The sequence below is a fragment of the Bisgaardia hudsonensis genome, assembly GCF_004345785.1.
GTDB lineage: Bacteria > Pseudomonadota > Gammaproteobacteria > Enterobacterales > Pasteurellaceae > Bisgaardia > Bisgaardia hudsonensis.
This window is the reverse complement of sequence record NZ_SLXI01000004.1, coordinates 57,672-115,342: the sequence shown is the minus strand read 5'-3', so window position 1 is coordinate 115,342 and position 57,671 is coordinate 57,672. Positions and strand designations below refer to the sequence as shown.

The following is a 57,671-nucleotide window of genomic DNA, read 5'->3' as shown; positions in this document are numbered from 1 at the left end:
GGCATAAATACCGAAGGTATTTTACCTGGTCCACTAAAAGTAGTTCGCCGTGCTGCCTCATTACATAGAATGTTGCAATCTAACAATAATTTATTACACGATCCAATGGGAATTATTGATTGGGTAAATATGTTTGCTTTGGCAGTGAATGAAGAAAATGCGGCAGGAGGAAGAGTAGTTACTGCACCGACAAATGGAGCTTGTGGTATCGTGCCAGCTATTTTAGCTTATTATGATAAATTTATTACACCAGTTACCGCTGATATTGCAGAACGTTATCTACTCACTTGTAGTGTGATTGGGTCTTTATATAAAATGAATGCCTCTATCTCTGGTGCTGAAGTTGGCTGTCAAGGCGAGGTTGGGGTAGCTTGCTCTATGGCAGCTGCTGGATTAACAGAAATTTTAGGTGGAAGTCCTCAACAAGTCTGTGTTGCAGCAGAAATTGCTATGGAACATAATCTTGGTTTAACTTGTGATCCTGTTGGTGGACAAGTTCAAGTACCTTGTATCGAACGTAATGCTATTGCTTCAGTAAAAGCAATTAATGCAAGTCGTATGGCACTACGTCGTACAACGACACCAAGAGTGAGTTTAGATAAAGTGATTGAAACGATGTATGAAACAGGTAAAGATATGAATTCTAAATATCGAGAAACCTCTAAAGGTGGATTAGCCGTTAAAATTGTCTGTTCATAATTAATTACAATAATTAAAAAGATTTTTAAAGGTAAAGGTCAAAACAAATTTGACCTTTACCGATAATTAATTATCAAACCAAAAAATATTGATAGGCTGGACTATCTGTCACATCTTGGTAAGTATAAGCCAGTTTTTCTAAATGTTCTTGAAAACGAACGTCATCATTTTCATCTAATTGAAAAGCCGCCAATACATTGCCATAATCCATACTATGTGCTCGATAATGGAATATAGAAATATTCCAATGTGTACCTAGCACTTCTAAGAATTTTAATAATGCCCCTTTTTGCTCAGGAAATTCAAAACTATATAGCTTTTCTTTTAAGTGATTTGAAGCCCGTCCACCGATCATATAACGAATATGAGTTTTCGCCATTTCATCATCAGAAAGATCCGTTACTAAATAATCATTTTTACGTAACTCTTCAATGATTTCAAACTTTTCATTTTCACTAGAAATTCTTACCCCGACAAAAATACAAGCTTTTTTATCATCCGCATAACGATAATTAAATTCAGTTACGGCTCGATCACCCAATAAATGACAAAAACGTAAAAAACTCCCTTTTTTCTCAGGAATAGTTACCGCAAGCATTGCCTCTTGTTTTTCACCAATCTCACAACGCTCTGAAACATAGCGTAAAGTATGGAAATTTAGATTAGCACCAGATAATACATTTACTAGAGTTTCACCTTGAATATTATGTTGTTTCACATATTTTTTTAATCCAGCTAAAGACAAAGCACCAGATGGCTCAGAAACCGCTCTAACATTTTCAAATATATCCTTCATAGCAGCACAAATTTCATCACCGTCCACCAATACCACATCATCAATATACTGCTGACAAAGCCTAAAGGTCTCTTCACCAATTCTTTTTACCGCAACACCATCAGCAAATAAACCAACTCTATCTAATGTTGTTGGTTCTCCAGCTTTAAGTGAATAATAAAGACAAGCTGAATCTTGGCTCTCCACACCAATTACTTTAATTTCTGGCATTAATTGCTTGATAAGTACAGCAATCCCAGCGGCTAAGCCACCACCACCAACAGGTACAAAAATACGATCAATATTGGTATTTTGCTGTAATAATTCCATACCAAGAGAGCCTTGTCCTGCAATAACGGCAGGATGATCAAAGGGCGGTATAAAAGTCATCTGTTTTTCTTTTGAAAGCTCAACGGCTTTTGCTTTTGCCTCATCAAAATTCGCCCCAAATAATAAAACTTCACCACCAAAATTGCGTACTGCCTCCACTTTAATACTCGGTGTATTTTGAGGCATAACAATTAATGCTTTTAATCCTAAATGTTTCGCCGATAGTGCTACCCCTTGAGCGTGATTACCCGCTGATGCCGCAATAACCCCTGCTTGCTTTTGTATTTCACTTAAGCCAGCTATCATTGCATAAGCCCCACGCAGTTTAAAACTATGTACAGGCTGACGATCTTCACGCTTTACAAAAATATTATTATGTAAACGTGTGGATAATTTTTCCATTTCTTGTAAGGGTGTTACTTGTGCAAGCTCATAGACTTTTGAGCTTAAAATAGCTCTTAAATATTCTGATCCTGTTGGTTGCTCACCTAAATTCTTTGTCATTTTTTTACCACTAAATTATTTATTATTACTGACGAAAAAGTGCGGTCATTTTTTTATAAATAATCGCATTTTATATTTTACTCTTATCTCTTACTGCACCTTTATCGGCAGATGTCGCAAAATGCCCATAAACCTTTAGTGCAAAGGAGACTTCACGTTGACGACTTTCTGGTTTCCAACCTTTCAAATTTTGTTGCTCTCGGCGTTGTGCCAATTCTTTCTCATCAACAACTAATTGTATTGAGCGATTAGGAATGTCAATTTCAATAGTATCTCCATTTTTCACCAAGCCAATTAATCCACCCGCAGCCGCCTCTGGCGAACAATGTCCAATGGATAGTCCTGATGTTCCACCAGAAAAACGACCATCTGTTAATAACGCACATTCTTTACCTAAACCAATCGACTTTAAATAACTTGTAGGATAAAGCATTTCTTGCATTCCTGGTCCACCTTTCGGTCCTTCATAGCGAATTACTACTACATTACCTGCCTTGACTTTTCCGCCCAATATTCCTTCAACAGCGTCTTCTTGGCTTTCAAAAACAATCGCCGATCCTATGAATTTTAGAATTGATTCATCAACACCAGCAGTTTTTACAATGCAACCATCTAATGCAATATTGCCAGATAACATCGCCAAACCACCGTCTTGACTATAAGCAAATTCCTTACTGCGAATACAACCATTTTGACGATCATTATCTAAGGTATCCCAACGACAATCTTGAGAAAAAGCCTTTGTAGTACGAATACCCGCAGGACCTGCTCGATAAAAATCTTTGATCTTCTGATCCTCTGTGAGCATAATATCATACTTAGCAATTTGTTCTGCAAGGCTCAATCCTAATATGGTTCTGGTTTGATTATGAAGTAGGCTAGCGCGATCCAATTCACCTAAAATTGCCATAATTCCACCAGCACGATGCACATCCTCCATATGATATTTCTGTGTATTTGGTGCGACTTTACTTAAACAAGGTATTTGACGAGAAAGGCGATCAATGTCTGCCATCGTAAAATCAACCTCTGCTTCTTGTGCAGCTGCAAGTAAATGCAATACAGTATTAGTTGAGCCCCCCATAGCAATATCTAAACTCATAGCATTCTCAAAAGCTTCTTTTATCGCAATATTTCGAGGTAAGACAGAATAATCATCTTGCTCATAATGCTTTTTACAAAGCTCAACAATTTGTGTTCCTGCCTCTAAAAAGAGTTGTTTTCGATCAATATGAGTAGCTAAACAAGAACCATTACCTGGTAAACTCAGTCCTAATGCTTCTGTTAAACAATTCATAGAATTAGCCGTAAACATACCCGAACAAGAGCCACAAGTAGGGCAAGCTGAACGCTCAATTTGCTCACTCACTTCATCTAATACATTGGGATTCGCCCCTTGGATCATTGCATCGACTAAATCCAATTTAATAATTTGATCAGATAGCTTAGTTTTCCCCGCTTCCATTGGACCGCCAGAAACAAAAATAGTCGGAATATTTAAACGCAATGCTGCCATTAACATTCCAGGGGTGATTTTATCGCAATTTGAAATACACACCATCGCATCTGCACAATGAGCATTGACCATATATTCCACAGAGTCCGCAATTAAATCACGAGATGGCAAAGAATAAAGCATTCCACCATGCCCCATTGCAATCCCATCATCAACAGCTATCGTATTAAATTCTTTAGCTACCCCACCAGCTTCTTCAATTTGTTTTGCGACTAATTGACCTAGGTCTTTAAGATGAACATGACCAGGTACAAATTGGGTAAAAGAATTAACCACCGCAATAATAGGTTTTCCAAAATCATTATCTTTCATTCCTGTTGCACGCCATAATGCTCTTGCCCCAGCCATATTGCGACCTTGAGTGCTCGTTGCCGAACGTAATTTAGGCATAATAAATAATCTCTCCAAATAAAATCAGTTTAATGTAACCACATCATATAATTTTGCTAATTGATTTTTTAATAAATCAATCGCTCTTGTACTTTGCACCTGTAATTGTAACTTAATTTGATCTTCTAATAACTCTGTTTGTAAAGTTACTACTTCAAATCCACGATGACGAACTACTCTTAATAAACGTTCTAAGGTTTCAGGTCGTCTATTCGCAATAATTGATAATTCATATTTTGTCATAATTTATTTCTCCTTAACCTTCTAACATCTCAGTATTACAAGTATTTGGTGGAACTAATGGCCATACATTTTCTTCTGAAGGTATACAAATATGTAAAAAATAAGCGGTTTCACTAGCAAGTAAACGATCTAATGCAGCACCAACTTCTGCTCCAGTTTCAATTCTTTCACCCGGTATATCAAAAGCAGAAGCTAAAGTAACAAAATCAGGATTATCATCAAGAATGGTATGACTTAACCGATCTTGGAAAAATAAGGTTTGCCACTGACGAACCATTCCTAAACGTTGATTATCCAATAACACGATTTTAACTGGGATTTGCCCACGCTTGATTGAACCTAACTCTTGGATATTCATCATAATTGACCCATCACCCGTAACCAAAACCACATTATCATTAGGGCGTGCTTTTTTTGCACCTATTGCCGCAGGCAATCCAAATCCCATCGTGCCATAGCCAGCGGAAGTAATGAAATTTTCTGGTGCAAAATGCTGCATATGTTGAGCAGACCACATTTGATGTTGTCCCACATCAGTTACTAATATTGAATCTTCAGATTTTTTCTTAGATAACGTATTTAATAACCACCAAGGATTAATTGGTTGATTCCCCTCATTCTTAGCATACTGAAAATCAAACTGTGTTTTTAATTCCACAACTTCTTGTTGCCATTCTTCAATACTTACAGGAATACTTAATGCTTTAAATGCTTGATTTAAATCACCTTGTAATGCCACATCAGGCATACGTAACTTACCTAATTCAGCAGCATCAATATCACAATGAATCACTTTTGCTTTAGGTGCAAAGCTCTCTAATTTACCTGTTACACGATCATCAAATCTTGCACCAAACACCAATAATAAATCCGCCTCTTGCGTAGCAAGATTAGCAGTTTTCGTCCCGTGCATACCAATCATTCCCATATAAAAAGGTGTATTAGGATCTATTGCTCCCAATCCTTTTAAGGTTGAAATACTTGGTATTTTGGTTACAGAAAGAAATTCACGTAAAGCTGGCACCGCTTTCGCCATACCTACACCACCACCGACATATACAATTGGTTTTTTAGCATTTTTTAATAATTCAACCGCTTGTTGTAATTTATTTTCTGAAAGTGCGGTTGGTTTTTCCACAGGAAATACGATAGGAGTTAAATCCGTCTCTGTTAATTGAATGTCTTTAGGAATATCAATGAGAACTGGTCCTGGACGACCGCTTTGAGCAATATAAAAAGCTTTTCCTAATATTTCTGGCAATTCGTCTATACTTTGAACTAAAAAACTATGTTTGGTACAAGCCAATGATAAGCCCAATACATCTGCTTCTTGAAAAGCATCTGTTCCAATTAATGCTCGCCCAACTTGCCCAGTTATCGCTACAATAGGAATAGAGTCCATAAACGCATCACCTAAACCAGTAATAAGGTTTGCAGCTCCAGGACCGGAGGTTGCAATACATACGCCCACAGGATTTCCTGCTCTAGCATATCCAATAGCAGCCATTGCCGCCCCTTGTTCATTACGGCACAATAAATGATCTAATTCCGAATCATAAATCGCATCATACACTGGCATAATCGCTCCACCAGGATAACCAAAAACAGTTGTTACGCCCTGAGCCTTCAAACATTCAACAACTAAATTTGCTCCATTCATACTTACACTCCACTTCTCTGGCAAAATTAAATCCCTAATAACAAAAAACCCCTCGCTCCGTAAGGTTTGCGAGGGGTTCTCATGAAATTCTATATCTATTTACTTTATTCTATATTTTTTCCATAACAACTTACCCCGCGATGAAATGACCACCACGAGGTTAATAATAATGATAGAAATAGAATAACTTAACGACATCTTAAAAATCCAATATATTATGTTTTTTTAATCAACTGTGCTTATAAATAACATAGTTTTAAAATAAGTCAAAACTTTTTTTCTGTTTTTTGCAAAAAATTTTATTTAATCTTTCAAAAATTACATTCAATCATAGTAAATTTAGTATATTATGTTTATAAATAAGATTAAATGAGAATTAATATGCAATTAAAACCATTTCGAGCCATTATATCAGATATGGATGGTACTTTACTCAATGCTGATCATACGCTGGGTTTATTTACTATTGAAACTATCGAAAAGTTAGCAAAATCAGGTATTGATTTTATTTTAGCAACAGGTCGCCCTTATGCTGATGTAGCCTCAATTATCAGTAAAATCAACATTAAAAATGCTGCAATGATTACCTCAAATGGTGCAAAAGCTCACGATTTATCGGGTAATCTTTTGTTTAGCCATTATTTACCTGAAGCTGTTGCTAAAAGTATTATGGGATTTCATTTCGATACTGCGAATATATGCTTAAATAGTTATCAAGATGAAGGGTGGTTTATTAATACTGAAGTGCCACAACTCGCTAAATTTCATCAAGATTCAGGTTTTCACTATCAAGTTGTTGACTTTTCTAAGCACCACGCAAATAACACCGAAAAAGTCTTTTTTATCGCTCGCTCACCACAAGATCTGATTCCGTTAGAAAAGCAACTTGTACAAGAATTTGGTAATGAAATAAGCCTAACTTATTCCACACCTTTTTGTATTGAAGTAATGAATAAAAATGTATCAAAAGCAACCGCACTTGCTCAACTAATTGAAAACAGAGATTATTCGCTTAAAGATTGTATTGCTTTTGGTGATGGTATGAATGATATTGAAATGCTAACAGAAGTAGGAAAAGGCTGTATGATGAGCAATGCGGATCCTCGTTTAGTTGCGAAATGTCCTCATTTAGAACAAATTGGATTAAATCATCACGAATCTGTTGCTAGCTATTTACGTGCAATATTTGGAGTATATTAATGGCAATCTTACAATCAATAGGATTAATTAGTCTTGGTGCTGCCATTGGTGCAAGTACCCGCTGGACAATAACGTTATTACTTGAATCAGTACTTTCTTTTCTATCATTTGGTACATTAATCGCCAACTATCTTGGCTGTTTTATTATCGGAATAATGCTAGCTATTTTCCTACAACACCCTAATTTATCAAGTGAATGGCGATTATTCATTGTTACTGGATTTTTAGGCAGTTTAACTACTTTTTCCTCTTTTAGCTTAGAAGTAGTAGATAATTTTCTTGCAGAAAAATGGCTTACAGGAATAGGTATTATTTCACTACACCTTTTAGGCTGTTTATTTTTAACTGGATTAGGATTTTTTATTTGGAAAAATCTATTCTAATCTTTAGCCATAAATTTAAAAATAGATTGTAGTGCATTATATCGAATTGGATCTCGCTCAAATAATATTTCGTGCTTTGCATTATTAACGGTCTCTAAAGTTCCCTTTTCTAAAAGGGCGGTCAAATTTTCTAAATTTTTATTATTAACAATTTTCTCCTTTTCCGAACGTAAAATGAGAATAGGAATTTCTATTCTTGGTAAAACCTTATCCAAACCTTTGATTGCCTGCAAACATAAATGAACCCAACGAAATGTTGGACCTCCTAAATGTAATTGGGGATAAGCGGCATTAATCCGATTCATCCACTTCATTCTTGTTTTACAAAAACTCAATTCATTTTCTCGTAGATCTGCGGGTTTATAAGCAGATTTACCAAAAACATATCGACTCCCTTGTCCCAAAATCATCATTAAATTAATAATTAACTCATCTCTTATTGGGTGTTCTGTTGGTAATCCCCAAAATGGTGAAGAAAAGACCGCTCTTTTTATATAATGATCATAATTAGCTAAATAATAAGTACTAATCAATGCTCCAAGAGAATGTGCTAATAAATATTGCTGTTCATAAGCGTATTTCGTGGTTACAAGCTCAATTAACATTGCAATATCATCAACATAAAAACGAAACTCATCAATATAACCTTTTTGTAGATCTTTAAGTAAACGCTGAGAATAACCTTGTCCACGATGATCAAAAACTAACACATCATAACCTTTCTCATAAAAATCGTAAGCAACTTCTGTCCATTTCAACAAATTTTCCGCTCTACCATTTACGAGAATCACTAATTTTTTTGCAACAATATCCGAATGCTTAAAGTGACGATAAGCAATTTGGTAATTTTTCTTACCATTAAAATATTGAATAGGAAATTGCTCCGCAAAAGGCAACAAGTGATGTAATGCAAATTGGCAAAATTCTGGTTCACGAATCATCGAATATTCTCTGGTTAAATAAGCTTTGAATATGCAAGAGAGTAGCAAAAAGAATACAAGAAAGCAAAGAGCAGATAGCAGATAGCAGATAGCAGATAGCAGATAGCAGATAGCAGATAGCAGATAGCAGATAGCAGATAGCAGATAATTACATTTACTTGCACCTTAAAATCAATACTTCCAAATTAAGGTGCAACTCATAATATGATTATTTAGATAGAATATTTTAAACGATACTCCACCAGATCTTCAATAGTCAAGACTGGGTAACCAAATTTCTGAGCAAAAGCAACGATCTCTGGTGTTCTCGCCATTGAACCATCATCATTGGTAATCTCACAAATTACTCCAGCTTCTTTATAACCCGCTAATCTGGCTAAATCAACAGAGGCTTCCGTATGACCACGACGTTTTAAAACGCCGCCATTCTCTGCTCGCAATGGAAATACGTGGCCAGGACGAGATAAATCACTCGGTTTTGCATTATCCGCAATAGCGGTTTTAATAGTTGTTACACGATCTTTTGCAGATACACCTGTTGAAACACCTTGAGCAGCTTCAATAGTCACAGTAAATGCTGTTTTATTAACTGAGGTATTATCTTTTACCATAGGCAACAAATTAAGTTGCTGACATAAATTATCGGTAACACAAAGGCAAACAATACCACTGCCATAACGAATAAGTTTTGCCATTTGCTCAGTAGTAATAGTTTCTGCAGGGAAAATAAGATCGCCTTCATTTTCACGATCTTCATCATCTAATACTAGGACGCCATTGCCCTGTTTAAATGCTTCTATTGCGTTTTTCACTCGTTCTTCAGAAGAACCAAACGAAGATAAAATTGACTGATTCATAGTAAAATCCTTAATAAACAAATTAATACTTGAATCAGGGCTGATGATAAAGCTTACACCTTTCTGAAGATATATACTTCAAAAAAATTAAACACGACAAATACAGGTTTATCAATAAAACCTGAAATTCTCTTTCATCCAGACTATCACTGTCGGCTTTGGAGTTTCACCAAATCTGCTGACTTTATCTATTAAAAAATAGATAAACGCTCGTGGGCTTGTATCAAAAATACTTTACCACCGGTAGGGAATTACACCCTGCCCTGAGAACAGGGCATAGTATAACGCAAACTTTATAGAGAAAAAATGTTTTTATTTCTTCACATATTGCATACAATAGAACGACTATTTAAATAAATATAGGAGATAGTTATGCTTAATCCCAAAAAAATCGAACAAATCATTCAACAAATGCAAGATTCTTTACCACAAGGTATTAAAGATTTAGGACAAGATGCCGAAAATAAACTAAAGCAAACTTTACAAGCACAATTATCTAAACTTGACCTCGTTACGCGTGAAGAATTTGATGTACAAACACAGGTACTGATAAGAACACGTGAAAAACTTAATGAGCTGGAAAAACGTTTGGATGATCTTTTAAAAGAAAAAGAAAATCAATAAAAGCAACCGCTCTTTTCAGTATGACACAATCCATCAAGAGTCGAGTAACTGAATAAACAAAGGATTATATAAATTATGTCAGATTTTGCTTATTTACAACAAAAAAGAAAGCAACTTAATCTTAAAGTGAATGAGATTTGTGAGCAAGCAGGGATTACCCGAGCTTACTTTAACCAACTAGTAAGTGGCAAAATTAGAAATCCTAGTGCGACGAAATTAAGTGCATTACATAAAGTATTAGGTATCAAAGAACAAAATAATAAAAAAATAGGGGTAATTTTTGGCAAATTTTACCCTGTACATACCGGTCATATTAATATGATCTATGAAGCATTCAGTAAAGTTGATGAAATTCATGTGATTGTTTGTAGCGATACAGAACGAGATCTGAAACTGTTTAATGATAGTAAAATGAAAAAAATGCCAACAGTACAAGATCGTTTACGATGGATGCAACAAATTTTCAAATATCAAAAAAATCAAATTTTTATACATCATCTAGTAGAAGACGGTTTACCAAGCTATCCAAATGGTTGGGAAGGTTGGGCAGATCGAGTAAAAACACTATTTAAGCAAAAAGATTTTGTACCAAGTATCGTATTCAGTAGTGAAATTCAAGACAAAGCACCCTATGAAAAATACCTAAATTTACAAGTAGAATTAGTCGATCCTGAACGTCGTTTTTTTAATGTTTCAGCAACAAAAATTAGAAATAATCCTTTTCAATATTGGAAATTTATTCCTAAAGAAGTTCGCCCATTCTTTGCAAAAACTATTGCTATATTAGGTGGTGAAAGTAGCGGTAAAACCGTTTTAGTAAGCAAGCTTGCTAGTGTATTTAATACCACATCAGCTTGGGAGTTTGGTCGTGAGTTTGTTTTTGAGAAACTTGGTGGTGATGAGCAAGCAATGCAATATTCTGATTATCCACAAATGGCATTAGGACATCAGAGATATATAGATTATGCGGTTAGACATGCGCATAAAATAGCAATTATTGATACTGATTTTATTACTACACAAGCATTTTGTATTCAATATGAAGGAAAAGCTCATCCATTTTTAGACTCAATGATCAAAGAGTATCCCTTTGATGTAACGATTCTCTTAAATAATAATACAAAATGGATTGACGACGGTTTGAGAAGTTTAGGTAATAATAATCAACGCCAACGTTTCCAAAATTTACTCAAAAAACTACTTAATAAATATAATATTCCTTATATTGAAATTGAATCACCAAGTTATCTTGATCGGTACAATCAAGTTAAAGATATTGTAGAAAAAATTTTGAATGAAGAAGAAATAGCAACATTAACACATAGTAATCAAAAACTAATATCTGAGGAATAATATAGATGATCTTATTTGCGGGTGATCCACATGGAAGCTACTCACACCTTTACCCTTTTGTTAAAGAACAATCTGGGGTCGCACTCGTTATTTTAGGAGATCTACAACTCACATCAGCTGAAGAATTAGATAATCTTTCAAAATATTGTGATATTTGGTTCATTCACGGAAACCATGATAGTAAAACAATTAGTGCCTTTGATGCTCTTTGGGGAACACAATGGAGAGAACGTAATATCCATGGAAAAGTGGTTGAAATACAAGGAGTACGTATTGCTGGACTTGGAGGAGTATTTCGTGGACAAATTTGGATGCCACCAAATAAGCCACTTTTCCTTGATCCCATTCATTATTGTCAATATTGTCAACAGGAAAAAATATGGCGAGGAGGCTTACCTTTACGTCATAGAACCTCGATATTCCCATCTGATATTGAAACACTAGAACAACAACAACAAGCTGATATTTTGATTACTCACGAAGCACCGAAACCACATCCTTCTGGCTTTAAAGTAATTAATCGCCTAGCGGAGAAAATGGCGGTAAAGCATGTCTTTCATGGACATCATCATGACAGTTTCAATTACGATCTTTCAAAAAAGAATATTCATTATAAAATTACCAGTGTTGGTTTTCGTAGTTTATCTGACATAGATGGAAATGCTTTACTTATTGGCATTGATGATAGAGAATAAAGTCAGCATTTACATTCATCTCATATAAAATAAGGATCTAACATCGTTAGATCCTTATTAGATTAACTAAAATTTATAAGATAAACTAAATTTAAAAGTTCTTCCTCGAGCAAAGTTATTTTGGAATTCTTTTGTATAATAATAATCACCTTCTGCATTTTTATCTGCATGAATTAATTTAGAATACTGAGAAGCTGAATCATTATTTGCATCAAGAGGGTTGGCATATCTTACATCTGTAATATTATCCACATTTAGTTTCAACATAAGATTCTCTGTCGGTTCATACATAACATAGAAATCATAAACCATTGGTTGACTATCAATCTCTTCATATTCTGCAATCCCCCCAATTCTATCACTTATGTCCTTTTTACCTGGACATACAGGTCTATTTCGCACTTTATCAAAATAAACTCTACCACCACCTCTACAAACTTCTATAGAATCAAATTTAGTTCTTTTGCTTTTTCCATAGTATTTTGCAATAGCTCCAATAGTTACCTTATTATCAAATAATCGTGTTCCTAATTCTAATGAACCATAACTATTAGGTAAGATAGTAACCTTTGTTAAACCAAAGCTTTGAGCCTCAGCTTGTTCCTCATCTGCATTAGAAGCAGTTCTTGGAATATCACTATAAGATGCAGGTTGGTTGGTTCTTTGTCTAGCATAACTTAAATTGGCAAAGAAACGTCCCATATCATAACTAAATTCGGCTTCAAAACCTTTCATTGTTACTAACTGATCGTGATTTCTGTGTTGTAATGCAGGAACAATTTGGCTACCGTGGATCGGATTAATTCCACGTATTGATTTATAACTATATACATTATGTATAAAATCATCAATTCTTGTTTTATATGCAGTAACTTTATAACCTATTTTATCTGCGTCAGTAATAGCCCCTTCCATAAAACCATTAAAGCCTATTTGTTGTGTTCTTGCTGTTTCAGGTTTAAGATTCAAATTTACTCCAGCATCAGCTAAACTAGAAAAAAACATTTCTTGAACTGTTGGAGCCCTATGTGTTTTTGAATAGCTAATAAAAGGAGTGAAATAATTATTCATATTTGCCGTTAAGGTTACTGAATAATTTTTAAATGTATTCTTTACCTGCTTGTAATTAACAAAAGTTGGTCTTTTCTTAAATTCTTCATCATCAAAATCCCACTCATATTTTTTATCAAACGCATCTAAATCCTTACTTAATTTATTCGCCTCATTAAGTATTTTTTGTGCAAATTCTTTTGCTTGCTCAGTAGGAGATAAATCATCATACATATCGTAAAGTCTATCCATTTTACTTTGTATTTTATGATATTCTTGATCAACTGACGTTAAAATCTGACCTTTGTTTTTAGACTTAACCAAATTCACGTTATAATCAAGTGTAAACATTTTCCACTCAAATTTATTATTAAAATAAATTGTCCTATTTTTCTGATCACCTTGTGGAAAAAATGAGTTGGTTGGTAATGATGCATTAACTTTTGTATAAAGATTCGTTTTACCTTTTGGATTTAGTTCACCTAATGAGGTTACACATTCTGGATCATCTTCACAAACTTTAAAAATTCTCAATTCATCTGGATAACGATTTCGAGAATAATCATTTTTTAACCAATTCATACCTGATGTCATTGTAAAATTTGTTTCAAAAGGCAAATTAAATTTAAATGAATTATTTATATCAAAACTAATAGATTTATTTCTACCTTGTAAAGGTTTTTGAATTTTTCTATCAATTATTGTCGAACCAATATCATAATTTTGGGAATTTTTATTTTGCGAATACAGTAAATTTAAATTGATAAAGTCATTATTTGGAATAATAAGATTATAATTAATTTGTTTAGTATCACTCTTGATAGAACGTCCAGCTAAATGATTAGTCAATTTTCTATATTGCAATCCTAACGTGCTATAATCATCGACATACTCTAACTTAACTAAATGGCTTTGTGGCTTTTGCTTAACTTTTTCTGGATCAAAAGGTCTTATATCGTACGGTGGTTCGTCATCATAAGCTTTACGATATTCTTCTGATATGATCTCCGTATTTTTCTTCGATATTTCTTGATGGGTTTCTCCTCCACCGACCAAATAATCTTGAGTAATTGTTTTACGGCTATATCCATATAAAAAACCTAATGAACCACCATAATCAAAGATTCGTTTCCCTGCTACTGCAGCCATATATTCTGGTTTTAAATCATTATCACCATTTGAATATTTTATTATTCCACCGATATTTTTATCTAATCTTAAAACGTCATCAACACCTATTGTTTTAAAATTAGCGGAACCCATTAAAGCATTTCCATTGCTACTAGATTTAAATGACCCTCTATTTATTTCAACACTTGTGAGAAAAAGCGGATCTATTGCAGCACCAAATTGTGATCCAGCTCCACCACCTTTAGTTCCCGTATCACCACCACTACTATAAAATGTTTGGGTCACCCCATCAATCATCGTATTAACTCTTCCTAATCCAGTTGCCCCTCTAATATTAACACTAACAGCTCCAGCAGCTTTATTCATTTGAGTAAATGTACCTGGTGTTGAACGGATAATAGCATCTAAATCCTTTGAGGATTTATTAATCTCATCTCTGATACTTACCGCACCTGTTTTTTTATATGCTTCATCTTTCTCTTTAAATTTTTGGCTTATAACTTCAATTGCATCAAGCTCTGTACTTGTACCATCATCCGCATGAGCTATTGATAGCATATTAGTAATTAAAATACTCGCAATACTGGTTTTGATTAATTTATTCAAAATAACCCCCTTAATATAATCTGAGCAAAAATATTTTGTAATTCTATACTAAATACAAAGAAAAACAATCCAAATAACAATTATTATCATTTGTATTACTAAAGGTAAGTAATTTTAAAAGAATTATCTTATATATTAATAGGATAATGAATTGACGACGAGATTATAACAAAATCTGATAGTTATAGATTTTCAAATAAATAACTATCAGATTAGTACAGTATGAAAGAAATAAAGCTAACTTCTATTCTTGATAATAAAAACTAAAATGCAATTTTATACACCTCTAAAATTTCATCAGAATTACAATCTCTTGGGTTACCGCCAGTACAAACATCATTAAACGCATCAATGGAAAGCGCAGGTAAATCCTCTTCTTTAACGCCAATCATAGAAAGTTTTTCAGGAATACCTACATCTTTTGCAAGTTGTTTAACTGCATCTACTGCTGCATTTCGATATGCATCTTGCGACATATCATCAACACCTTTAACCCCCATTGCTCGAGCTATTTCACGATATTTTTCACCAGTATAATTTTTGTTAAATTCCATAACATAAGGTAACAACACGGCATTTGCAATTCCATGAGGGGTATCATAGTAAGCAGATAAAGGGTGTGCCATACTATGAACAACCCCTAAACCAACGTTAGAAAAACCCATACCAGCAACATACTGTCCTAAAGCCATACCTTCACGCCCTTCTGGCTCACCATTAACTGAACTACGCAAATGGCGAGAAATCAATTCTATTGCTTTTAAGTGCAACGCATCCGTTAATTCCCAAGCCGCTTTAGTAATATAGCCTTCAATCGCATGAGTAAGAGCATCCATACCTGTGGCTGCGGTTAAACCTTTTGGCATACTTGCCATCATATCAGGATCAACAATTGCGACAGTCGGAATATCATTCACATCAACACATACAAATTTACGTTTTTTAGCTTCATCAGTAATTACATAATTTATGGTTACTTCTGCGGCAGTTCCTGCCGTTGTTGAAACAGCAATAACAGGAACTGATTTTTTCTTAGTTGGTGCAACCCCCTCTAAAGACAACACATCACTAAATTCTGGATTATTAATAATAATCCCTATCGCTTTTGAACTATCAATAGGCGAGCCACCACCGATAGCAATCAAGTAATCTGCCCCCACTTCTTTAAATTTAGCTACACCACGTTTAATAATATCAACACTAGGATTAGCTTTTACTTCATCAAAAATCTCATAGGCAAGACCTGCCTGATCTAAAAGTGCGGTCACTTTTTCAGCTACTTTAAATTTCACCAAATCTTTATCAGTAACCACGAGAGCTTTCTTAAAACCACGAGCTTGTGCTTCAGTAATAATATTTTGTATTGCACCTTTTCCATGATAGCTCGTTTCATTTAAAATCATTCTATTTGCCATAACAGTATTTCTCCAAAAATAATATTTCTCCAAAAATAATATTTCTCAAAAGAAATGGCATAAGAAATATTATGCCATTTTTAATTTTAGTAAAGTACGCCCTGTGCTTCTTCTGAATCAATATTGTCTTTAGTTACGTAAACAACGCCAGTATCAATGAATTTTTCAACTTTTTCACCTTTCAAGATACGATCAATAGTATTCACACCTTTAAAGCCCATTTGATAAGAAGATTGAACAACAATACCATTTAATGTTCCATCTCTGACAAAGTCTTGTAATGCTTTATTCCCATCAAAGCCAACGGCAACAATTTTACCAGCATAACCTTTTTCTTTAATGGCTCGAGCCATACCTACTGCTGTAGGTTCATTTGCCCCAAACATTGCCACTAGTTCTGGGTTAGATGCCAACACATCTGTAGTTTGGTTTAATGCCAACGTCATATCTGATTGAGAATAACGAGTCTCTAAAACATCAATACCTTTTTGAGCTTTTACTGCATCAACAAAGCCACCACCACGTTTGATTGCACTATCTGAACCAGGCGTATAAGACATCACCCCAACTTTACCACCTTTACCTTTTAATTCAGCTAATAATTTTTCAGCGGCTAATTTGCCCGCTGCATAATTATCTGTTGCAAGATAAGATTGATAATATTTACCATCACTATTAATACCAGAATCAATAATAACGACAGGAATAGCATGTTGGAAAGCTTCCTTAACTGGTTGAATTAATGCATTTGGATCTGATGCAGCTAATACAATACCCGCAACATCACGGTTAATTGCATTTTTTACCATATTCACTTCTTCATCAATCGCTGTTTCAGCTTGTGGTCCTTGAAAAGAAACTTTATATTTTCCACCAAGTTCTTTCTCTGCCGCTAACGCACCCTTTTTAACATTTTGCCAGAAGTTAGAGTTTTCTGATTTTACGATTACTGCAATTTCATTTGTCTTTGCAAACGTTGCAGATGATACAAACAGAGTTGATAAACCTAAAATAGCAGCACTAATTACAGTTAATTTTTTCATTTTAATTTCTCCTGTTTTTGTGTAGGTTGAGTTTTTTTAGTTTTCTTAACTTGACGAAGTTGATCTAATGCTACAGTAACGATAATAACAAGGCCGATAATAATTTGTTGAACGAATGCGGAAACGCCATTCATATTTAAACCATTACGTAACACTCCAATAATAAAAGAACCTATTAACGTTCCGGGAATTGTTCCAATCCCACCTGATAATGAAGTTCCTCCCACTACTGCACTTGCTATTGCATCTAACTCATAAGCTATACCCCCATTTGGCTGTGCGGTAATCAAACGAGAAGCAAGAATAACACCAGCTAAACCTGATAATAATCCACTTGCAATATAAGCATAATTTTTTACTTTATTTGTTTTAATTCCAGACAAACGAGCCGCTTCTTCATTTGAACCAATCGCATAAATATAACGTCCTGTTTTTAATTTAGATAAAGCAAAAGCAAATAAAATAACTACAAAAATCATTATAATGACTGGATATGGAATACCTGGAAATTTAACGATAGGGAAGCCATTCGCCCCTTCTTCTACTACTCTGAATAATGCACCATTTCCTAACTCACCAAAACTTTCTGGCATACCTGAAACTGGTGCGGCATTAGTGATATAAAGGGCTAAACCTCTAGCAACCATCATCATACCTAGCGTTGCAATAAATGGTGGTAATCTTAATACCGTAACAACAATACCATTAGTAAAACCACATAATCCACCAACAATTACACCAAACATGATGCCTAGTGGAACAGGTACACCTGCATTCACTACCATTGCAGCTGCCACACCAGATAATGCAACAACAGAGCCGGTACTTAAGTCAATACCACCTGTCAAAATAACAACGGTTGCACCAATACCAATTAAGGTTATTGTTGAAGTTTGCAATCCAACGGTTAGAATATTATTTACTGTAAAAAAATACTCATTAGTGAAGCTAAAAACTAAAACCAGTAGTAATAATCCCGCTAAAGATGCAATTTTTCTTAACATTTCTTTTTGTTGATCAGTCATTTAAGCCCCCCATATTCATTAACAAACATATTTTTTACACCTGTCGCATAATGCATAATCTCTTCTTGATTAGTTTTTTTAGTTTCAAGCATACCGGTCATACGCCCCTCTCTCATCACAATAACTCTGTCAGAAATGCCTAAAATTTCGGGTAACTCTGAAGAAATCATAATAACACCTACACCATTTGCAGCTAATTCATCTAATAATTGATAAATCGCATATTTAGCACCAACATCAATTCCTCTTGTAGGCTCATCAAAAATCATTACCGTCGCTTCTCTAAACAACCACTTACCAATAACCACTTTTTGTTGATTACCACCACTAAGATTATTAACTAATTGCTCTATTGTTGGTGTTTTAATCTCCATCTTATCAATAAAAGTTTTAGATGCTTTTTCTTCATCAGTATAAGAAATCACCCCTATTTGATTAGAGACTTTATCTAAAGAAGCCATCGTAATATTTTCACGAATAGTCATTCTGACGGCGACACCATTTAATTTTCTATCTTCAGATAAATAGGCTATTCCCGCCTTAATCGCATCAGACGGATCTTTAATTGATACTTTTTTATGGTGAACATAAATTTCTCCACCATCTAATGGATCAGCACCAAATATTGCCCTAGCAAGCTCTGTTCGCTTAGCGCCAACAAGCCCTGTAATACCTAGTATCTCGCCTTTTCGTAAGTCAAAATTAAGTGGTTCAAAAACACCATAACGTTCAGCATTCATAATTGATAGAATAATGTCATCTTCAATAACTGCTGTTTTGGGAGGGAAATGATTATCTAAAGAACGACCAACCATCTTAGTGATGATCTCATCCATTGTTATTTCTTTAAAAGGATGATCTGAAACATAGGTACCATCACGGAAAATAGTGATGTGATCACAAATACGTTTTAACTCTTCCATTCTATGGGAGATATAAACAATACTTACTCCCTTATCTTTAAGTTTATTGACCAATTCAAATAGTTTATCAATTTCTTTTTCTGTTAACGCTGAAGTTGGCTCGTCCATAATAAGAACTTCAACATCAAAAGAAAGTGCTTTTGCTATTTCAACCATTTGTTGCTTAGCTACTGGTAATGTTCGCACTTCGTCTGTGGGACTAACATCAATATCAAATAATGATAAAATTTTAGCCGATTCTTTTATCATTTTTTGTTTATCCACCATACCTAGATGAATTGGCTCTCGTGCAAAAAAAATATTTTCAGCAACAGTTAAGTGGGGAATTAAATTTAATTCTTGGAAAATCATACTAATACCAGCATGCTGTGCATCAAGGACAGAGGAAAAATTAACTTTTTCGCCTTTATAGATGATTTCCCCCTCATCTGCTTGATAAACACCTATCATACATTTCATCAATGTTGATTTTCCGGCGCCATTTTCTCCCATCAAAGCATGTACTTCACCTTTTCTTAAGGTCAGCTGAACATCTTTCAACGCTTGAACACCAGCAAAACCTTTACTAATATGTCGCATTGTGAGTAATATTTCATTTGGTGACATAATTTACTCCCATTCGATTAGTTACTCTTCGATACGTAATCCGTAAGATTTAAATTTACCTAAAACGACGTCCATTTCTTCTTTTGGAAGAACTGGAATAGGTTGATTTGTCCCTAATAACTTAATATACCAACTTGCCAATACTTCTACTTCGTGTGCTAACCACAAGGCTTTATCGAGATTTTTTTCTGCAGCAATTAAGCCATGATGAGCAAGCAAAATTGCTTTACTTTCTTTAATCCCCTCTTTCACATATTCCGCTAATTTATGCGTACCAAAAGTGGCATAAGGAACACAAGGAATGTGATCCGTTCCACCAACAGCAATCATATAATGAATAGGTGGAATCGGTTTTTCTAAAATAGAAACTGCCGCACAATTTAGTGCGTGATTATGAACAACAGCATCAACATCAGAACGTGCTTCATATACAGCAAGGTGGAAATGCCATTCACTTGAAGGAAGTTTTCCTTCTTCATATTTACCATTTTTATCTACATAAACAATGCTATCTTCCGTAAGCATTTCATAGGGTGTGCCTGTTGGGGTAATCAACATTCCATCTTGATAACGCACACTAACGTTACCTGCTGTACCTTGATTTAAACCAAGTCTGGTCATTTCCAAGCAAGTATCAATAATTTTTCTAGATAATTCTTTTCTGTTCATTTTTAGTACCTCAAATAAAACTAATTAAACTAATGGTGTTACACCTTTTTTGATAATGATATTTCCGTATTTCGCGGTTTCACCTGAAATAACCACTGCATAAGCTTGCTTAGCACGATCATAAAAAGCAAAGCGATCAATTCGGGTTAAATTAGGTACATTACCTACACTAGAACGAATCGCATTTAGATAACGTTCTTCAACGCTTGGATCCAATGAATCACCTTCAACAGCTTGCATCATAATTAAAGGTGCTTCGACATAAGCGTCAAATTCAAATAATGGACTAATTGCTTTTAATAATGTATCCACACCTAAACCATCAGCTCGAATAACTTTATGATGTAATTGATGGGCAGGGAAATGAGCATCGGACAACACGAGCTCATCACCGTGTCCCATTTCTGCTAAGATTTTTAATAACTCTGGTGATAAAGCGGGATGAATACCTTTTAACATAGAAAACCTCTTTCATTAAAATTGAATAAAAATAGATCTACATTTCTCTTAACCATTGCTGATAAGCAACAGTATTCTCTGATGGATAAATACGCTGTTTATTTGGTCGCATTTGTTGTTGTGCTTGATCAACATTCGTAAATAAGCCTACGCCAGCAAATGTAAACATTGCTGCACCAAGAACTGTACTTTCAGCAACATCAACAATATCTAAAGGCAATCCCAAAACATCAGCTCTAATTTGGTTCCACAATTTATTCTTTGAACCACCACCAACACAAATTAAACTCTCTGCCTCAAAATGACTAACTTGTTGTAATACATTCAATCCATTCTTGAGTTGTAACGCCATATATTCCAAGGCGGCACGATAAATTTGCCCACGTTGATTATGCATTGATAGTCCAGTTATGCTACCTAGTCCAATAGGTTTATCCGTCGCCGAGAATGTTCCGTTAAAACGAATTCCATTTGAACCAACAGGAACGGCTTCTCCTGAAGAAATCATGGCAGGATAATAATTATCTGACCCGACTACATCCACAAAAAATAACTTACCAATCCATTCCATAACACCTGAACCAACCCACTGTACAGCAGGATTGAAACAATGATGTTGCGCATCAAATTCAGTAGTTAACCCTTGAGGGACAAATTCAATATGTGGCTCTGCTTTTTCTGTACGAGCCATCAAAATTTCCCAAGTACCAGAACTTAAAACAGGTTGATTTAACCCGGCTCCAGAGCCAAAAACAGCAAATTGAGTATCATGACCAGCAGAGATAACAGGAATTTTATTTAAGCCAAATTTCTCAGCTAATGAATGAGTTAAATGACCAATCTTTTCACCTGCATTAACCATTGGTGGAAAATGATCTTTTGTTAATCCTAAAACTGCTAACACTTCCTCATCCCAGTCATTAGTTGCTAAATTTGTCATCATTGAGGTTCCAGCCATCGTACGATCGGTAGTAAATACACCTGTTAAACGTTGACTGATCATTGAAGAAATAAACACAAATTTATCCATCTTAGTGAAAATATCTGGTTTATTTTCTTTTAACCAAAGCAATTTAAACAACGTATTGAAACTATATTGACCAATACCATTACGTTTATATAGTGCTTCAACATCTAGGTATTTAGCTAAATTTGCCATAACAGGCAATGTGCGTGGGCATTTCCAAGAAATGATAGGATAGAGTTGATGCCCTTTTTCATCAAAAGGTGCACCATCAACACCAAATGTGGTTACAGCAATACCAATAATATTTTTTAAATCAATATGTTGTTTATTTAAATTAGTTATAGTATTTTCAGCACAAATTAGTAATTTCTGCCAGATTTCCTCAAAATCCCAAATACGAAATTGCTCGTTCTCTAAGCCAGCTTGAGTATTATTAGCAATATGATGAGAGGCAACGATTTTTCCTTTTTCATCAATAGCGATAGTCCGTATATTTGTTGCGCCACAGTCAAAAATTAAAGCTAAAGCCATTTTAATTCCCCCAAAAAAGAGCTAGACAGGCAAATAAAAAACTTAAATAAAGTGCGGTAGAATTTAACCGCACTTTTTTAATAATATTATTTATAAAGTGGTCCAAAGTTACTGCAAGCGCGGTAATCTTGCCCCTCTTTATCCTGACCAAAAGCACTCCAAGTACTTGGGCGGAATACTTTGTCATCTTCAACATTGTGCATACAAACAGGAATACGCAACATTGAAGCAAGAGTAATTAGATCGGCACCAACATGACCAAATGTAGCGACACAGTGATTGGCTCCCCAGTTTGCCATTACAGAATAAACATCTTTAAATGCGCCTTTACCTGTTAAACGAGGAGTAAACCAAGTTGTAGGCCAAGTTTCATTTGTGCGTTTATTTAAAATATCATGAACATTTTCTGGTAAATCAATAGACCAGCCTTCCGCTATTTGTAATACAGGACCAACACCTTTAATAATATTGATACGGTGCATTGTGAACGGCATACCACCTTTAGTTAAATATTGAGAAGATAAACCGCCTCCACGGAAATATTCATGCACCGCAGGGCACCAAGTCGTATTAGCTAAACAGCGTTTACCATCTTCTTCTGTTACTTCCCAAGCTGGTTTAATCACTGGATTACCATTTTTATCAGTATGTTGACCTGTTCCATCTAATGCTGCTGAACCAGAGTTAACTAAATGGATAAAACCAACTTCAGGTCGATAACCCGTTACTCTTTCAACAGAATCTTGGCTCCAATAAGTGCGAACATCAGCAAAGATTTGTGCCTGCCCTGTTAATTGGTGTCCCAATAACATACAAACGCCATTTAAAGAGTCATTTTCTGTAGCAAGAATATAAGGAGGACGTACACCATTCCAATCGTAAGTAGAATTGAGCATGGCTTCCATAAAATCACCGTTAGGAAGGTGATCTGTCCAATGGCGTTGACCTTGGAAACCTGCGGCAATGGCATTGTGGCCAAGTGCTTCTTCCCCATAATTAAGTTCAGCTAATCTTGGATTGCTAACCATTAAATCACGAGCAATAATAGTCATCTTAACCACATTTTCCCAAAGTTCTTCACGTTCAGCTGGTGTTCTTTGATTTTCTGGGCTATTTACATCAACACCATCTTTGCAATATTGTTTCACCCAAGATAACGCCAATTTCACTTCTTCAGGATCATAAATTTCACGATCTAAACGACGTTTAATCTCTGTCATATCGACATATTCGTTACGCATACCAAGATACTCTTGGAAGAACGGTTGATTAACAATCGATCCCGCAATCCCCATTGATACAGAACCAATTGATAAATAAGATTTACCACGAATAGTCGCAACCGCAAGACCTGCTCGAGCAAAACGTAATAATTTTTCTTTTACATCTTCTGGAATTGTGGTGTCATCGGCTTCTTGCACTTCTGTGCCATAAATAGAAAATGCTGGCAACCCCATTTGTGAATGCCCTGCAAGTGCAGCGGCAAGATAAACTGCTCCTGGACGTTCTGTACCATTAAAACCCCAAATAGCTTTTGGCATATGAGGGTCCATATCAATAGTTTCAGAACCATAACACCAACATGGAGTAACCGTGATTGTTAGCCCTACATTATTCAATTTAAATTTTTCTGCACAAGCAGCAGCTTCAGTTACACCACCAATACAAGTATCACCAATAACACATTCCACAAAAGAACCATCAGTATGACGAACCGTACTTTCAAGTAATGTTGCAACAGATTTTGCCATATTCATTGTTTGATCTTCTAAAGATTCACGAACACCTTCACGACGACCATCAATAGTTGGACGAATACCGATTTTTACTGGAGTAAATTTGAATTGGGCCATTTTTTCTTCCTCTTTTTTAAGTAAGTGAATAACGACAAGTTACGTATAGTTATTCTTTCGTAAAAAAGAAAAAGAGCATAATTTTTTTATGATTTTATGTATTTTTCGTGAGAAAGATCACACAAAAACCATAAAAAAATAGTAAACAAATGACCGTTTTATATAAAAAATAAATAAATCGGTAAAAACGGTCAATATTATTGAATTAAATTGAAATAGTTATATCAAAATTTTTACAATAATCTTGCAATTGAACACTAGGTAATATATTCGTAAAGAAAAGATTAACTTGAGATAATGTATTGAGTTTAATTAAATGCTTACGTTCAAATTTAGAATTATCAGCCAGTAAAAAATTCTTACCTGATGTTTCTATCATTTTACGTTTTATAGAAGCATTAAGTTCATTAGACTCCCAAATATCCCCATTACTATCGATACCAGAACAAGAAAAAATACATAAATCAATATGTAATCGCTGTAATAAATGTTCTGACAATGGGCCATAAAAAGCATCATACTTACTCGAATATGCTCCCCCAGTAGCAATAGTTCTAATATTAGGCTTATTCACTAATGCACTAATATTATGCATAGAATTAGTCACTACTGTACAAGGGATATTGGGCATTAATTGTGCTACATGCCAACTACTAGAACTGGCATCTAGACCAATCACAGCACCTTCAAAAACATATTCAACAACTCTTTCAGCGATAGAACGTTTTGCTTCATAGTTTGTTTTTTGTCTAACTTGAAAAGAACTACCAATATCCTTCGACTTTGGGCTAACCGCACCACCATGAATACGATGAACAAGTCCTTTTTTAACTAAATTATTTAAATCTCGACGAATAGTTTCAACAGAAACATCAAGTTGTAGGGATAATTCATTAACATATACTCTCCCAATAGAACTGATTAATTGCAAAATTAACTCTTCTCTTGTTTTCATCATAAAATTAAGCGGTCAAAACAGTCATAGAAGCTATATTAATAAATAAAATACTAAAATACTATATCCGATTAATTAAATTTTTATTAATCTAATAACAAAATCTAGAGCATAATTTTAGGTTTATTTAGGGCTTTATATCTCTAAGAATAGGATTTTGCATTGAAATTAATGTTTCAGTCGATTGAATTTCATCTATTAATTGAATTTTTGTAGCTAAAACACTATGTAGTTCGGCAATAGTGTGAGTCATTACTTTAATAAAAATGGAATAATTTCCAGTTGTATAATATGCCTCAACGACCTCATCGAATTGCTCAAGTTCCTTAATAACTTTGTCATAGTCTTTAGCACTTTTTAAAATAATACCGATAAAACAACAAACGTCATAGCCTAATTTTCTTTCATCAATTCTAATTTTTGTCCCTTGAATAATCCCTGATTGCCGCATTTTTTCAACACGAACATGAATTGTTCCGGGACTCACGCCAAAACATTTAGCCATTTCAGCATAAGGGGTTCTTGCATCTTTAATTAAAACCGACAGTATTTGTTTATCTAAATGATCTATGTTAACCATATTTATACTTCTCCTCGCTTAAAAGCAAACGGTAAAATGAATTTTATCTAAAAAATATAACATTAAATTAATTAAATCTCAATAATAAGACAAAAACAATATAACCATATTGCCAATATCTCTATTTTATTAGATAATCCATTCAAATCAATTTATACAATTATTTATATAAGGTTACACAATGAAAAAATCATTTATTACACAACAACAAGAAATTAGTTTTGCAAAAAACACATTTACAGATAAATTAATTGAACACTTAGGAATTATTGAAGTTCAAGGTCCAATCCTAAGCCAAGTTGGTAATGGTATCCAAGATAATCTTTCAGGAACAGAAAAAGCAGTACAAGTTAATGTAAAAAAAATTACTGATGCCACATTTGAAGTCGTTCATTCACTGGCAAAATGGAAACGACACACTCTCGCTCGTTTTAATTTTGCAGAAAATGAAGGACTATTTGTTCATATGAAAGCATTACGTCCAGATGAAGATAGCCTTGATGAAACGCATTCGGTTTTTGTAGATCAATGGGATTGGGAAAAAGTTATCCCTGAGGGGCGCCGTAACTTAGCTTATCTAAAAGAAACAGTCAGCTCAATTTATCAAGGAATGTTAGAAACTGAAGAAAAAATTCATCAAAAATTCGGATTAGACAAATTTTTACCTCAAAAAATTACCTTTATTCACAGTGAGGAATTAGTACAACGTTTCCCAGAAATGAACGATAAAGAACGTGAAAATGCGATTTGTAAAGAACACGGAGCTGTATTTTTAATTGGTATAGGTGGAAATTTATCAGACGGAAAACCACATGATGTACGAGCACCTGACTATGATGACTGGACAACGGTCTCTGAAGGCGAATATAAAGGATTAAATGGTGATATTCTAGTGTGGAATCCTATATTAAATCGTGCTTTTGAAGTATCTTCTATGGGTATTCGTGTTGATGAAACCGCATTAAGAAAACAATTAGCATTAATCAATGATGAAGATCGCCTAAAACTTGCTTGGCATCAAGATTTAATTAACGGCCGTTTACCTCTTTCTATTGGTGGAGGAATTGGTCAATCTCGTCTTGTTATGCTATTGCTACAAAAACGCCATATTGGTGAAGTTCAATCTAGCGTATGGCCACAAGATGTAATGGATAAATTTGAGAATATCCTATAATCATAAGAAACACCCCAGAAGTTATGTCCAACTTTTGGGGTGCATATCAGAAATGCGGTTTATTTGTATTAATCCTTAAGAAACTTACTTAAAAAATGGCTTCTAATCTAAAAAAAGCGCCAATATGATGTTTTCGATCAAGTTCACTATTATTATAAAAATTTACTTCGGGCTGAATAAATAGCCATTTTCGCCAAATCGGTTGTCGCCAATTTATAAATGGTCCATATCGATCAATAGAAAATTGGTGCGATGTTAATTTACCTGTCACAGCAATACCATAACTCAAACTCTTATAATTAGAATAATTATGTTGTCGATACAGCGAGTTCCCCCAATAAATATTCTCTGATTTTAAATTATTGGTATAGCCTAAATAAAGCTGATTAGCAAAAAAACGACGAGAATTTTCAGTATATTTATTTTCCCAATTAATCTGAGCATAATGTTTTGACTTAGTGCCTAAACGATAAATAGTTTCTAAACGACTGGTAACATTATTTGATAGCTGCCACTCTTTGTCACCTTTAAAACGAAGATAAATATCACTTCCAGATCGAATACCGAGATCTACTTTTAAATGAATACCTAAATTTTTTATAGAATCTGACCAACGAATAGCAAGAGATTTATTGTCTTCGGTACTTTGCTTACGATCATAAATCGTATCTTTTTTTAATGGCTTTGAATAATTCTTATTAAGATGATTTTTACTGATTTCATTGTCTAAAGAATCATCTCCAAAAACTAGACTAAAACGTCTTTTTAGGGTAGGTAAACGTAATTTACCTCGTATTCGAGGTTTAATTGAATATCCATCATAACGATTCCATTCACTATCAAGCATTATCCTTAATACTGCACTCCCTGGTTCATTTGGATCCGTTTCACCAAACCAACTATCAATTTCCGAAGCCCAACTATCCAGAGTACCGCTCACATTAGTATGACTTTCATCAACCCATGTTTGATGCGTTTCATTCGCATAAGAGGAATATATAGGTAAAAATAACAAAATATACACAGAAATTATATTTCTTATATTCATAAAAATACCTGATTTATAGAAAAATATACTGAGAGGTATGATAAAGGATAATAGAATAAAAAAACAACGAAAAAATAGCTATATACTGAATAATACGTAATAAACAAATGATCTATTACCGTAATTCATTACCATCAGTAGACCGTAAATGATATAAAATAAAAATTACAATTACTGTAAATAAACTAATAGTAAAAAAAGTATAACTAAAAGCATACTGTAATTGTAGCAAATTTTCGCCAATAGTTTGTCTATAAAAGCTAAGTACAAGAGATGACGTAGCTATTCCAATACCTAGCCCTATTTGTTGTGCAACACTTAATACTGTTGACCCAGCACTTGCTAACTCATCGGTTATTTTACTTACCGTCAATGTGTTAATCGCGGTAAATATAACCGACATACAAGCGCCATAACAACCAAATAAAATAACTATTTTCCATACTGGCGTATATGAAGTCAGCAACCCCATACTTGCTATATTTATCGCCATAGCAAAAGAAAACAAGATTAGTGTTTTTTTATACCCAAATCTTTTTAGTATATATGTTACCGCAAATTTCATCAGGATAGCACTAATTGGTATTGGAGCTAATAACCATCCAACCTCATCTGCCCTATATTGAAAAACCACCTGAAACATTAAGGGCAGTAAAAAAGGTATACTTGACGCACATAAACGAATAAATAAATTTGCAAGCAATCCTAAACGGAAAGTTCTTATATCAAAAAGTGATAGTGGTAATAATGCACTAGGAAATACTTTAGCATGCCAATAATAGAAAAGAAAAAATAGCGTACCTAAAAATAAAATATTCATTGCTAATCCAACAGAAATAAATGATTCAGCAATAAGATCCAAACCTAAAGTGAATCCAACTAAAGCAATAGAAAATAATACAAATCCTTTCCAATCTAATTTTCCTGTTATATTCTTTAAATTTGGCATATATAGACCACTAATAACAATACCAAATAATCCAATTGGAATATTAATCAAAAAAATCCAATGCCAACTAAAATAGGTAACAAGCCACCCACCTAATATAGGTCCTAAAATAGGTCCGACTAATCCAGCCATTGCCATTAAATTCCATGCATTTAATAATTGATTCTTCGGTACGCTACGAATAATAACCAGACGTACAACAGGCATCATCAATGCACCACCAATACCTTGAAGAATTCTTGAAATGACTAGCTGATTAAGAGAGTTTGATAATGCACAAAAAATAGAGCCTAACACAAAAGCAAATAATGCAAATCTAAAAATAGTCAGACTACCATATCGATCTGATAACCACCCACTTAAAGGAATAAACAATGCAACAGATATAGAATAGCCAATAATTGATAATTGCATATCAAGAGGAGATTCATTCAGACTGAGAGAAATTGCAGGAAGTGCAGTATTTAAAATTGTCGCATCAAGAGTTTGCATAAAAAAAGCCATCGCAGCAATCCAAGCTAACCCTTGATAAGAATTACGACTCATTTTAGATCCCTTAAATCTTATTTAATTTCCACCGCACTTTTGTTGATACCATTGATAAATAAAATGGGCAATATCTTCAATATTATTAATATCAAGTAACGGGAATTCTGTCTTCAACAAATAATCTGTCGCCAGTGCAATGGTATAACTATCTTGTTCTGGCAATGGTTTTTCCATAGAAGATCGATGGAGTAAAATTTTTTCAATAGGCTCTTGCTTAAAGCCTTCTACTAAAATCAAATCAGTTAAATTAGTATCAAATTGTTTAAACAGGTAATCAAGAGATACTGCTTCTTTTGTTTCGGTCATTAACGCCCAACGATTATCACAAGCCATAATCACTTGTTTCGCTCCAGATTCTTTCATTCGCCAGCTATCTTTACCTTCTTTATCTACTTGAGCATCATGATGGCTATGTTTAATCACCGATACGCTTATGCCTAAATCAGATAAGTGCGGTAGTAATTTTTCTAATAATGTTGTTTTACCACTACCACTATACCCTGTAATACCTAGCACTGGAATCATATATTACCTTATTATTCTTAATAAAATAGGTTGATAGTTTACTTTCTTTTGTAATTTTTTTGTATAAAAATGAATAAAAATAAAAGAAATACCCGTCATCGTAAAAATAAATAACGCACTAATTAACTCTTTAAATAATAAAAAATCAGCTAAAAATGTACTCGCTAAAAGAATAAATAATGGGACTAAATAAATTAACCATATTGAAAAAAGTAACGAGCTTTCTTTTAAACCAATTTCAACAATTTGCCCCTCTCTTAATGGTGTAATAGTCGATATCGTAAAAATATGTTGTTTTAATTCACCCGTTAATTCAGAAAGAGCTCCTGTTCCACAGCTTGCTTTACTAGCACAACTACCGCAAACACTTTTTGACTGACACTTCACTGTTGCGATGCCATCTTCATAACCAATCACTAATGCATTTTCTTTTAACATAATTTTATTTAAATCGAATATCTTGAAGAATACGTCTAGCCGTAGAAATCGGTAACTGACCAATGAATGTTAGTTCTTTGTTATTTTGACTATTGGTATAAATAGTTAATGCACCTTGTTGCAAAGCTTTCTCTGTTTCATTCGGAATTAAACCATTTGATACATATAAATTAAAAGAAAAAAGCCCATCACTATACAACAAAGTTTCTATTTGATTATTATTATCAGAAATAATACTCTTATTCACCAGCCTAAATCCTTCTGGTAGCCAAGTAGGTGTCCAATTAAAAGAAATATCAGATAAATTCTGTTTTGTGCTATCTTCCAATAATGGTGGAAAATGAATTTGATTAAAATAGCTAAACAAAGCGGTTAGATTATTATCCATATTAAGATTTACAACTCTAAACTGTTCTAATAAGTTACCCTCTCTATCCAATACATCGCTACGTAATAACAAACTATTTTCCTCATCAATAAAAACTAAATATTGGTAACGAAAATCATCTTTGGGTAAAACACGAATAGTACGAACAATACGATCAGCGACTCTATTACGACCAAAATTAACAAAATCATAATTCTTAGCTAGTGAATCAATATCGCTCCACATAATTGATGGAAAATTATCTATTATCTGTCCACCATTAATAGAAAATGCTTGATAATTAGGTTGAAAATAACTAATAACATTATCTCTTTGAATAATTTCTTGCATTCCTTCATCTAAAGTTACAAGCTGTGCATAGTCAATACCGCCATTATTGATATGACGATATCTTAATGCCTCTATACTATTTGCAGTTGTTGTAATAAATGCCATTTCATAATTCAACGATTTTCTAGCATCATGCATATTCTTCAAAAGAATTTTTGGATCCTCTGAAAAAGATGCTTCAGCTAAAATATTTAATGAAAATAAAATAAAAAATCCAAATGTAGATAATTTATAGAACATTTTTGACATATATCCTACCCATAAAACAAATTCACCACCAAAATGGTGGTGAATCTAACATTAAAAATAACTATTTAGTATCTCTCTCTAAACTAAGTTCATTAGAATAAATTCGTTTCTGCAACTCATAATTTTGTAACATAGCTCCAATACGTTTATTCTTCTTCTCAATTTGTTCCGATGTAACAACCTCTTGTGATGGAACATTATAACTAACCTCTTGAACAGAGCTATTAAAAGGTAGAGTCTGTAATACTGGAATATCTGATATATCTTTATCGTTATGAGCCAAATTCAAGGTCTGAACACCTAAAATAGCAAAAAAACAAACTCCAGCAGCAACAGCAACTTGCGTAACAGGCATAAACAAATGTCTTAGTTTCTGCAACAATGGAACAGGGACAATCTCTTCTGGTCTTGGCTGAGAAATTATAGAAGTAACCACTTTCGTTTCTTCCTCTGCAATCAATTTCTCCATCTTAGCAGAAAAATCCTCGCCTAATAACACATTACTCTCTTGACGTAGAATAGAGCCGATCAGATGATAATTAGCCCAAGAACGCTGTAATTCAGCATCTTGACAAAGTTCTTCTGTTAATTTGTTACTGACTTGCTCCCCATCAATATAGGCTGAAAGTAACTCTTTTTGCATATAAAGCTCCAAGTATTCAAATATCATTCTTAATGCTGAAGAAGTGGTTTAATTTTTTCTTCAATAACTTCTCTAGCTCGGAAAATCCGCGACCTTACTGTCCCAACGGGACAATCCATAATCTCAGCAATTTCTTCATAACTTAGCCCTTCAATCTCTCGAAGGGTAATTGCAGTCCGTAAATCATCTTGTAAAGAATGAATAGTATCAAAAACAATATCTCTTAATTCATTTGATAATACTTCACGTTCTGGACTGCTAACATCTCTTAGATTACCGCCTAAGTCATAAGTTTCAGCTTCATCAGCCAAAATATCTTCACTAGGGGGTCTACGTCCCTGTGATGTTAAGTAATTCTTTGCAGTATTTACTGCGATACGATAAAGCCAAGTATAGAAAGCACTATCCCCTCTAAAGGAATCAATTGATCGGTATGCTTTAATAAAAGATTCCTGAACAATATCAGGAATATCGTTCGGAGAAACATAACGAGTCAATAACCCAGCAACCTTATTTTGATAACGAGAAACCAACAAATTAAATGCTTTCTTATCTCCTTGCTGTACTCTTTCTACCAAAGCCTGATCTGTTAGCTGTTCACTCATATAACCTCTTATATTACAATCTAACAAGCCTTAAATACTAAAGGACAGCAAGCTCTTGTTACATTAGACGGATAAAAATATAAAAAAGTTCAAAAAATTTTTAAATTTCACTAATTATTTAAATTTAATTTTTCTTGTATATCTATAATTATGTTCTGTAATTCAGAATCTGGTGCTGGTACACGATTAAAAAAGTAGGAAAATAATTGTAAATCAGTACAAGCTAATAAACGTAAAAAAACTGCTTTCTTTTCATCGGATAAGTCATCAAAATACCCTTTAAAATAAGGCATTATTACCTTATCTAGCTCCAACATTCCACGCCGACAATCCCATTCAATTCGGAATTTATTATACTCTTTCATACCTAGTCCTTTAATACCCCTTAAATATAGAGAAGAAATAAGTCATTTTTATAAAAAATAAACCCAAGATAGAGAATCAACTTGGGTCATAATAATAACATTATTTATCTATAAGAAAATGAAACTTTATACAATAAAAATTTATCCTTCATAAATAACAGCTTCTTTAAAAGCTTTATCAAACTCTTGTTTAGTTTTTTTCAATGCAAGTTCCGTTGATGTCCGATACATTAACTTCCCTTTAAATTTACTTAAATCAACATCTATATCTGTTGCAATAAATACAAGATCAGCATTAATAACATCTTCTTTAGAAATTAAGTTATTCGCTCCAGTTTGTCCACGAGTTTCAACTTTTATCTCCCAACCTTGCTTCTTAGCATACTCTGCAATAGCCTCTGCTGACATAAAAGTTTGTATAACACCAGTAGGACAAGCCGTCACAGCAACTACTCTTCGATGTTCCATAGAAAGATCATTATTTACAACATCGTTATCATTAGTTACATCGGACTTAATACGACCATCATCATAAAGTACCGCACTTTCAAATGCTCTATCAAACTCTTGAGCTGTCTTTTTCAATGCTAACTCTGTTGAAGTACGATACATCAATTTCCCGTGAAATTTAGTCAAATCAACCTCAATATCTGCCGCAACAAATACAAGGTCTGCATTAATAACATCTTCTTTAGAAATTAAATTATTTGCTCCGGCTTGCCCACGAGTTTCAACTTTTATCTCCCAACCTTGTGCCTTAGCATATTCAGCAATAGCTTCAGCTGACATAAAGGTTTGTATGACACCAGTAGGACAAGCTGTTACTGCTACTATTTTTTTTCTTTTACAATTATTATTGTTAGATGTATAAACTTGAGATTCTAAAACCGCTTTTTTCAATGTATCTTCTGGTGCGTGAAATGCCTTGTCTAGATCCGTAAAAAATACTTTTTTACCAAATAAACGCTCATCTACAACAGAAAGCTCACCCAAAATGATGATCAAATCAGCCTCTCCCTCTTCTTCAATAACCTGGTGGCCTTGTTGCTTTGCTGCCTCAGTCAAAATTTGAGAAGCTAAAAATGATTTTGAGCTACCAATATTTGTGGAATATTTTAAATAAATTTTCATAGAAATACCTTTTCATATAATATAATTTTTACATAATAATCAATTAGATTTACTACTCTTTAATTTAAATAATAAACTATAATATCTCCCCTAATCCCGAGAATATCGCATTTTCGATAGCATTAATCACTTCTTTTGCTTGAATCCCCTTTGCTATAAATTTTACTCTATGTCCTTTTAATACACCTAATGATACTAATTTGATTGGACTTCTCGCACTAACACTGTCCGAATTATTAGATAAATTTTGTAATAGAACAGAGGCATTATATTTTTTTATGATATTAACCAAAACTGTAGCTGGTCGAGTATGCAAGCCGTGCTGATTATAAATAGTAAACTCTTTTTCAATTACCTGCTCATTTAAATCTAACGAGCGTTCATTCATATTTGGATTAAAATCTAACAATGAATCAAATACTAGATGAATATCTTCATCAGTCCCTGATAGCAGTGTTCTCTGAATATTAGGATCAAATAAAGCAGAAAGAAATTTATTCATTTGATCATTTACCATTGAAATCGTTAGTACTCCGCTAATCTCTTTAGCATTATGTAAAAAACTTTTTTTTGGCCGACTAAATACTAACGCATTTCTTTTATTTCCAATAGTAGAGTCCGTAATCCAAATACCATTTCCTAAAGGTAATGCTGGTGAACTAATCACTTCAGCAGTAAAGTCATTATCAATACAGCCTTGTTGATGTAACTTCTCAATATTAGTTCCTATCAATGTTAATAAACTTTCTGTATCTACAGATAAATTAATATCATAAAAAAGATCAAGGTTATCCAAGTCCTCATTTAATAACATAGCCTTAAAAGTAGAAATATCCATCTCATGTGCTAGTCTTCTAGCTTTAGTCTCTTCTTTTAATAAATGAGTTAGTTTTTGAAGTAAAGGCAAATGTTCATCAGAATTAGCCGCAATTCCTATTACAATATAGGCAATATTTCCGTCCCCCCATTCAACACCATCAGGAAATTGAAAAATTTCTACCCCTGTTTTTAACACTAATGAACGAGAATCCAATGAACCATGGGGAATCGCAATACCATTTTCTAAAAATGTTGAAATTTGTTGCTCCCTTTCCAAGATAGCTTGAGCATAACCATGTCGAACACAACCAGATGACTCCAAAGCATTAGCAACTAATTCAATCACCTCATATTTTGTCCTTGCGGTCTTGGACAAATGAATATTTTTTTCAGATAAATTCAGCATATATTATTAAATACTATAAAATTTATTCTTTATAAAATAAAAGCTGCTAATAAAAATATTAACAGCTCGACTCCATTATTTAGTACAAATATTTAAAATTTGCTCACTTCCTTTCACGAGATATTCATCATCTTCATCTCGAGGCTTATCCTTTTGTAAACCAAACATCGCATCATTAATTCCCTGTGTTACACTAGGTTTGTCAATTTTAGACCAACAATCAGGCTTTAATTTACTAAAATTCTCTTGCAACTCATAAGCAAATATCACCCCACTGTAATAGGCATAAATATTACTATCATGTCCTCCTTGATATAAATTACTTTTTATATCAGCTACAGGAACTAAAATTCTATTTAAATACCAATCGTTAACACCACTTACAAAAGAATCAACATAAAAATCGTTTGTTACTCTCCCTTTATAAGTCTGAATAATTGCCTCGTAAGCAGCAGCATAAGACTTTTGATCAATTTGCTCTTTATCTAAATTAATCACTGGTTTTTTATGATCGATAAAAGGGATATAAGACTTCAATGAACAGGCTGACAACAAGGTAATAACTAAAACTAAAAGAAGTTTTCTCAACATAGTATTTTCCTTAGATGGAGATTAATAGATAAAATATACTTATTCACATAAAAAGCGATGTGATTAACTATAAATATCTAACACAACGCTTATAAAATTATGCAAAACTAATGATTACAATCACCTCTTCCACAACAACCCTCATGGTGATCGTGGTCATGATCATGTCCACCACAACATCCATGTTCATGTGAATGAATATGTCCATGAGCAATTTCTTCTAAAGTAGCTTCACGAGTTGAAACAACCTCAACAGTAAATAGTAACTCTTGACCAGCGAGCATATGATTACCATCAACAACTACATCATTCTCTGCTACTTCTGTAATCACAACAGGTAAAGGACCGACATCTGTGTCTGCAATAAAACGCATACCAACAACAAGCTCATCTACACCTTCAAAAACATTTTTAGGTACACGTTGAACCATATTTTCATTATAAGCACCATAGCCTTCTTCAGGTTTCACTCGTACTTCGAATTTCTCTCCAACAGACTTTCCTTCTAACGCATTTTCAAGCCCAATAACTAAATTATTATGACCTTGTAGATATTCTAAAGGTTGATTTGTAGGTGCTTCATCAACTAATACACCATCTTCCGTACGAACTTGATAAGCAATGCCTACAACCGTGTTTTTTGTAATTTTCATCTATTACCTCATTTTTTAATTAATATCTGTGATTTGTGAATTGTATAGTAAATAATAACATCTGTCATTATTCGAAAATAATCTCTATACGAGCCCGAGCATTTGCCTTTAACAATGTTTTACTTTCCCCTAAATCAATATCCACAGATGAATCGTAAGATTTAGTATTACTCGCTTGAAACATTCTTGGTGCATATTTATTTTGATTAACAGGTGTAGTAATACTTAACTCTTGTATTTTATAATTTTTAGCATTTAATGAAGACCGAATAAGATTAGCTTTATGTTGAAACTGTTTCAATACATCTTTAATCATTGTATCTTCAATATTTAATAAAGCACTAGAAGATACCGAAGGACGAAGAGAATCTATAGCAAGAATGCCATCTAATTGTGTTAAAACTTTTGCTAATTGCTCATCATCTTGACTTTCTAAAACTAACTTACCATAAGCAATCCAACCGTCTTGTTTATTTTTTGAATTATAACGCACATGAGTTGTACGTGAATTTTCCTTAATCTCGACTGATTTTACATTTCGAATAATATCAAGAGCGGCATTTATTTTAGAATTTACTTGTTTTGTTGCTGATTTTAATTCTTTATCTTCGCTTTGAATAAATAATGTTGCCTCTAATAAATCATATTGCACTTCTTTTTCTACTTCAGTTGAAAAAGATATAATATTATTCGATATTTCCGCATAACCAACTGGAGCAAAAAATATAATAAATATTCCAGCTAAACTCAAAAACTTATTTTTTAATTTCATAATAATATCCAAATGAATGAAAACCTCAATTTAATTATCTTTACATCATAAAAGTGCGGTCAATTTTTTAAAAGTTTTATAAAAATTATTTATCTTCATCTTCAAAATCATCAAAAAATTCTCCATCTTCACCATATTCGTCATCTTGAGCATTAGGATCTTCAAAATAAGTCCCCCACCCTTCATAAATACCTTTATGCTTAGTTACCAATGGAATGATCTCTTTTTGCTGTGCATCAATAATCTCAGGTTTCAATTCTACTTCACTAATAATATCAAAACAAAATACAACCGAACCATTTTCTTCTTCAAACTCTTCAGCCTCAGAAACTTCATACCCTGCTTTAAACGCATCTACCGCAATCTTTTCTAATTTATCAAAATCCTGATGAGCAATATGATGTTCAATAATATAAAGAGCATTTGGATCACTACCATCATTTAACAGATCCGTAATAATGTTCCTTGTTTCAACTTTAAATATCTCAAAATTATCCATATTTTCTCCCCATTTATAAATTTCTTTGAGTAAAAAAAATCTTCTCAATTTGACGAGAAGATTTTTAATCTTTGTTATTTTTTCAATAAATCGCGTATTTCAGTAAGTAATTTTTCTTCATTAGAAGGCACTGCTGGAGCAGGTTCCTCTACTGGTTTCTCTTTCTTCAACTTATTTAATGATCTTATCATCATAAAAATAGCAAAGGCAATAATCACAAAATCAAATACATTTTGAATAAAAGCACCATAATTTAATGTTACGGCAGGAATATCACCAACCGCTTCTTTTAAAATGATATTCAGATCTTTAAAATCTACACCGCCAGTAAATAATCCCAACACAGGCATTACAATATCACCAACGAATGAACTCACTATTTTACCAAAAGCGCCACCAATGATAACACCAACAGCTAAATCAACAACATTACCGCGCATTGCAAATTCACGGAACTCTTTCACAAAACTCATACATACTCCTTACAATTCTAATTTCGTCTGTCTAATCATTATAATATAATATTTAAATAAATATCATGCTTGATTGAAATAATTTTTCAACTTCAGGAATATATTTCTTATCTGATACATACACCACAATATGATCGTTCGCTTCAATGATTAAATCTTTTTTAGCAATAAAAACTTCATTATTTCGCCATATAGCACCAATACCAACACCTGATGGCAACTTCAATTCTATAATTTTTCTACCTATTACTTGCGAATCTTCTTTAGTACCATGTACAACGATCTCTAATACCTCTGAAACTCCATTACGCATAGAAATAGCACTAATTACATCACCACGTCTCACATTACTCAGTAATGCGGAGATAGTGGCTCGTTGAGGGGAAACGGCAATATCAATCGTTCCTCCCTGAATTAAATTAATGTAAGCCATACGCTGAATTAATACGAGTGCTTTTTTTGCCCCTAAACGTTTTGCCAATAAGGCCGACATAATATTAGCTTCATCATCACTGGTTAAACATAAAAAAGCATCAATATTTTCAATATGTTCCTCAAATAACAGAGATTCATCAGATGGATCGCCTTGAAAAACAAGTGTTTTTGCTAATTTTTCAGAAAGAGCAATAGCTCTTTCCGCTGTTCTCTCAATCAATTTAACCGTACATTGCCCCTCTAATTTTTTAGCAACCCCAACAGCAATATTTCCACCACCAATAATCATTATTCGCTTATAAGGCTTTTCTAATCGTTGTAATTCCGACATCACTGCTTTTATATGTTCCGTAGCACAAATAAAAGTTATCTCATCTCCTGCCTCAATAATAGTTGAGCCCTGAGGTCTAATCACTTTATCTTGGCGTAAAATAGACATTATTCGGCAGTCAATATGTGGTAAATGTTCTTTAAACAAAGAAAGGGCATAACCAACTAAAGGTCCACCATAATAGGCTTTTACAACCACAATACTAATATTTTCATTAGCTACATGAGAAACTTGCAATGCTCCAGGATAATGAATTAAACGACTAATTTCTTCTGTCACCAATTTTTCAGGAGAGATAATATGATCAATCGGAATCATATTAGTTTGAAATAATTTATCTTTTTCTTTCCAATACTCTGGATTACGAATACGGGCAATTTTTACTGGAGTATTAAATAAGGTGTAAGCTATTTGACAAGAAATCATATTCGTTTCATCAGAGTTAGTTACTGCCACCAATAAATCAGCATCAGCCGCTCCCGCTTCTCTCAATATTCTAGGTGAAGAAGCCGATCCTTTTACCACTCGTAAATCATGCTTATCTTGTAAATTAGCTAAACGTTCATCCTGATTATCGATCAAGGTAATATCATTATCTTCACTAACAAGGCTTTCAGCTAGTGTTGTTCCAACTTGCCCTGCACCTAAAATGATAATTTTCATAATATATTCTCTTTTATAGATTGTTTTTTTACTAATAAAACAATTAATTTAGTGCCAGTATTACTCAATTTGCTTTCTTAATTTTGCATAATAAAAACCATCACCAGCATTTTCGCTTGGAAAAAATTGATGACCTATTTCGTTAATATCAGAAAAAGGTAATTTTTCTAATTTTGCCTCTTTATGATTCTGCAAAAATGTCGCAATTTGTTGACTATTTTCTTCTGGTAATAAAGAACAGGTCGCATAAAGCAATATACCATTGGGTTTCAATTTACCCCAAAGTACCTCTAGAATATCCCCTTGTAATTCGACTAATGGCGCGATATCCTCTTCTTTTCTTAACCATTTTATATCAGGATGACGACGAATAACACCTGTTGCAGAACAAGGTGCATCTAATAAAATTCGGTCAAATTGCACCGCACTTTCCGATACCTCAGATAACCATTCATCAGGTTTAGTCGCATCACCACAAATAACTACTGCTTGCTGTTGCATTCGTTGTAAATTTTCTTCAACACGTTGTAAGCGACTTGCTTCCACGTCCAATGCCACAACAGTTGCCGTTGGTGCTTTTTCTAAAATATGTGTTGTTTTTCCGCCCGGTGCAGCACAAGCATCTAAAATAAATTCTTCATTTTTAGGATCTAATAACAAAGCAGACCATTGAGCATGCAGATCTTGTACTGAAATCCAGCCATCAAAAAAATAAGGTAATAAATGAACGGGACAGGGTTGTGCTAATCTTAATGCTTGTGGGTGATCTGTTTGAACACTCTCAATACCTTGTTCTTGTAATAAAGTGCGGTAGTTTTCTAAGGTAGTTTTTTGTAGATTAACTCTTAACCACATTGGTGGTTTCTGATTATTTGCATTAATAATATCTCGCCAATTTGTATAAACTTTTTTTAATTTATTGACTAACCATTCAGGGTGCAATGTTTGCCAATGTAAATCAACTTTTTTCAATATTTGTTCTTCATCTCGTAAAAAATTACGCAGAACCCCATTTAACAAACCACGAAAACTTTCTAAGTTCAATACTTTAGTCGCATTAACTACTTCATCAACTGCCGCGTGAGCAGGAATTCGAGTATAAAGAATCTGGTATAGCCCCACTAATAATAAACAATGAATAATTCTCGTTTTTCCTTTTAATGGTTTACTCACTAAAAGAGAAATAATTTTCTCTAATCTTGGTAAAACACGACAAATACCAAAACAGATCTCCTGTAAAAGAGGCAGATCTTGAGATTTTATTTTTGATTGATATTCTGGAATAAGTGTAGCAAGAGACTTCCCTTGATCTAAAACTTGCAAAATAACTTGAGCGGCGACCGCTCTTACAGGTATAAATTTATCCTGTTTAATAGGCTTATTTCGCTTAGAAAGTGCGGTCATTTTTTTTATAGAATTATGTCTTTTTATCTCTTTCATTATGCAAGCACCTTACCGACTTTAAACCAATCCGCACGACCATTTAGCAAATCTTGTACTAGCATTGGCTTTTTCCCTTGGGGCTGTAATTGTAAAAGATTTAATACTCCGTCTGCTGTGGCGATCTGAATACCATTTTTATCTGCTTGTAAAACTGCACCTACAGGTTTATTTTGATGTGGTAATACGCTAGCTTGATAGACTTTTAACACTTGCGAGATACCTTGTGGATCTTCCGTCAGAAAATAACTAATCGGCCAAGGATTAAAAGCTCGAATACAACGCTCTAACTGAGTAGCTGGCAGATTCCAATCTAACTTAGCTTCTTCTTTAGAAAGCTTTTCAGCATAATTCGCTAATTTATCATCTTGTTTTTCAGGCTTAAATTGATTATCTTCCAAACCATTTAACACGTCAATTAATGCAGAAGGTGCTATCGCTGCCAATTTGTTATAAAGACTAACTGAAGTTTCCGTTTTCTCTATATCACAATACACTTTATGTAACATATCCCCTGTATCCAACCCCTCATTCATTTGCATAATAGTTACACCAGTTTCTTTATCTCCTGCCCAAATAGCACGTTGAATAGGTGCCGCACCACGCCAACGTGGTAATAAAGATCCGTGAACATTTAAACAACCTAATCGAGGACTATCTAAAACTACTTTCGGTAAAATAAGCCCATAAGCCACCACAACCATTACATCAGCCTTTAGAGCTTGTAATTCTTGCTGAGCCTCTTGTTGACGTAGGGTTTTAGGTTGATAAACAGGAATATTATTTTTTTCTGCTAAAATTTTCACCGCACTTGCTTGAAGTTTTTTACCTCTTCCCGCAGGTTTATCTGGTTGTGTATAAACAGCAATAATATTATGCTGAGAATGAATTAAGGCTTCTAAATGTTGTGCTGCAAAATCAGGGGTTCCCGCAAAAATGATATTGAGTGATTTCATAATGTTCTACGTTAAAATGATGAATGAGAAAATGCTGACATTATATCAGCATTTATAAGGTGAGCTATTTTTGTTTTGCTAATTGTTTCTGTAATTTAGACAATTTATCTTTCATTCGCTGACGTTTTAAAGGTGATAAATAATCAGCAAAAACAATACCATTTAAATGATCAATTTCGTGTTGAATACAAATAGCCAGTAAACCATCAGCCTCTAACACAAATTCTTCACCTTTGCGGTTATAGGCTTTAACTTTTACTTTTTCCTTACGAGGCACAAACCCATTAAATCCCGGCAAAGATAAACAGCCTTCTTCGATCCCAGTTTCACCACAGCTATCAATAATCTCAGGATTGACTAATTCAATTTGATTTTCTTTTGTCCCTTCAATATCAATGGTAATCACACGTTTTTGGACATTAACCTGCGTAGCAGCCAAGCCAATCCCTTGCTCGTGATACATCGTTTCAAACATATCATCAATAAATTGACTTAATTCCTCATCAAACTTTTCAACTGGTGTTGCTATTTTTTTTAATCCTTCATCAGGATAAATTAACACATTTAATAATGACATAAATTTAATCTAACATTCCTATAATAAATAAAATATTTTTCTAACTTTTTCTCTCGTCAAAAGAACTTAACTGAAAAGATAACGAGGATTATAACTGAAATCACTATAGATATTGACTATTTTTTCAATAAATTTATTAGTTTAAAAAAGGACTAATCAAATAAATGATCAGTCCTTAAATTTGCTAAAGAAAAATAATCAATTAACTAGAATATATATTCAACACTTAATCTAAAGTTTCTTCCTGGGGCATTAAAACGATTAATACCTAAACTATCTGATTTATTTACTCTATTTGTTGTACCAAAAGAACGAATAGAACGAGCTGAATCCCAAGTAATATATTTTTGATTAGTAATATTATAAGCACCAAATCTTAAAGTTAAATTTTTGATTGGACGATAATAACCAATAAAATCTAAAGTCGTATAACGATTACTTAACCAATGTGCAGAAGAATCATCAACAGTTTTACCATTTATAGGATCACCTAGTTGTTGTTCATTTCTCCAGAACATATTATAAGTATCTTTTGCTTTTTTAGAAGACACTTGTTTCACATAAATATCTGCACCATATTTATCATCTGGGCTTGCATAACCTATACTATAAATAGATGTAGTTGGTTGAATTGCATTCATTGATACATAACCATCTTTATCTGTAAATACCTTACTTTTCTGTTTAGTAAATTTCCAACCTAATGTAAATCCAGATAATCTATCACTAATATCCCCTAAAGATAAAAGAGAATTGATTTCAAAACCTTTAACACTTGCCTTTTGTCGATTAACATTCTGGTAGATATCAAAATCTAATGCACTTTTTGAAGTGATACTTAATCTTTGAACTCCCAAGTATTGAAGATCTAAGAAATCTTTATAATCAGATCTAAACCCGCTAATAGTGATAAAACTATTATTTTTATGGAAAGTAAACGCTATTTCCTGTGTTTTAGCTATTTCTGGTTTTAAATCTACATTTGGCTTGATTGTGAAATCAGGATGTTTAAAAGTAAAATATAACTCTTCATGGGTCGGAGCTCTAAAACCTTTTGAGTATTTAGCCTGAATTCTTAAATAATCCGAAGGATCAAGATTTAAACCGAATGCATAAGAACTATGAGTAAATTTTTTAGGTTGAGAAAAATAGGTTATATTTCTATCTGCATTTGTATCATTTTCTTCTTTTTTTGCTTTCCATTCAGCCAATACTTTTTGATATAAAGGATTATTAGAATCATAATTATACTCAGCTCTATATGGGCTAGGTGCATATTTATCAATCTGGTTTAATGGTATAAATAATCCTTCAACCATACCATCAGGAATTTTTGGACTTACGCCAGTAATATAATTTGGTTTATATTTAATTCGATCATATCTATAGCCTAAATCAAATCCAACTTTATCACTAAATCTAATTTCATTAGCAATATATAAAGCCCCTTCTTTACTTTTTACTGGGATTAAGAAAGAAGTTTCCTCTTCTACTCTAGGGCACTTTAACGCATTTCCGGCATCGCCATACTCAGCACAATCTTTAACATAAGTATCTGCCCACCATTGAGGATTCGTTGCATCATATCCTTGTCTATTAACCATTCTTTTTTCTGTTTCTTTATACATACCACCATAAGATAAAGAATGTTCAGTATGTTTTATTTGTAAATATTTTTGAAAATCCAAATTAACTTGCTTAGTATCTGTATCTAAATCTCTTTCTTTCCAATCTCTCTCTAAATATCCTTTAGCTCCTGGTACAATAATTTTTATATCATTTGTTTCAGTTTCAACATTCTTACCTAAGTAGCTACTGTAGAATTCATTTTTTGCAATAATTTTTTTATATTTTTTACCTCTGTATTCTTTATTTTCAACATAAAGATTATGAGTCTGTCTTTCTGTTATCCAATTATAATTATTGTCAAAACCATCCTTGTCGACATCAAAACTAATTTTATCTTTTGTTAAATCAATTTCTTTTTTAATATACAATAAATTATCTATATCAAGATGTTTAGAATTGATAGCTTTAGGCTCATAGTAAGCCGTTACACTACCAGAACAATCATACACAGAACAATCAAACAAATATTCATTTACTGATTTTGAATCATATCCAGTATTATGTAATTCCTCATTACTATCTTGGAGTTTAGTTCCTCTACTTGTTCCTATAATATCGAACTCTTTAGCATATTTATCTACAACTTTTGCACCAGAGATCTTTAAACCAAGTGGATTTGATACATCCTGACATTTATCCCCTCGACAATATTCTTCAGTTCTTGCTCGGTTTTTAATTTTTTGATTAGAATAGGTTACTTTCACACTATCCCAAAAAGGAGTCTGTGTAAAATTTTCAAATGTAAATGCAAAGTTCTTTCTTGTTGATATATCGTGGGTATATCTTTGCCCGACAATATCAACAAAGTTATCTTGCCCATATTGAGAAATTGCTTTTGGCGTTAAAGTATACGAATAATCATGCCCTTTAGATTCATTAGTATAACCATCAAAAGTAAAACTCAATCTATTTTCTTCATTTGGTTGAAAGCCTATTTTGATTAAGGTACTTTCTTTTTGAATATGATAGGGATCAGCTTTTTCTCTTTCTTTGCCAAATATATTTCTATCATAATTATCATAACCAAAATTTTGTAATTCATGCTGATTTCTATGAGTATAAATAGCAAGAAGATCAAAATATTTATAACGTCCAGCAAAAGTATGAGAATGAAAAGCTTGCTCATCTGCACTTGAAAGACCACCTTTTATGCTATAAAAAGAATCTTTATCAAGTAAGAAATCCCTTGCATCTTTAGTTTCAAACATTACTGAACCACCTAATGCACCAGAGCCAACTTTAACTGAATTAGCGCCTTTATTAATTTTCACTTGCTTAAGTGTTTCAATTTCGACTCCATTTCTTCTATTATTAAAATTACCATACCCTTCAAAAAGCTCTTTAAAACCTTGTGAAGAAAGTGCTTCCGCTTGATGTAGTCCATCGATAGTAATTGCCACGCGGTTTTCATCTACACCACGAATAGCATAACCACTTGCACCAAATCGACCCGTTTCAACAACAGTTACGCCTGTTTCATAACGAACAAGATCACGAGTATCTTGCACCTGCTGACGCTTTAATAACTCTGAGGTTTTAACTGTTTCAGCAACTTTTTTATTTCTAATATTTTCTAATTGCTGTTGAGCACTCACTGAAATAGTTTCCAATTCTGTCATTTTTTCAATTTCAGCTTGAATGAAACCTGAATAACTAAATAAGGCTAAAGTAATTGAAGAGAGCTTTAGTATTTTTTTATCTATAATTAACATAATAGTCCTTGAATACAAATTGAAACCCTAAATTTAAACTAACACAATTTACTTCAGCTAAATATTACAGAGTAATTAAGCCAGTTTTATATGAAAAGTACTAAGGTAAAATTACCAAATCTATTTAAAAAATTCAGAATTAAAATAAATAAAATTTCATATCAGCTTAAATATAATTGATAACTATTACCAATTATATTTAAAGTATCTATATTTTTCAATAAAATTATCTTAAAGAGGAATAACTAGAAATAAGATATTTTATCTTCTAGTAGAAAGGAGCTATTGCGATGATAAATATATAAATAATAAAATTTATTATTTGGAGGTTTTAATTTTATAACATTTCTATTAGAGAATCTAAATTTAGAAATTAATCGTAACTAATAATAAGTGAGTAAATTTTTATTTATTACAAAAAATATAAGGCCCACAAAATTAACTGTGGGCCTTATATTCTACTAATAATAAATTATTCCGCAGCTACAACTTCTTCTGCTGGTTTTTCTGGACGATCAACCAACTCAATATAAGCCATTGGGGCATTATCCCCAGAACGGAAACCACATTTCAATATGCGAGTATAACCACCCGCACGTTGAGCAAAACGTGGACCTAATTCATTAAATAATTTAGCAACAGTTTCAGTGTTGCGAATACGAGCAAAAGATAAACGACGATTTGCAACGCTGTCTTCTTTTGCTAATGTGATTAACGGCTCAACTACACGGCGTAATTCTTTCGCTTTTGGCAAAGTAGTCTTAATAATCTCGTGACTAACTAATGCACTTACCATATTACGGAACATCGCTTGGCGATGGCTACTATTACGGTTTAGTTGACGTCCACTCTTACGATGGCGCATGACCTTATCCTTCTCAGAAAAATCTTTAACCTATGACCAAACTAGTCTTCAGCAATACTTGCTGGTGGCCAATTTTCAAGGCGCATACCAAGTGATAAGCCGCGAGAAGCTAAAACATCTTTTATCTCAGTAAGAGATTTCTTACCAAGATTAGGCGTTTTTAATAACTCAACTTCTGTACGCTGTACTAAATCACCGATATAGTGAATTGTTTCTGCTTTCAAACAGTTAGCAGAACGAACTGTCAACTCTAAGTCATCAACAGGACGTAGCAGAATTGGATCGAATTCTGGCTTCTCTTCCTTAACTTCTGGTTGACGAACATCTCGCAAATCAACGAATGCATCAAGTTGCTCTGCTAAAATTGTTGCTGCACGGCGAATAGCCTCTTCCGGTTCAATAGTACCGTTTGTTTCCAGTTCCACAACTAACTTATCTAAGTCAGTTCTTTGTTCTACACGTGCTGCTTCTACATTATAAGCAATACGATCAACTGGACTATAACAAGCATCTACCAATAAACGACCAATAGGTCTATCTTCATCTTGAACTCTAGATGATGCTGGAACATATCCTCTACCACGTTGAACACGAATTCGCATACTGATAGATGCATTCTCGTCCGTCAAATGACAGATGACATGATCCGGATTCACTATCTCGACATCACCATCATGGATAATGTCGGCTGCAACAACAGGGCCAATTCCAGATTTGTTTAGAGTCAGAAAAACATCATCTTTATTCTGAACTTTAACCGCTAGACCTTTTAAGTTTAGAAGGACTTCAATAATATCTTCTTGAACACCTTCTTTACTACTATATTCATGCAATACACCGTCAATTTCTACTTCAGTCACTGCACAACCAGGCATAGAAGATAGAAGTATTCGACGCAATGCATTACCTAGAGTGTGACCAAAACCACGCTCTAACGGCTCTAATATCACCTTAGCATGAGTTGAACTAATTTGTTCAATATCAACTAAACGTGGCTTTAAAAATTCTGTAACAGAACCCTGCATTTTATCCTCTCTTTGCTACGAAGCTCTATTATTTAGAATAAAGCTCAACGATCAGATGTTCGTTAATGTCTGCTGATAAATCAGAACGTTCAGGAACACGTTTGAACACACCTTCCATTTTAGAACTGTCGATTTCTAACCAAGTTGGTTTTTCTCTTTGTTCTGCTAATTCCAAAGATGCCTTAATTCTAGCTTGTTTTTTAGATTTCTCACGAACAGCTACAACATCATCTACTGAAACTTGGAAAGATGGGATATTAACTACACGACCATTTACGACAATCGCCTTATGACTCACCAATTGGCGAGCTTCAGCACGAGTTGCAGCAAAGCCCATGCGATAAACAACGTTATCCAATCGACCTTCTAATAATACTAATAAGTTCTCACCAGTATTACCTTTTAAACGATTTGCCTCTTTATAATAATTACGGAATTGACGCTCTAAAATACCATAGATACGACGAACTTTTTGTTTTTCACGTAACTGATTACCATAATCTGATAAACGAGGCTTTCTTGCACCATGTTGACCAGGTGCTGTATCTAACTTACACTTTGTTTCAATCGCGCGTACACCTGACTTAAGAAATAAATCAGTACCTTCACGACGGCTTAGCTTGAGTTTAGGACCCAAATATCTTGCCATTTTCTTTCTCCAACTATCCTAGTACGCCATTAAACACGACGTTTTTTCGGTGGACGACAACCATTATGAGGAATCGGAGTCACATCAGTAATGTTCGTGATACGAAACCCTGCCGCATTTAATGCGCGGATTGTAGATTCACGACCAGGACCCGGTCCCTTAACCATAACTTCCAAGTTCTTTAAGCCAAACTCTTTTACAATTTCGGCACAACGTTCTGCTGCAACTTGAGCAGCGAAAGGTGTAGATTTACGAGAACCTCGGAAACCTGAACCACCGGCTGTTGCCCATGCTAAAGCATTACCTTGACGATCAGTAATGGTAACGATTGTATTATTGAAAGACGCGTGAATATGAGCTACGCCATCTACAACTTGTTTTTTTACACGTTTACGTGCACGAACTGGTGTTTTTGCCATTTAAATTTACCCCGACTTATTTCTTGATCGGCTTACGTGGACCCTTACGGGTACGCGCATTTGTTTTAGTACGTTGACCATGTACTGGTAAGCTACGACGATGACGTAAACCACGATAACAACCCAAATCTAATAGGCGTTTAATGTTAAGTGTTACTTCACGGCGTAAATCACCTTCAACGGTAAATTTACCAACTTCGTCACGCAGTTTATCTATCTGCTCTTCAGACAATTCTCTGATCTTAACATCTTCAGCAATACCCGCCGCAGCACAAATAGCTTTTGAACGAGTTTTACCTACTCCATAAATTGCTGTTAAAGCAATAACTGTGTGTTTATGATCAGGAATGTTAATGCCTGCAATACGGGCCACTATGCACTCCTATTTTTAACTAATTTGATATACTGATCTTGAAAAGCCCGTTTCAGGATACTCAAACAGTATATCAAGGACATAAATGAGTTGAGCATTATATATGCTCAACTGGTTCTTTGCAAGAAAAATATATATTAACCTTGACGTTGTTTGTGTTTCGGATCACTGCACAGAACGCGTACAACACCTTCACGTTTCACAATTTTACAGTTACGACACATTTTCTTTACTGAAGCACGAACTTTCATTGCTCATCCCTTTTATCTAATAGACACTACTGTCCAAAACCTTTAAGGTTTGCTTTTTTCAACGCAGATTCATATTTAGTTGACATTAAATGACTTTGAACCTGAACGATGAAATCCATAATTACTACTACAACAATCAACAAAGAAGTTCCGCCAAAATAAAACTGTACGTTCCAAGCTGATGTCATAATATAAGGAACTAAACATACGAAGGTAACATATAATCCGCCAACTAATGTTAAACGAGTCATAATTTTATCTATATATCGTGATGTTTGTTCACCTGGTCTAATTCCTGGTATAAATGCACCAGATTTTTTCAAATTATCTGCTGTATCACGAGGATTATATTGCATTGCAGTATAGAAAAAGCTAAAGAAAATAATAGCAGCAGCATAAACAATTAAATATAAAGGTTGACCAGGATGTAATAATATCGATAGATCTGTCAACCACTCCAAACTAGAGTTTTGACCAAACCAAGACGTTAATGTCGCTGGGAAAAGAATAATACTAGATGCAAAAATAGCAGGAATAACACCAGCCATATTTACTTTTAATGGTAAATGACTAGAATGACCACCTACGATTTGACGCCCTTGTTGACGTTTAGCATATTCAACCTTTATTCTTCGCTGCCCTCTTTCTATAAATACTACAAAATAAGTAACTGCAAATACAATAACGGCAATTAATAAGAGAACTAATAGATGCATTTGTCCTTGACGAGCTTGCTCAATTGTTTGTCCTACTGCTGCTGGAAGTCCAGCCACGATACCAGCAAAAATAATTAAAGAAATACCATTACCAATACCGCGCTCAGTAATTTGTTCACCGAGCCACATTAAAAACATGGTTCCAGTAACCAAACTAATCACAGCAGTAAAGTAAAATCCAAAGCCTAAATTAGGAACTAATCCTGGTAGCATATTAGGCAAACCAGTAGATATTCCTATTGCTTGGATAGTAGCGAGCACTAAGGTTGAATAACGAGTATATTTACTAATTTTTCGACGCCCAGCCTCACCTTCTTTCTTTAACTCAGCCAAAGCAGGATGAACTGTTGCTAATAATTGAATGATAATAGATGCCGAAATATACGGCATTATTCCCAAAGCAAAAATAGATGCTCGGCTTAATGCACCACCAGAGAACATGTTAAACATATCAATGATGGTGCCTTTTTGCTGTTCAAGTAATTGAGCTAATATAGCTGCATCAATACCAGGAACCGGAATGAAAGAACCAATACGGAAAACGATAAGTGCCCCTAAAACAAATAGTAATCTGCTTTTAAGTTCACCTGTACCGCTTTGAGTACTTCTACTTTGATAACCTGGTTGCTTAGCCATTTATTAATTATTCCTCAATTGAACCACCAGCAGCTTCAATAGCTGCTTTTGCACCTTTAGTTACACCTAAACCTTTAACAGTTATTGCAGTGTCAATTTTGCCAGCAAGAATAACTTTTGCATATTGAATACCATTACTCAAAATATCTGCTGCTTTTAATGCTTCTAAAGTTACAACGTTTCCTTCAATTTTAGTTAAATCATCTAAACGAATTTCAGCTGTTACAGCTGATTTCATTGATGTAAAACCAAATTTTGGTAAACGACGATATAAAGGCATTTGTCCACCCTCAAAACCACGACGAACTCCGCCGCCTGTTCTTGATTTCTGACCCTTATGCCCTCTACCACCTGTCTTTCCTAAACCTGAACCAATACCACGACCTAAGCGCTTTTTGCTATGTTTAGAGCCTTCAGCCGGAGATAGAGTATTTAAACGCATATCTTACTCCTCCACTTTAACCATATATGAAACTTGGTTAATCATACCACGTACAGACGGAGTATCAATTAACTCCACAGTATGATTAGTATGGCGAAGACCAAGACCACGTAGTGTAGCTTTATGCTTCGGTAAACGAGCGATAGAACTACGTACTTGTGTTACTTTTATAGTTTTTGCCATATTTTATTACCCCAAAATTTCATCAACGGTTTTACCACGTTTTGCGGCAACCATATCTGGTGATTTCATATTTGCTAATGCATCAATAGTTGCACGAACAACGTTTATTGGGTTAGTAGAACCATATGCTTTAGAAAGAACATTACGAACACCTGCAACTTCTAATACTGCACGCATAGCACCACCTGCGATGATACCCGTACCTTCACTAGCTGGCTGCATAAAGACTCTAGAACCTGTATGAGCACCTTTAATTGGATGTTGCAATGTACCTTCATTTAAAGCTACATTAATCATATTGCGACGTGCTTTTTCCATCGCTTTTTGGATCGCTGCTGGAACTTCGCGAGCTTTACCATAACCAAAACCAACACGGCCATTACCATCGCCTACTACTGTTAAAGCAGTAAAACTCATAATACGACCACCTTTTACGGTTTTTGATACACGGTTTACCGCGATAAGCTTCTCTTGCAGTTCACCAGCTTGCTTTTCGATGTTTGCCATCTAAAATTACCTCTATTAGAACTGTAGACCAGCTTCACGGGCAGCGTCCGCTAAAGATTGGACACGACCATGATATTTAAAACCAGAACGATCGAAAGATACATCTTTAATACCTTTCTCTAATGCTCTTTCAGCAATAATTTTACCAACTACTGCTGCAGCATCTTTATTTCCAGTATACTTAACTTGCTCACTAATTGCTTTTTCAACTGTGGAAGCAGCAGCAAGCACTTCAGAACCGTTCGGTGCAATAACCTGTGCATAAATATGACGAGGAGTACGGTGAATAACTAAACGCGTTACTTGTTGTTCTCTCATCATATGACGTACACGAGTTGCACGACGGATACGAGCTGATTTCTTATCCATAGTGTTACCTTAATTATTTCTTCTTAGCCTCTTTTGTACGTACAACTTCATCAGAATAACGTACACCCTTACCTTTATAAGGTTCAGGACGGCGATAAGCACGAATATCTGCAGCCACTTGGCCAATTACTTGTTTGTCTGCACCTTTTAAAACAATCTCTGTTTGGGTTGGACATTCAGCTGTAATACCTGCAGGTAATATATGCTCAACAGGGTGTGAAAAACCTAAACTCAAAGCAACAGCGTTGCCTTTCACTTGAGCTCTATAGCCAACACCCACCAATTGTAACTTCTTAGTGAAGCCTTCAGTAACACCGATAACCATCGCATTAACTAACGCACGAGCTGTACCCGATTGCGCATTAGCTTCAGCCATTCCCTCACGAGGAGAAAATGTCAATTCATTATTATCTTGTTTAACTTCAACTGAGTTATGAATAGTACGAGATAACTCACCATTCTTACCTTTAACTGTTAGTAGCTGACCATCAAGTTTTACCTCAACGCCGGCAGGGATACTAACAGGTGCTTTTGCAACACGAGACATTATCCTACCTCTCTATTAAGCTACGTAACAAATAACTTCACCGCCTAAACCCGCTTGACGAGCGGCACGGTCAGTCATTATACCTTTAGATGTAGAAATAACTGCAACACCTAATCCACCCATTACTTTTGGTAATTCATCTTTACGTTTATAAATACGTAAACCTGGGCGACTTACTCGTTGAATGCTTTCTACAACTGGTTTTCCTTGAAAATATTTTAACGTTATTTCCAACTCAGGCTTAGCGCCTTCTAATACTTTAACGCTGTCAATATAACCTTCTTCTGCTAAGACATTGGCAATTGCCACTTTTAGCTTGGATGAAGGCATACTGATCGCTACTTTATTTGCAGCTTGACCGTTACGAATACGAGTCAACATATCTGCAATAGGATCTTGCATACTCATAGTGCTTTTACTCCGATTCCAAAATTAAAGTGGTTCATTACCAACTTGCTTTCTTAAGACCAGGGACTTCGCCACGCATTGCTGCTTCACGAAGTTTAATACGGCTTAAGCCAAACTTACGTAGTACGCCGTGAGGACGACCAGTTTGACGGCAACGGTTACGTTGACGGCTAGGGCTTGAATCACGTGGTAATGTTTGCAATTTTAATACAGCATTCCAACGATCTTCGCCTGAAGAATTTTCATCAGAAATAATCTTCTTTAACTCTACACGTTTCGCATAGAATTTTTCAGCCAATTTTACGCGTTTTACATCGCGTGCTTTCATTGATTGTTTAGCCATTATAACCTGCCTTACTTACGGAATGGGAAATTAAAGGCAGCTAATAGAGCTTGACCTTCTTCATCGCTCTTCGCTGTAGTTGTGATTGTAATATCTAAACCACGAACTCTATCAACTTTATCATAGTCAATTTCAGGGAAGATGATTTGCTCACGCACACCCATACTGTAGTTACCGCGACCATCAAATGATTTTGCACTTAAACCGCGAAAATCACGAATACGTGGTACAGCAATTGTAATTAAACGTTCTAAGAACTCCCACATACGCTCACCACGTAGTGTCACTTTACAACCAATTGGATATCCTTGACGGATTTTAAAGCCTGCAACAGATTTGCGAGCTTTGGTTATTAAAGGTTTTTGACCGCTTATAGCTGTTAGATCTGCTACTGCATTATCTAATAGTTTTTTGTCGGTCAATGCTTCACCCACACCCATATTTAGGGTAATCTTTTCGATTCGTGGGACTTGCATGACAGATGAGTAGCTGAATTTAGATTTCAATTCATTCACTACTTGATCTCTGTAGTAATCATGCAGTTTCGCCATCGCATTACTCCAGTTTGTTAAATGATTTCATTATTAGATTTGAAGAAACGAACTTTTTTGCCGTCTTCAATTCTAAAACCTACACGGTCAGCTTTATTTGTTTTTGGGTTAAAGATAGCAACATTTGACGAATCAATTGGCGCTTCTTTTTTCACTAAACCACCTTCTTTTCCTAATGCAGGAACAGGTTTTTCATGTTTAGTAATAATGTTTACACCTTCAACAAGAACTTTACCGTTTGATAACACTTTCGTTACCTTACCACGTTTGCCTTTGCTTTTACCAGCAAGAACAATTACTTCATCATTTTGACGAATTTTTGCAGCCATTTCTCACTTCTCCCTTACAGTACTTCTGGTGCCAAAGAAATGATCTTCATAAACTTCTCTGAACGAAGCTCACGAGTCACAGGTCCAAAAATACGAGTACCGATTGGTTGCTCTGTATTATTGTTTAAGATAACACAAGCATTGCCATCGAAGCGAATGACTGATCCATCTGGGCGACGAACACCCTTTCTGGTGCGCACAACAACTGCTTTCAATACATCACCTTTTTTAACTTTACCACGAGGAATCGCTTCCTTTACAGTAATTTTGATGATGTCACCAATAGCAGCGTAACGACGGTGCGATCCACCGAGAACCTTGATACACATTACACTGCGAGCGCCTGAGTTATCAGCTACGTCGAGCATAGTCTGTTCTTGGATCATCTTAGTACTCCGCTAAAATTAATAACACCCTTTCGGGACGAACCTATTTACCTAATGTAAATAGATTGCGAATTATACCATTATTTATCTATATAGGGCAATAGCTTTATACTAGAATATTATTGGATAGCATAAACATGTAAAATTATTACCTCAAAGTTGCTTAAATAAATTCTTAAACACGTTTATATTTTCCGGTTTAGTAACTCATCATTTGCTTAAATATTAGATAGTTATAGTAAAATACCTTTATCTTCTGCAGAATCGAAACAACGCATAGCTGTAACAACATAAAATATGTACTTATAATTTACTAAATTTCTAATTAAAACTATCTGTTTTTTATTAGCGTTCTTCTAATTCAAATGGAGTTATTTTTAAACTTAATAAAGTATCTCCTATTTTAGCAATACTACATCAACAAATGTTTCGTCATAGGTTATTATATGTTTTAAATCTTCTTTATTCACTTTAATGCTATTCACTTCAGCTTTGATGTAATATCCAACATTAATAATATTCAATCTCAAAAGTATGACAAAATAAAAATAAAAATAAAAATAAAAATAAAAATAAAAATAAAAATAAAAATAAAAATAAAAATAAAAATAAAAATAAAAATAAACGTACTCTAAAATAAGGTTAATTACATTTAAAATCCATAAATGGTAATAAATCAGATTTTTGGCTACAATAACAGCTTTTATATCATAATTTACAACGTCTACAACAATAAATACTATCTCCTTATACAATATATCGGATATTTTCCCTTCATTTACTATCCTCATACTCCATAGTGAATCATTCATATAAAAAGTAAATAATGTATTCCATTAAAGTAATATCCTTTGTCGCTAAAGCACTAAAGATAAAATATTTTACTAGAATATGTAAATTCAATGCTGACTAAAGAATAATAAATATCTAGTATTCTTAATCAAAATCAATACTGCTAACATATAAGGCTATAGATTCGATATATTACATAAAAAAATAATTCCATAAATATTTTTCTAATAAAACTCATAATATAGAAAATATGCTTTATTATTAATGTATAAATTAGAGTAGAATCACACTTACTCAATGCTTTTATATAATTTATAACTAGGATTACTCAAACAATAACAAACAATTATTCTTCCACCTTTTGACAAACAAATAAGTCATTAATAAAGAATCATGTTTTTCTATTATCAATATTAATTTATTCTATTTCTATAATGGTCAACGACGTATTGATTTTCCTTATTCAAACAGTGCAGGATAATAGAATTGCCACAATCATCATGTATTCTAAAGATAATAGAAAAACATCAGATATAACAAAAACTCCTAATACCTCATCATTAGAAAATGTGGTATTTAAAATTGACTATGACCAGCAGTCTGGGCGTTCAAATGATGTGCTTACTGATGTTCCGTGAAGACGTTGAACTTACTGTAGTGAAGACATGGGGGAAGTACGCGGCATAAGTAGATTCCTTTACATTGCTTCAATGACTTCATAACTCGATCTAAGCCTTCTCAAGGCTCATCTATTTATGTGACATTATCAAGTACTAAACATGTGTTTTAGCATCAAATCCAAAAGGTGAATCAACCAATAACTATATGAAACTCAACAATCATACTGATTAATCAATGGACTAATCTTTATCTTTCAGATGCACGAGATCCTCAACGCATTGTTGAAATTGGAAATAGTCTTTATCCAACAAGAAATTACTAATACAAAAAACTCAGGTATACCTCCTTCCTTAGGATATAGGGAAGGAATGTTATTTGCTACCTTTGAAAATGACGGCAATATAGGTATTAAAAATTTAAGTGAATATATTCCACTAATAGATGAAAAAACAACAGACTGGAAATTAAAAGATAAAAGACCAGAGGTGATTGAAAAAATTAAAGTGTTACCACACTTAAATTAAGAACAAAAGACTGGCTCTCATAAAAAATACAGCGTTCAAATAACTATGCCATCGTTCAACCTAATGCACTAAATAGAGAAATACCGCAGGTCAAATAAAAAATGACTACATTGAATAATTAAATTTTTGACCAAGCCAGACCCGTTCTCCTTCCCTCTAAAATTCGCCTACTAAATAACACTCTCCAAGAAAGTAGTTCCTTAACATCAACTAATAATATAACCTTTCTTGATTATTTAGCCATACAATCATTAATGAACAATCTGGGTTATGTCGATTAAAATTAGATAAAAGATTGGATTTTTCAAAATACATAAATAGAGTAAAACAACTTCGTTCATATGATACTAATATTATTCATAGTAATTACAATACTCTATTTGTGGAATACTATTCTACATT

At 34.0% G+C, this 57,671-nt stretch carries 61 protein-coding genes, 3 pseudogenes and 1 riboswitch (1 of these 65 only partly in view); of the genes and pseudogenes, 8 read left to right on the top strand and 56 right to left on the bottom strand.

Features of this window, described 5'->3' with window-relative positions:
• Positions 1 to 699: the 3' portion of an L-serine ammonia-lyase gene (locus tag EV697_RS06580; protein ID WP_132023900.1), read on the top strand. It extends 666 nt beyond the left edge of the window; 699 of the gene's 1,365 nt are visible here — the last part of the coding sequence; its start codon lies beyond the left edge, outside the window; it ends in the stop codon at positions 697 to 699.
• Positions 700 to 772: 73 nt separating this feature from the next.
• On the opposite strand, the gene ilvA is transcribed toward EV697_RS06580, so the two are convergent.
• The 4 genes from ilvA to ilvG form a co-directional block, all read right to left on the bottom strand.
• A complete protein-coding gene (ilvA, locus tag EV697_RS06575; protein WP_132023898.1) occupies positions 773 to 2,308 on the bottom strand; it encodes a threonine ammonia-lyase, biosynthetic in 1,536 nt (511 codons plus the stop codon).
• 70 nt (positions 2,309 to 2,378) lie between these two features.
• The gene (ilvD, locus tag EV697_RS06570; RefSeq protein ID WP_132023896.1) at positions 2,379 to 4,214 is read right to left on the bottom strand and encodes a dihydroxy-acid dehydratase; all 1,836 of its coding nucleotides are present in this window, start codon (positions 4,212 to 4,214) and stop codon (positions 2,379 to 2,381) included.
• A gap of 24 nt (positions 4,215 to 4,238) precedes the next feature.
• A complete protein-coding gene (gene ilvM / locus EV697_RS06565; protein WP_132023894.1) occupies positions 4,239 to 4,457 on the bottom strand; it encodes an acetolactate synthase 2 small subunit in 219 nt (72 codons plus the stop codon).
• 13 nt (positions 4,458 to 4,470) lie between these two features.
• The gene (gene ilvG / locus EV697_RS06560; protein WP_132023892.1) at positions 4,471 to 6,117 is read right to left on the bottom strand and encodes an acetolactate synthase 2 catalytic subunit; all 1,647 of its coding nucleotides are present in this window, start codon (positions 6,115 to 6,117) and stop codon (positions 4,471 to 4,473) included.
• 381 nt (positions 6,118 to 6,498) lie between these two features.
• Between ilvG and EV697_RS06555 the strand changes: the two genes are divergently transcribed.
• The gene (locus EV697_RS06555; protein WP_132023890.1) at positions 6,499 to 7,317 is read left to right on the top strand and encodes a Cof-type HAD-IIB family hydrolase; all 819 of its coding nucleotides are present in this window, start codon (positions 6,499 to 6,501) and stop codon (positions 7,315 to 7,317) included.
• Positions 7,317 to 7,700 (top strand): fluoride efflux transporter CrcB, encoded by a 384-nt coding sequence (crcB, locus tag EV697_RS06550; RefSeq protein ID WP_132023888.1) that lies wholly within the window; start codon positions 7,317 to 7,319, stop codon positions 7,698 to 7,700. Before EV697_RS06555 ends, crcB begins: the two co-directional genes overlap by 1 nt.
• Here crcB and EV697_RS06545 read toward each other — a convergent pair.
• Complete coding sequence (locus EV697_RS06545) at positions 7,697 to 8,641, bottom strand: alpha/beta fold hydrolase (RefSeq protein ID WP_132023886.1); 945 nt, start codon at positions 8,639 to 8,641, stop codon at positions 7,697 to 7,699. The two genes, crcB and EV697_RS06545, sit on opposite strands and share 4 nt — an antisense overlap.
• A 212-nt stretch (positions 8,642 to 8,853) precedes the next feature.
• Entirely contained in the window at positions 8,854 to 9,498 is a 645-nt protein-coding gene (gene ribB, locus EV697_RS06540; protein WP_132023884.1) for a 3,4-dihydroxy-2-butanone-4-phosphate synthase, read from the bottom strand.
• 122 nt (positions 9,499 to 9,620) lie between these two features.
• A riboswitch (FMN riboswitch) is annotated at positions 9,621 to 9,773 on the bottom strand.
• Positions 9,774 to 9,870: 97 nt separating this feature from the next.
• On the opposite strand from ribB, the gene ubiK reads away from it, so the two are divergent.
• From ubiK to EV697_RS06525, 3 genes are all read left to right on the top strand, one after another.
• Positions 9,871 to 10,122, top strand: coding sequence for a ubiquinone biosynthesis accessory factor UbiK (gene ubiK / locus EV697_RS06535; RefSeq protein ID WP_132023882.1), 252 nt, complete (start codon positions 9,871 to 9,873; stop codon positions 10,120 to 10,122).
• Between the two features lie 75 nt (positions 10,123 to 10,197).
• Positions 10,198 to 11,475 (top strand): multifunctional transcriptional regulator/nicotinamide-nucleotide adenylyltransferase/ribosylnicotinamide kinase NadR, encoded by a 1,278-nt coding sequence (nadR, locus tag EV697_RS06530; protein ID WP_132023880.1) that lies wholly within the window; start codon positions 10,198 to 10,200, stop codon positions 11,473 to 11,475.
• Positions 11,476 to 11,480: 5 nt separating this feature from the next.
• A complete protein-coding gene (locus EV697_RS06525) occupies positions 11,481 to 12,170 on the top strand; it encodes a metallophosphoesterase family protein (protein WP_132023878.1) in 690 nt (229 codons plus the stop codon).
• Positions 12,171 to 12,236: 66 nt separating this feature from the next.
• On the opposite strand, the gene EV697_RS06520 is transcribed toward EV697_RS06525, so the two are convergent.
• The 11 genes from EV697_RS06520 to asnC all read right to left on the bottom strand — a co-directional run bounded on the left by EV697_RS06520 (position 12,237) and on the right by asnC (position 25,983).
• Entirely contained in the window at positions 12,237 to 14,957 is a 2,721-nt protein-coding gene (locus tag EV697_RS06520) for a TonB-dependent receptor domain-containing protein (protein ID WP_132023876.1), read from the bottom strand.
• A gap of 263 nt (positions 14,958 to 15,220) precedes the next feature.
• Positions 15,221 to 16,372: a lactaldehyde reductase gene (gene fucO / locus EV697_RS06515; protein ID WP_132023874.1), complete on the bottom strand. Its 1,152-nt coding sequence runs from the start codon at positions 16,370 to 16,372 to the stop codon at positions 15,221 to 15,223.
• An 86-nt stretch (positions 16,373 to 16,458) separates the two neighbouring features.
• Positions 16,459 to 17,415, bottom strand: a complete 957-nt coding sequence (locus EV697_RS06510) for an ABC transporter substrate-binding protein (RefSeq protein ID WP_132023872.1) — start codon at positions 17,413 to 17,415, stop codon at positions 16,459 to 16,461.
• Positions 17,412 to 18,440, bottom strand: a complete 1,029-nt coding sequence (locus EV697_RS06505) for an ABC transporter permease (RefSeq protein WP_132023870.1) — start codon at positions 18,438 to 18,440, stop codon at positions 17,412 to 17,414. The genes EV697_RS06510 and EV697_RS06505 overlap by 4 nt, the downstream gene beginning before the upstream one ends.
• On the bottom strand, positions 18,437 to 19,969 hold the full coding sequence (locus EV697_RS06500) for a sugar ABC transporter ATP-binding protein (protein ID WP_236824061.1): 1,533 nt from the start codon (positions 19,967 to 19,969) through the stop codon (positions 18,437 to 18,439). The genes EV697_RS06505 and EV697_RS06500 overlap by 4 nt, the downstream gene beginning before the upstream one ends.
• Positions 19,970 to 19,990: 21 nt before the next feature.
• On the bottom strand, positions 19,991 to 20,638 hold the full coding sequence (fucA, locus tag EV697_RS06495) for an L-fuculose-phosphate aldolase (RefSeq protein ID WP_132023868.1): 648 nt from the start codon (positions 20,636 to 20,638) through the stop codon (positions 19,991 to 19,993).
• Positions 20,639 to 20,662: 24 nt separating this feature from the next.
• Positions 20,663 to 21,097 (bottom strand): L-fucose mutarotase, encoded by a 435-nt coding sequence (gene fucU, locus EV697_RS06490; RefSeq protein WP_132023866.1) that lies wholly within the window; start codon positions 21,095 to 21,097, stop codon positions 20,663 to 20,665.
• Positions 21,098 to 21,134: 37 nt separating this feature from the next.
• Positions 21,135 to 22,595 (bottom strand): L-fuculokinase, encoded by a 1,461-nt coding sequence (gene fucK / locus EV697_RS06485; protein ID WP_132023864.1) that lies wholly within the window; start codon positions 22,593 to 22,595, stop codon positions 21,135 to 21,137.
• Positions 22,596 to 22,681: 86 nt separating this feature from the next.
• Positions 22,682 to 24,448: an L-fucose isomerase gene (fucI, locus tag EV697_RS06480; protein ID WP_132023862.1), complete on the bottom strand. Its 1,767-nt coding sequence runs from the start codon at positions 24,446 to 24,448 to the stop codon at positions 22,682 to 22,684.
• Positions 24,449 to 24,653: 205 nt separating this feature from the next.
• A complete protein-coding gene (locus tag EV697_RS06475; RefSeq protein WP_132024110.1) occupies positions 24,654 to 25,403 on the bottom strand; it encodes a DeoR/GlpR family DNA-binding transcription regulator in 750 nt (249 codons plus the stop codon).
• A 127-nt stretch (positions 25,404 to 25,530) separates the two neighbouring features.
• Positions 25,531 to 25,983, bottom strand: coding sequence for a transcriptional regulator AsnC (gene asnC, locus EV697_RS06470; protein ID WP_132023860.1), 453 nt, complete (start codon positions 25,981 to 25,983; stop codon positions 25,531 to 25,533).
• 181 nt (positions 25,984 to 26,164) lie between these two features.
• Here asnC and asnA point away from each other — a divergent pair, with 181 nt between their 5' ends.
• Positions 26,165 to 27,157, top strand: a complete 993-nt coding sequence (asnA, locus tag EV697_RS06465) for an aspartate--ammonia ligase (protein WP_132023858.1) — start codon at positions 26,165 to 26,167, stop codon at positions 27,155 to 27,157.
• 88 nt (positions 27,158 to 27,245) lie between these two features.
• Here the strand turns inward: asnA and EV697_RS06460 are convergent, their stop codons facing one another.
• The 39 genes and pseudogenes from EV697_RS06460 to rplN all read right to left on the bottom strand — a co-directional run bounded on the left by EV697_RS06460 (position 27,246) and on the right by rplN (position 55,332).
• Positions 27,246 to 28,205, bottom strand: coding sequence for a hypothetical protein (locus tag EV697_RS06460; protein WP_236824060.1), 960 nt, complete (start codon positions 28,203 to 28,205; stop codon positions 27,246 to 27,248).
• A gap of 115 nt (positions 28,206 to 28,320) precedes the next feature.
• Positions 28,321 to 29,700, bottom strand: a complete 1,380-nt coding sequence (locus tag EV697_RS06455; RefSeq protein ID WP_132023856.1) for an MFS transporter — start codon at positions 29,698 to 29,700, stop codon at positions 28,321 to 28,323.
• Positions 29,701 to 29,721: 21 nt separating this feature from the next.
• Positions 29,722 to 30,228 carry a molybdopterin-guanine dinucleotide biosynthesis protein B gene (gene mobB, locus EV697_RS06450; RefSeq protein WP_132023854.1) on the bottom strand — a complete coding sequence of 169 codons (507 nt, stop codon included), beginning with the start codon at positions 30,226 to 30,228 and terminating at the stop codon, positions 29,722 to 29,724.
• Between the two features lie 3 nt (positions 30,229 to 30,231).
• Positions 30,232 to 30,666: a SoxR reducing system RseC family protein gene (locus tag EV697_RS06445; RefSeq protein WP_132023851.1), complete on the bottom strand. Its 435-nt coding sequence runs from the start codon at positions 30,664 to 30,666 to the stop codon at positions 30,232 to 30,234.
• Positions 30,667 to 30,670: 4 nt separating this feature from the next.
• Complete coding sequence (gene rseB, locus EV697_RS06440) at positions 30,671 to 31,633, bottom strand: sigma-E factor regulatory protein RseB (protein WP_132023849.1); 963 nt, start codon at positions 31,631 to 31,633, stop codon at positions 30,671 to 30,673.
• Between the two features lie 61 nt (positions 31,634 to 31,694).
• Positions 31,695 to 32,276, bottom strand: coding sequence for a sigma-E factor negative regulatory protein (locus EV697_RS06435; protein ID WP_132023847.1), 582 nt, complete (start codon positions 32,274 to 32,276; stop codon positions 31,695 to 31,697).
• 29 nt (positions 32,277 to 32,305) lie between these two features.
• A complete protein-coding gene (gene rpoE, locus EV697_RS06430) occupies positions 32,306 to 32,881 on the bottom strand; it encodes an RNA polymerase sigma factor RpoE (RefSeq protein WP_132023845.1) in 576 nt (191 codons plus the stop codon).
• Positions 32,882 to 32,991: 110 nt separating this feature from the next.
• Entirely contained in the window at positions 32,992 to 33,246 is a 255-nt protein-coding gene (locus EV697_RS06425; protein WP_132023843.1) for an FAD assembly factor SdhE, read from the bottom strand.
• Positions 33,247 to 33,390: 144 nt separating this feature from the next.
• A pseudogene (locus tag EV697_RS10090) lies at positions 33,391 to 33,705 on the bottom strand (fructose PTS transporter subunit IIB); the annotation flags it as partial.
• Positions 33,706 to 33,768: 63 nt separating this feature from the next.
• A pseudogene (locus EV697_RS10130) lies at positions 33,769 to 34,092 on the bottom strand (fructose PTS transporter subunit IIB); the annotation flags it as partial.
• Between the two features lie 33 nt (positions 34,093 to 34,125).
• A pseudogene (locus tag EV697_RS10125) lies at positions 34,126 to 34,377 on the bottom strand (PTS fructose transporter subunit EIIBC); the annotation flags it as partial.
• A gap of 76 nt (positions 34,378 to 34,453) precedes the next feature.
• Positions 34,454 to 35,602 carry a fused PTS fructose transporter subunit IIA/HPr protein gene (gene fruB, locus EV697_RS06415; RefSeq protein WP_132023839.1) on the bottom strand — a complete coding sequence of 383 codons (1,149 nt, stop codon included), beginning with the start codon at positions 35,600 to 35,602 and terminating at the stop codon, positions 34,454 to 34,456.
• A 75-nt stretch (positions 35,603 to 35,677) separates the two neighbouring features.
• A complete protein-coding gene (locus EV697_RS06410) occupies positions 35,678 to 36,193 on the bottom strand; it encodes a hypothetical protein (protein ID WP_132023838.1) in 516 nt (171 codons plus the stop codon).
• A 107-nt stretch (positions 36,194 to 36,300) separates the two neighbouring features.
• Positions 36,301 to 36,846: a peptidylprolyl isomerase gene (slyD, locus tag EV697_RS06405; protein ID WP_132023836.1), complete on the bottom strand. Its 546-nt coding sequence runs from the start codon at positions 36,844 to 36,846 to the stop codon at positions 36,301 to 36,303.
• Between the two features lie 67 nt (positions 36,847 to 36,913).
• On the bottom strand, positions 36,914 to 37,618 hold the full coding sequence (locus tag EV697_RS06400) for an SIMPL domain-containing protein (RefSeq protein WP_132023834.1): 705 nt from the start codon (positions 37,616 to 37,618) through the stop codon (positions 36,914 to 36,916).
• Between the two features lie 85 nt (positions 37,619 to 37,703).
• Positions 37,704 to 38,117, bottom strand: coding sequence for a ribonuclease E inhibitor RraB (rraB, locus tag EV697_RS06395; RefSeq protein WP_132023832.1), 414 nt, complete (start codon positions 38,115 to 38,117; stop codon positions 37,704 to 37,706).
• A 74-nt stretch (positions 38,118 to 38,191) separates the two neighbouring features.
• On the bottom strand, positions 38,192 to 38,590 hold the full coding sequence (gene mscL, locus EV697_RS06390; protein WP_132023830.1) for a large-conductance mechanosensitive channel protein MscL: 399 nt from the start codon (positions 38,588 to 38,590) through the stop codon (positions 38,192 to 38,194).
• A 52-nt stretch (positions 38,591 to 38,642) separates the two neighbouring features.
• Complete coding sequence (trkA, locus tag EV697_RS06385) at positions 38,643 to 40,019, bottom strand: Trk system potassium transporter TrkA (protein WP_132023828.1); 1,377 nt, start codon at positions 40,017 to 40,019, stop codon at positions 38,643 to 38,645.
• 60 nt (positions 40,020 to 40,079) lie between these two features.
• Positions 40,080 to 41,423: a 16S rRNA (cytosine(967)-C(5))-methyltransferase RsmB gene (gene rsmB, locus EV697_RS06380; protein WP_236824094.1), complete on the bottom strand. Its 1,344-nt coding sequence runs from the start codon at positions 41,421 to 41,423 to the stop codon at positions 40,080 to 40,082.
• Positions 41,424 to 41,458: 35 nt separating this feature from the next.
• Positions 41,459 to 42,415 carry a methionyl-tRNA formyltransferase gene (gene fmt / locus EV697_RS06375; protein WP_132023824.1) on the bottom strand — a complete coding sequence of 319 codons (957 nt, stop codon included), beginning with the start codon at positions 42,413 to 42,415 and terminating at the stop codon, positions 41,459 to 41,461.
• A gap of 64 nt (positions 42,416 to 42,479) precedes the next feature.
• On the bottom strand, positions 42,480 to 42,992 hold the full coding sequence (def, locus tag EV697_RS06370; protein ID WP_132023822.1) for a peptide deformylase: 513 nt from the start codon (positions 42,990 to 42,992) through the stop codon (positions 42,480 to 42,482).
• Positions 42,993 to 43,198: 206 nt separating this feature from the next.
• Positions 43,199 to 46,333, bottom strand: coding sequence for a TonB-dependent hemoglobin/transferrin/lactoferrin family receptor (locus tag EV697_RS06365; protein WP_132023820.1), 3,135 nt, complete (start codon positions 46,331 to 46,333; stop codon positions 43,199 to 43,201).
• A 472-nt stretch (positions 46,334 to 46,805) separates the two neighbouring features.
• The gene (gene rplQ, locus EV697_RS06360) at positions 46,806 to 47,198 is read right to left on the bottom strand and encodes a 50S ribosomal protein L17 (RefSeq protein ID WP_132023818.1); all 393 of its coding nucleotides are present in this window, start codon (positions 47,196 to 47,198) and stop codon (positions 46,806 to 46,808) included.
• Between the two features lie 41 nt (positions 47,199 to 47,239).
• Entirely contained in the window at positions 47,240 to 48,223 is a 984-nt protein-coding gene (locus EV697_RS06355; RefSeq protein ID WP_132023817.1) for a DNA-directed RNA polymerase subunit alpha, read from the bottom strand.
• A 28-nt stretch (positions 48,224 to 48,251) separates the two neighbouring features.
• The gene (gene rpsD, locus EV697_RS06350; protein WP_132023815.1) at positions 48,252 to 48,872 is read right to left on the bottom strand and encodes a 30S ribosomal protein S4; all 621 of its coding nucleotides are present in this window, start codon (positions 48,870 to 48,872) and stop codon (positions 48,252 to 48,254) included.
• A gap of 29 nt (positions 48,873 to 48,901) precedes the next feature.
• Positions 48,902 to 49,291 carry a 30S ribosomal protein S11 gene (gene rpsK / locus EV697_RS06345; protein WP_005543603.1) on the bottom strand — a complete coding sequence of 130 codons (390 nt, stop codon included), beginning with the start codon at positions 49,289 to 49,291 and terminating at the stop codon, positions 48,902 to 48,904.
• A 16-nt stretch (positions 49,292 to 49,307) separates the two neighbouring features.
• Positions 49,308 to 49,664 carry a 30S ribosomal protein S13 gene (gene rpsM / locus EV697_RS06340; RefSeq protein ID WP_132023813.1) on the bottom strand — a complete coding sequence of 119 codons (357 nt, stop codon included), beginning with the start codon at positions 49,662 to 49,664 and terminating at the stop codon, positions 49,308 to 49,310.
• 137 nt (positions 49,665 to 49,801) lie between these two features.
• Entirely contained in the window at positions 49,802 to 49,915 is a 114-nt protein-coding gene (gene rpmJ / locus EV697_RS06335; protein WP_005625868.1) for a 50S ribosomal protein L36, read from the bottom strand.
• A gap of 26 nt (positions 49,916 to 49,941) precedes the next feature.
• Positions 49,942 to 51,267: a preprotein translocase subunit SecY gene (gene secY / locus EV697_RS06330; RefSeq protein ID WP_132023811.1), complete on the bottom strand. Its 1,326-nt coding sequence runs from the start codon at positions 51,265 to 51,267 to the stop codon at positions 49,942 to 49,944.
• A 7-nt stretch (positions 51,268 to 51,274) separates the two neighbouring features.
• A complete protein-coding gene (gene rplO, locus EV697_RS06325; RefSeq protein ID WP_132023809.1) occupies positions 51,275 to 51,709 on the bottom strand; it encodes a 50S ribosomal protein L15 in 435 nt (144 codons plus the stop codon).
• Between the two features lie 3 nt (positions 51,710 to 51,712).
• Positions 51,713 to 51,892, bottom strand: coding sequence for a 50S ribosomal protein L30 (gene rpmD, locus EV697_RS06320; protein WP_132023807.1), 180 nt, complete (start codon positions 51,890 to 51,892; stop codon positions 51,713 to 51,715).
• Between the two features lie 6 nt (positions 51,893 to 51,898).
• On the bottom strand, positions 51,899 to 52,399 hold the full coding sequence (gene rpsE, locus EV697_RS06315; protein ID WP_132023805.1) for a 30S ribosomal protein S5: 501 nt from the start codon (positions 52,397 to 52,399) through the stop codon (positions 51,899 to 51,901).
• Positions 52,400 to 52,414: 15 nt separating this feature from the next.
• Positions 52,415 to 52,768, bottom strand: coding sequence for a 50S ribosomal protein L18 (gene rplR / locus EV697_RS06310; RefSeq protein ID WP_132023803.1), 354 nt, complete (start codon positions 52,766 to 52,768; stop codon positions 52,415 to 52,417).
• A gap of 13 nt (positions 52,769 to 52,781) precedes the next feature.
• A complete protein-coding gene (rplF, locus tag EV697_RS06305) occupies positions 52,782 to 53,315 on the bottom strand; it encodes a 50S ribosomal protein L6 (RefSeq protein ID WP_132023801.1) in 534 nt (177 codons plus the stop codon).
• A gap of 15 nt (positions 53,316 to 53,330) precedes the next feature.
• Positions 53,331 to 53,723, bottom strand: a complete 393-nt coding sequence (gene rpsH, locus EV697_RS06300; protein ID WP_132023799.1) for a 30S ribosomal protein S8 — start codon at positions 53,721 to 53,723, stop codon at positions 53,331 to 53,333.
• 37 nt (positions 53,724 to 53,760) lie between these two features.
• Positions 53,761 to 54,066 carry a 30S ribosomal protein S14 gene (gene rpsN / locus EV697_RS06295; protein ID WP_132023797.1) on the bottom strand — a complete coding sequence of 102 codons (306 nt, stop codon included), beginning with the start codon at positions 54,064 to 54,066 and terminating at the stop codon, positions 53,761 to 53,763.
• 11 nt (positions 54,067 to 54,077) lie between these two features.
• Positions 54,078 to 54,617, bottom strand: a complete 540-nt coding sequence (gene rplE / locus EV697_RS06290) for a 50S ribosomal protein L5 (RefSeq protein ID WP_132023795.1) — start codon at positions 54,615 to 54,617, stop codon at positions 54,078 to 54,080.
• Between the two features lie 17 nt (positions 54,618 to 54,634).
• On the bottom strand, positions 54,635 to 54,946 hold the full coding sequence (rplX, locus tag EV697_RS06285; RefSeq protein WP_132023793.1) for a 50S ribosomal protein L24: 312 nt from the start codon (positions 54,944 to 54,946) through the stop codon (positions 54,635 to 54,637).
• A 14-nt stretch (positions 54,947 to 54,960) separates the two neighbouring features.
• The gene (rplN, locus tag EV697_RS06280) at positions 54,961 to 55,332 is read right to left on the bottom strand and encodes a 50S ribosomal protein L14 (protein ID WP_132023791.1); all 372 of its coding nucleotides are present in this window, start codon (positions 55,330 to 55,332) and stop codon (positions 54,961 to 54,963) included.
• Between the two features lie 1,781 nt (positions 55,333 to 57,113).
• On the opposite strand from rplN, the gene EV697_RS09830 reads away from it, so the two are divergent.
• Entirely contained in the window at positions 57,114 to 57,269 is a 156-nt protein-coding gene (locus EV697_RS09830) for a hypothetical protein (protein WP_165906478.1), read from the top strand.
• Positions 57,270 to 57,671 lie beyond the last annotated feature (402 nt).

Coding starts and splice junctions, on each gene's coding strand:
- ilvA (WP_132023898.1), bottom strand. CDS start 2,308: ATGACAAAGAATTTAGGTGAGCAACCAACAGGATCAGAATATTTAAGA.
- ilvD (WP_132023896.1), bottom strand. CDS start 4,214: ATGCCTAAATTACGTTCGGCAACGAGCACTCAAGGTCGCAATATGGCT.
- ilvM (WP_132023894.1), bottom strand. CDS start 4,457: ATGACAAAATATGAATTATCAATTATTGCGAATAGACGACCTGAAACC.
- ilvG (WP_132023892.1), bottom strand. CDS start 6,117: ATGAATGGAGCAAATTTAGTTGTTGAATGTTTGAAGGCTCAGGGCGTA.
- EV697_RS06555 (WP_132023890.1), top strand. CDS start 6,499: ATGCAATTAAAACCATTTCGAGCCATTATATCAGATATGGATGGTACT.
- crcB (WP_132023888.1), top strand. CDS start 7,317: ATGGCAATCTTACAATCAATAGGATTAATTAGTCTTGGTGCTGCCATT.
- EV697_RS06545 (WP_132023886.1), bottom strand. CDS start 8,641: ATGATTCGTGAACCAGAATTTTGCCAATTTGCATTACATCACTTGTTG.
- ribB (WP_132023884.1), bottom strand. CDS start 9,498: ATGAATCAGTCAATTTTATCTTCGTTTGGTTCTTCTGAAGAACGAGTG.
- ubiK (WP_132023882.1), top strand. CDS start 9,871: ATGCTTAATCCCAAAAAAATCGAACAAATCATTCAACAAATGCAAGAT.
- nadR (WP_132023880.1), top strand. CDS start 10,198: ATGTCAGATTTTGCTTATTTACAACAAAAAAGAAAGCAACTTAATCTT.
- EV697_RS06525 (WP_132023878.1), top strand. CDS start 11,481: ATGATCTTATTTGCGGGTGATCCACATGGAAGCTACTCACACCTTTAC.
- fucO (WP_132023874.1), bottom strand. CDS start 16,372: ATGGCAAATAGAATGATTTTAAATGAAACGAGCTATCATGGAAAAGGT.
- EV697_RS06510 (WP_132023872.1), bottom strand. CDS start 17,415: ATGAAAAAATTAACTGTAATTAGTGCTGCTATTTTAGGTTTATCAACT.
- EV697_RS06505 (WP_132023870.1), bottom strand. CDS start 18,440: ATGACTGATCAACAAAAAGAAATGTTAAGAAAAATTGCATCTTTAGCG.
- EV697_RS06500 (WP_236824061.1), bottom strand. CDS start 19,969: ATGTCACCAAATGAAATATTACTCACAATGCGACATATTAGTAAAGGT.
- fucA (WP_132023868.1), bottom strand. CDS start 20,638: ATGAACAGAAAAGAATTATCTAGAAAAATTATTGATACTTGCTTGGAA.
- fucU (WP_132023866.1), bottom strand. CDS start 21,097: ATGTTAAAAGGTATTCATCCCGCTTTATCACCAGAGTTATTAAAAATC.
- fucK (WP_132023864.1), bottom strand. CDS start 22,595: ATGGCTTTAGCTTTAATTTTTGACTGTGGCGCAACAAATATACGGACT.
- fucI (WP_132023862.1), bottom strand. CDS start 24,448: ATGGCCCAATTCAAATTTACTCCAGTAAAAATCGGTATTCGTCCAACT.
- EV697_RS06475 (WP_132024110.1), bottom strand. CDS start 25,403: ATGAAAACAAGAGAAGAGTTAATTTTGCAATTAATCAGTTCTATTGGG.
- asnC (WP_132023860.1), bottom strand. CDS start 25,983: ATGGTTAACATAGATCATTTAGATAAACAAATACTGTCGGTTTTAATT.
- asnA (WP_132023858.1), top strand. CDS start 26,165: ATGAAAAAATCATTTATTACACAACAACAAGAAATTAGTTTTGCAAAA.
- EV697_RS06460 (WP_236824060.1), bottom strand. CDS start 28,205: ATGAATATAAGAAATATAATTTCTGTGTATATTTTGTTATTTTTACCT.
- EV697_RS06455 (WP_132023856.1), bottom strand. CDS start 29,700: ATGAGTCGTAATTCTTATCAAGGGTTAGCTTGGATTGCTGCGATGGCT.
- mobB (WP_132023854.1), bottom strand. CDS start 30,228: ATGATTCCAGTGCTAGGTATTACAGGGTATAGTGGTAGTGGTAAAACA.
- EV697_RS06445 (WP_132023851.1), bottom strand. CDS start 30,666: ATGTTAAAAGAAAATGCATTAGTGATTGGTTATGAAGATGGCATCGCA.
- rseB (WP_132023849.1), bottom strand. CDS start 31,633: ATGTCAAAAATGTTCTATAAATTATCTACATTTGGATTTTTTATTTTA.
- EV697_RS06435 (WP_132023847.1), bottom strand. CDS start 32,276: ATGCAAAAAGAGTTACTTTCAGCCTATATTGATGGGGAGCAAGTCAGT.
- rpoE (WP_132023845.1), bottom strand. CDS start 32,881: ATGAGTGAACAGCTAACAGATCAGGCTTTGGTAGAAAGAGTACAGCAA.
- EV697_RS06425 (WP_132023843.1), bottom strand. CDS start 33,246: ATGAAAGAGTATAATAAATTCCGAATTGAATGGGATTGTCGGCGTGGA.
- fruB (WP_132023839.1), bottom strand. CDS start 35,602: ATGCTGAATTTATCTGAAAAAAATATTCATTTGTCCAAGACCGCAAGG.
- EV697_RS06410 (WP_132023838.1), bottom strand. CDS start 36,193: ATGTTGAGAAAACTTCTTTTAGTTTTAGTTATTACCTTGTTGTCAGCC.
- slyD (WP_132023836.1), bottom strand. CDS start 36,846: ATGAAAATTACAAAAAACACGGTTGTAGGCATTGCTTATCAAGTTCGT.
- EV697_RS06400 (WP_132023834.1), bottom strand. CDS start 37,618: ATGAAATTAAAAAATAAGTTTTTGAGTTTAGCTGGAATATTTATTATA.
- rraB (WP_132023832.1), bottom strand. CDS start 38,117: ATGGATAATTTTGAGATATTTAAAGTTGAAACAAGGAACATTATTACG.
- mscL (WP_132023830.1), bottom strand. CDS start 38,590: ATGAGTTTTGTGAAAGAGTTCCGTGAATTTGCAATGCGCGGTAATGTT.
- trkA (WP_132023828.1), bottom strand. CDS start 40,019: ATGAAAATTATCATTTTAGGTGCAGGGCAAGTTGGAACAACACTAGCT.
- rsmB (WP_236824094.1), bottom strand. CDS start 41,423: ATGACCGCACTTTCTAAGCGAAATAAGCCTATTAAACAGGATAAATTT.
- fmt (WP_132023824.1), bottom strand. CDS start 42,415: ATGAAATCACTCAATATCATTTTTGCGGGAACCCCTGATTTTGCAGCA.
- def (WP_132023822.1), bottom strand. CDS start 42,992: ATGTCATTATTAAATGTGTTAATTTATCCTGATGAAGGATTAAAAAAA.
- EV697_RS06365 (WP_132023820.1), bottom strand. CDS start 46,333: ATGTTAATTATAGATAAAAAAATACTAAAGCTCTCTTCAATTACTTTA.
- rplQ (WP_132023818.1), bottom strand. CDS start 47,198: ATGCGCCATCGTAAGAGTGGACGTCAACTAAACCGTAATAGTAGCCAT.
- EV697_RS06355 (WP_132023817.1), bottom strand. CDS start 48,223: ATGCAGGGTTCTGTTACAGAATTTTTAAAGCCACGTTTAGTTGATATT.
- rpsD (WP_132023815.1), bottom strand. CDS start 48,872: ATGGCAAGATATTTGGGTCCTAAACTCAAGCTAAGCCGTCGTGAAGGT.
- rpsK (WP_005543603.1), bottom strand. CDS start 49,291: ATGGCAAAAACACCAGTTCGTGCACGTAAACGTGTAAAAAAACAAGTT.
- rpmJ (WP_005625868.1), bottom strand. CDS start 49,915: ATGAAAGTTCGTGCTTCAGTAAAGAAAATGTGTCGTAACTGTAAAATT.
- secY (WP_132023811.1), bottom strand. CDS start 51,267: ATGGCTAAGCAACCAGGTTATCAAAGTAGAAGTACTCAAAGCGGTACA.
- rplO (WP_132023809.1), bottom strand. CDS start 51,709: ATGCGTTTAAATACTCTATCTCCGGCTGAAGGCTCTAAACATAGCAAA.
- rpmD (WP_132023807.1), bottom strand. CDS start 51,892: ATGGCAAAAACTATAAAAGTAACACAAGTACGTAGTTCTATCGCTCGT.
- rpsE (WP_132023805.1), bottom strand. CDS start 52,399: ATGGCAAACATCGAAAAGCAAGCTGGTGAACTGCAAGAGAAGCTTATC.
- rplR (WP_132023803.1), bottom strand. CDS start 52,768: ATGGATAAGAAATCAGCTCGTATCCGTCGTGCAACTCGTGTACGTCAT.
- rplF (WP_132023801.1), bottom strand. CDS start 53,315: ATGTCTCGTGTTGCAAAAGCACCTGTTAGTATCCCTGCCGGCGTTGAG.
- rpsH (WP_132023799.1), bottom strand. CDS start 53,723: ATGAGTATGCAAGATCCTATTGCAGATATGTTGACTCGTATTCGTAAC.
- rpsN (WP_132023797.1), bottom strand. CDS start 54,066: ATGGCTAAACAATCAATGAAAGCACGCGATGTAAAACGCGTAAAATTG.
- rplE (WP_132023795.1), bottom strand. CDS start 54,617: ATGGCGAAACTGCATGATTACTACAGAGATCAAGTAGTGAATGAATTG.
- rplX (WP_132023793.1), bottom strand. CDS start 54,946: ATGGCTGCAAAAATTCGTCAAAATGATGAAGTAATTGTTCTTGCTGGT.
- rplN (WP_132023791.1), bottom strand. CDS start 55,332: ATGATCCAAGAACAGACTATGCTCGACGTAGCTGATAACTCAGGCGCT.
- EV697_RS09830 (WP_165906478.1), top strand. CDS start 57,114: ATGTTATTTGCTACCTTTGAAAATGACGGCAATATAGGTATTAAAAAT.